At 59.2% G+C, this 55,359-nt stretch carries 56 protein-coding genes and 1 tRNA gene (2 of these 57 only partly in view); 31 read left to right on the top strand and 26 right to left on the bottom strand.

What is annotated here, in order from left to right; translation table 11 throughout:
* A protein-coding gene (gene pcaD, locus OC71_RS14890; RefSeq protein ID WP_041070505.1) for a 3-oxoadipate enol-lactonase crosses the window boundary here: on the top strand, positions 1-767 show its 3' portion. It extends 25 nt beyond the left edge of the window; 767 of the gene's 792 nt are visible here — the last part of the coding sequence; the start codon falls outside the window, past its left edge; the stop codon is at positions 765-767.
* A gap of 10 nt (positions 768-777) precedes the next feature.
* The gene (gene pcaC, locus OC71_RS14885; RefSeq protein WP_041070503.1) at positions 778-1,170 is read left to right on the top strand and encodes a 4-carboxymuconolactone decarboxylase; all 393 of its coding nucleotides are present in this window, start codon (positions 778-780) and stop codon (positions 1,168-1,170) included.
* Between the two features lie 92 nt (positions 1,171-1,262).
* On the opposite strand, the gene OC71_RS14880 is transcribed toward pcaC, so the two are convergent.
* The 5 genes from OC71_RS14880 to emhA form a co-directional block, all read right to left on the bottom strand.
* On the bottom strand, positions 1,263-2,069 hold the full coding sequence (locus tag OC71_RS14880; protein ID WP_041070501.1) for a methyltransferase domain-containing protein: 807 nt from the start codon (positions 2,067-2,069) through the stop codon (positions 1,263-1,265).
* A gap of 288 nt (positions 2,070-2,357) precedes the next feature.
* Positions 2,358-3,617, bottom strand: coding sequence for an OprD family porin (locus OC71_RS14875; RefSeq protein ID WP_041070499.1), 1,260 nt, complete (start codon positions 3,615-3,617; stop codon positions 2,358-2,360).
* Between the two features lie 442 nt (positions 3,618-4,059).
* Entirely contained in the window at positions 4,060-5,520 is a 1,461-nt protein-coding gene (emhC, locus tag OC71_RS14870) for an efflux RND transporter outer membrane subunit EmhC (RefSeq protein ID WP_041070497.1), read from the bottom strand.
* Positions 5,517-8,666, bottom strand: a complete 3,150-nt coding sequence (gene emhB, locus OC71_RS14865; protein WP_041070495.1) for an efflux RND transporter permease subunit EmhB — start codon at positions 8,664-8,666, stop codon at positions 5,517-5,519. Before emhB ends, emhC begins: the two co-directional genes overlap by 4 nt.
* Before the next feature lie 3 nt (positions 8,667-8,669).
* A complete protein-coding gene (gene emhA, locus OC71_RS14860) occupies positions 8,670-9,824 on the bottom strand; it encodes an efflux RND transporter periplasmic adaptor subunit EmhA (RefSeq protein ID WP_041070493.1) in 1,155 nt (384 codons plus the stop codon).
* Positions 9,825-10,091: 267 nt separating this feature from the next.
* Here emhA and emhR point away from each other — a divergent pair, with 267 nt between their 5' ends.
* Positions 10,092-10,724 carry an efflux system transcriptional repressor EmhR gene (gene emhR, locus OC71_RS14855; protein WP_008080104.1) on the top strand — a complete coding sequence of 211 codons (633 nt, stop codon included), beginning with the start codon at positions 10,092-10,094 and terminating at the stop codon, positions 10,722-10,724.
* A gap of 217 nt (positions 10,725-10,941) precedes the next feature.
* Here the strand turns inward: emhR and OC71_RS14850 are convergent, their stop codons facing one another.
* The 3 genes from OC71_RS14850 to OC71_RS14840 are packed head-to-tail and all read right to left on the bottom strand — an operon-like array spanning position 10,942 to position 13,514.
* Positions 10,942-11,991 (bottom strand): alkene reductase, encoded by a 1,050-nt coding sequence (locus OC71_RS14850; RefSeq protein WP_041070489.1) that lies wholly within the window; start codon positions 11,989-11,991, stop codon positions 10,942-10,944.
* 30 nt (positions 11,992-12,021) lie between these two features.
* Entirely contained in the window at positions 12,022-13,188 is a 1,167-nt protein-coding gene (locus tag OC71_RS14845) for an MFS transporter (protein WP_041070487.1), read from the bottom strand.
* 5 nt (positions 13,189-13,193) lie between these two features.
* Positions 13,194-13,514, bottom strand: a complete 321-nt coding sequence (locus OC71_RS14840; protein WP_003222436.1) for a helix-turn-helix transcriptional regulator — start codon at positions 13,512-13,514, stop codon at positions 13,194-13,196.
* Between the two features lie 169 nt (positions 13,515-13,683).
* Between OC71_RS14840 and OC71_RS14835 the strand changes: the two genes are divergently transcribed.
* The gene (locus OC71_RS14835; RefSeq protein WP_041070485.1) at positions 13,684-14,262 is read left to right on the top strand and encodes an ACP phosphodiesterase; all 579 of its coding nucleotides are present in this window, start codon (positions 13,684-13,686) and stop codon (positions 14,260-14,262) included.
* A gap of 124 nt (positions 14,263-14,386) precedes the next feature.
* Here OC71_RS14835 and OC71_RS14830 read toward each other — a convergent pair whose 3' ends face one another.
* On the bottom strand, positions 14,387-15,178 hold the full coding sequence (locus OC71_RS14830) for a 1-acyl-sn-glycerol-3-phosphate acyltransferase (protein ID WP_041070483.1): 792 nt from the start codon (positions 15,176-15,178) through the stop codon (positions 14,387-14,389).
* Entirely contained in the window at positions 15,178-15,933 is a 756-nt protein-coding gene (olsB, locus tag OC71_RS14825; RefSeq protein ID WP_007963187.1) for an L-ornithine N(alpha)-acyltransferase, read from the bottom strand. Before olsB ends, OC71_RS14830 begins: the two co-directional genes overlap by 1 nt.
* Before the next feature lie 153 nt (positions 15,934-16,086).
* On the opposite strand from olsB, the gene OC71_RS14820 reads away from it, so the two are divergent.
* From OC71_RS14820 to OC71_RS14800, 5 genes are all read left to right on the top strand, one after another.
* On the top strand, positions 16,087-16,968 hold the full coding sequence (locus tag OC71_RS14820) for an acyl-CoA dehydrogenase family protein (protein WP_041070480.1): 882 nt from the start codon (positions 16,087-16,089) through the stop codon (positions 16,966-16,968).
* A gap of 74 nt (positions 16,969-17,042) precedes the next feature.
* A complete protein-coding gene (locus OC71_RS14815) occupies positions 17,043-18,122 on the top strand; it encodes a serine hydrolase (protein WP_041070478.1) in 1,080 nt (359 codons plus the stop codon).
* The gene (locus OC71_RS14810) at positions 18,119-18,436 is read left to right on the top strand and encodes a hypothetical protein (protein ID WP_041070476.1); all 318 of its coding nucleotides are present in this window, start codon (positions 18,119-18,121) and stop codon (positions 18,434-18,436) included. Before OC71_RS14815 ends, OC71_RS14810 begins: the two co-directional genes overlap by 4 nt.
* Positions 18,437-18,626: 190 nt before the next feature.
* Positions 18,627-19,217 (top strand): YceI family protein, encoded by a 591-nt coding sequence (locus OC71_RS14805; RefSeq protein ID WP_041070474.1) that lies wholly within the window; start codon positions 18,627-18,629, stop codon positions 19,215-19,217.
* A gap of 1 nt (position 19,218) precedes the next feature.
* Positions 19,219-20,376, top strand: a complete 1,158-nt coding sequence (locus tag OC71_RS14800; protein ID WP_041070472.1) for a phosphatidylserine/phosphatidylglycerophosphate/cardiolipin synthase family protein — start codon at positions 19,219-19,221, stop codon at positions 20,374-20,376.
* Positions 20,377-20,508: 132 nt separating this feature from the next.
* Here the strand turns inward: OC71_RS14800 and bglX are convergent, their stop codons facing one another.
* Complete coding sequence (gene bglX, locus OC71_RS14795) at positions 20,509-22,800, bottom strand: beta-glucosidase BglX (RefSeq protein WP_041070470.1); 2,292 nt, start codon at positions 22,798-22,800, stop codon at positions 20,509-20,511.
* Positions 22,801-23,059: 259 nt separating this feature from the next.
* Between bglX and OC71_RS14790 the strand changes: the two genes are divergently transcribed.
* From OC71_RS14790 to OC71_RS14775, 4 genes are all read left to right on the top strand, one after another.
* Positions 23,060-23,668: a LemA family protein gene (locus OC71_RS14790; RefSeq protein WP_007963199.1), complete on the top strand. Its 609-nt coding sequence runs from the start codon at positions 23,060-23,062 to the stop codon at positions 23,666-23,668.
* A gap of 13 nt (positions 23,669-23,681) precedes the next feature.
* Complete coding sequence (locus OC71_RS14785) at positions 23,682-24,434, top strand: YgcG family protein (RefSeq protein WP_041070468.1); 753 nt, start codon at positions 23,682-23,684, stop codon at positions 24,432-24,434.
* A 33-nt stretch (positions 24,435-24,467) separates the two neighbouring features.
* On the top strand, positions 24,468-25,085 hold the full coding sequence (locus OC71_RS14780; RefSeq protein ID WP_041070466.1) for a TPM domain-containing protein: 618 nt from the start codon (positions 24,468-24,470) through the stop codon (positions 25,083-25,085).
* A gap of 280 nt (positions 25,086-25,365) precedes the next feature.
* On the top strand, positions 25,366-26,592 hold the full coding sequence (locus OC71_RS14775; RefSeq protein ID WP_041070464.1) for an SAM-dependent methyltransferase: 1,227 nt from the start codon (positions 25,366-25,368) through the stop codon (positions 26,590-26,592).
* 139 nt (positions 26,593-26,731) lie between these two features.
* Here OC71_RS14775 and OC71_RS14770 read toward each other — a convergent pair whose 3' ends face one another.
* Positions 26,732-27,622, bottom strand: coding sequence for a DMT family transporter (locus OC71_RS14770; RefSeq protein WP_041070462.1), 891 nt, complete (start codon positions 27,620-27,622; stop codon positions 26,732-26,734).
* Between the two features lie 325 nt (positions 27,623-27,947).
* On the opposite strand from OC71_RS14770, the gene OC71_RS14765 reads away from it, so the two are divergent.
* From OC71_RS14765 to OC71_RS14755, 3 genes are all read left to right on the top strand, one after another.
* Complete coding sequence (locus OC71_RS14765) at positions 27,948-28,529, top strand: DJ-1/PfpI family protein (protein WP_041070460.1); 582 nt, start codon at positions 27,948-27,950, stop codon at positions 28,527-28,529.
* A gap of 13 nt (positions 28,530-28,542) precedes the next feature.
* Entirely contained in the window at positions 28,543-28,854 is a 312-nt protein-coding gene (locus tag OC71_RS14760; protein WP_041070458.1) for a ribbon-helix-helix domain-containing protein, read from the top strand.
* A gap of 186 nt (positions 28,855-29,040) precedes the next feature.
* Positions 29,041-29,385, top strand: coding sequence for a YegP family protein (locus OC71_RS14755; protein ID WP_041070456.1), 345 nt, complete (start codon positions 29,041-29,043; stop codon positions 29,383-29,385).
* A 131-nt stretch (positions 29,386-29,516) separates the two neighbouring features.
* On the opposite strand, the gene OC71_RS14750 is transcribed toward OC71_RS14755, so the two are convergent.
* Together OC71_RS14750 and OC71_RS14745 are read right to left on the bottom strand one after the other, a co-directional pair.
* Positions 29,517-30,401 carry a dihydrodipicolinate synthase family protein gene (locus OC71_RS14750; RefSeq protein WP_161794904.1) on the bottom strand — a complete coding sequence of 295 codons (885 nt, stop codon included), beginning with the start codon at positions 30,399-30,401 and terminating at the stop codon, positions 29,517-29,519.
* Positions 30,402-30,423: 22 nt separating this feature from the next.
* Positions 30,424-31,206 (bottom strand): aldolase, encoded by a 783-nt coding sequence (locus tag OC71_RS14745; protein WP_041070452.1) that lies wholly within the window; start codon positions 31,204-31,206, stop codon positions 30,424-30,426.
* Positions 31,207-31,312: 106 nt separating this feature from the next.
* Between OC71_RS14745 and OC71_RS14740 the strand changes: the two genes are divergently transcribed.
* Positions 31,313-31,855, top strand: a complete 543-nt coding sequence (locus OC71_RS14740; protein ID WP_041070450.1) for a helix-turn-helix domain-containing protein — start codon at positions 31,313-31,315, stop codon at positions 31,853-31,855.
* A gap of 97 nt (positions 31,856-31,952) precedes the next feature.
* Here the strand turns inward: OC71_RS14740 and OC71_RS14735 are convergent, their stop codons facing one another.
* Positions 31,953-32,972, bottom strand: coding sequence for a DUF4917 family protein (locus OC71_RS14735; RefSeq protein ID WP_041070448.1), 1,020 nt, complete (start codon positions 32,970-32,972; stop codon positions 31,953-31,955).
* Positions 32,973-33,125: 153 nt separating this feature from the next.
* Between OC71_RS14735 and yiaY the strand changes: the two genes are divergently transcribed.
* Positions 33,126-34,274, top strand: coding sequence for an L-threonine dehydrogenase (yiaY, locus tag OC71_RS14730; protein WP_041070446.1), 1,149 nt, complete (start codon positions 33,126-33,128; stop codon positions 34,272-34,274).
* Between the two features lie 144 nt (positions 34,275-34,418).
* On the opposite strand, the gene OC71_RS14725 is transcribed toward yiaY, so the two are convergent.
* Entirely contained in the window at positions 34,419-34,907 is a 489-nt protein-coding gene (locus OC71_RS14725; RefSeq protein WP_041070444.1) for a DMT family transporter, read from the bottom strand.
* Between the two features lie 77 nt (positions 34,908-34,984).
* Here OC71_RS14725 and OC71_RS14720 point away from each other — a divergent pair, with 77 nt between their 5' ends.
* Positions 34,985-35,908, top strand: a complete 924-nt coding sequence (locus OC71_RS14720; RefSeq protein ID WP_177327914.1) for a LysR family transcriptional regulator — start codon at positions 34,985-34,987, stop codon at positions 35,906-35,908.
* A 7-nt stretch (positions 35,909-35,915) separates the two neighbouring features.
* Here the strand turns inward: OC71_RS14720 and OC71_RS27070 are convergent, their stop codons facing one another.
* Positions 35,916-36,200, bottom strand: coding sequence for a type II toxin-antitoxin system RelE/ParE family toxin (locus OC71_RS27070; RefSeq protein WP_084234200.1), 285 nt, complete (start codon positions 36,198-36,200; stop codon positions 35,916-35,918).
* Positions 36,190-36,429: a CopG family ribbon-helix-helix protein gene (locus OC71_RS14710; protein WP_041070438.1), complete on the bottom strand. Its 240-nt coding sequence runs from the start codon at positions 36,427-36,429 to the stop codon at positions 36,190-36,192. The genes OC71_RS27070 and OC71_RS14710 overlap by 11 nt, the downstream gene beginning before the upstream one ends.
* 107 nt (positions 36,430-36,536) lie before the next feature.
* On the opposite strand from OC71_RS14710, the gene OC71_RS14705 reads away from it, so the two are divergent.
* From OC71_RS14705 to OC71_RS14685, 6 genes are all read left to right on the top strand, one after another.
* Positions 36,537-37,253: a hypothetical protein gene (locus OC71_RS14705; protein WP_041070436.1), complete on the top strand. Its 717-nt coding sequence runs from the start codon at positions 36,537-36,539 to the stop codon at positions 37,251-37,253.
* A gap of 5 nt (positions 37,254-37,258) precedes the next feature.
* On the top strand, positions 37,259-37,675 hold the full coding sequence (fos, locus tag OC71_RS14700) for a fosfomycin resistance glutathione transferase (RefSeq protein WP_041070434.1): 417 nt from the start codon (positions 37,259-37,261) through the stop codon (positions 37,673-37,675).
* 60 nt (positions 37,676-37,735) lie between these two features.
* Positions 37,736-38,374, top strand: a complete 639-nt coding sequence (locus OC71_RS14695; protein ID WP_041070432.1) for a LysE family translocator — start codon at positions 37,736-37,738, stop codon at positions 38,372-38,374.
* A 77-nt stretch (positions 38,375-38,451) separates the two neighbouring features.
* Positions 38,452-39,801 carry a bifunctional diguanylate cyclase/phosphodiesterase gene (locus OC71_RS14690; RefSeq protein ID WP_041070430.1) on the top strand — a complete coding sequence of 450 codons (1,350 nt, stop codon included), beginning with the start codon at positions 38,452-38,454 and terminating at the stop codon, positions 39,799-39,801.
* A 118-nt stretch (positions 39,802-39,919) separates the two neighbouring features.
* Complete coding sequence (locus OC71_RS27065; RefSeq protein ID WP_084234198.1) at positions 39,920-40,078, top strand: general stress protein; 159 nt, start codon at positions 39,920-39,922, stop codon at positions 40,076-40,078.
* A gap of 75 nt (positions 40,079-40,153) precedes the next feature.
* Positions 40,154-40,657: a DUF4142 domain-containing protein gene (locus OC71_RS14685; protein WP_041070428.1), complete on the top strand. Its 504-nt coding sequence runs from the start codon at positions 40,154-40,156 to the stop codon at positions 40,655-40,657.
* A gap of 117 nt (positions 40,658-40,774) precedes the next feature.
* On the opposite strand, the gene OC71_RS14680 is transcribed toward OC71_RS14685, so the two are convergent.
* Complete coding sequence (locus tag OC71_RS14680) at positions 40,775-41,185, bottom strand: low affinity iron permease family protein (RefSeq protein WP_041070426.1); 411 nt, start codon at positions 41,183-41,185, stop codon at positions 40,775-40,777.
* 187 nt (positions 41,186-41,372) lie between these two features.
* Between OC71_RS14680 and tam the strand changes: the two genes are divergently transcribed.
* On the top strand, positions 41,373-42,143 hold the full coding sequence (tam, locus tag OC71_RS14675) for a trans-aconitate 2-methyltransferase (RefSeq protein WP_041070424.1): 771 nt from the start codon (positions 41,373-41,375) through the stop codon (positions 42,141-42,143).
* A 128-nt stretch (positions 42,144-42,271) separates the two neighbouring features.
* On the opposite strand, the gene OC71_RS14670 is transcribed toward tam, so the two are convergent.
* The 7 genes from OC71_RS14670 to OC71_RS14640 form a co-directional block, all read right to left on the bottom strand.
* A complete protein-coding gene (locus tag OC71_RS14670) occupies positions 42,272-43,000 on the bottom strand; it encodes a class I SAM-dependent methyltransferase (RefSeq protein WP_041070422.1) in 729 nt (242 codons plus the stop codon).
* A gap of 148 nt (positions 43,001-43,148) precedes the next feature.
* Positions 43,149-43,556, bottom strand: coding sequence for a type II toxin-antitoxin system HicB family antitoxin (locus tag OC71_RS14665; RefSeq protein WP_041070420.1), 408 nt, complete (start codon positions 43,554-43,556; stop codon positions 43,149-43,151).
* A gap of 36 nt (positions 43,557-43,592) precedes the next feature.
* Entirely contained in the window at positions 43,593-43,772 is a 180-nt protein-coding gene (locus OC71_RS14660) for a type II toxin-antitoxin system HicA family toxin (protein WP_007963251.1), read from the bottom strand.
* A gap of 266 nt (positions 43,773-44,038) precedes the next feature.
* Positions 44,039-44,112, bottom strand: a tRNA-Gly gene (locus tag OC71_RS14655).
* A gap of 159 nt (positions 44,113-44,271) precedes the next feature.
* On the bottom strand, positions 44,272-45,156 hold the full coding sequence (locus OC71_RS14650; RefSeq protein ID WP_041070418.1) for an alpha/beta fold hydrolase: 885 nt from the start codon (positions 45,154-45,156) through the stop codon (positions 44,272-44,274).
* Positions 45,157-45,472: 316 nt separating this feature from the next.
* Positions 45,473-46,165 carry a pseudouridine synthase gene (locus tag OC71_RS14645; protein ID WP_041070416.1) on the bottom strand — a complete coding sequence of 231 codons (693 nt, stop codon included), beginning with the start codon at positions 46,163-46,165 and terminating at the stop codon, positions 45,473-45,475.
* Between the two features lie 33 nt (positions 46,166-46,198).
* Positions 46,199-46,429, bottom strand: coding sequence for a cysteine-rich CWC family protein (locus tag OC71_RS14640; RefSeq protein WP_041070414.1), 231 nt, complete (start codon positions 46,427-46,429; stop codon positions 46,199-46,201).
* Positions 46,430-46,802: 373 nt separating this feature from the next.
* Here OC71_RS14640 and OC71_RS14635 point away from each other — a divergent pair, with 373 nt between their 5' ends.
* The 5 genes from OC71_RS14635 to OC71_RS14615 all read left to right on the top strand — a co-directional run.
* Positions 46,803-47,066: a hypothetical protein gene (locus OC71_RS14635; RefSeq protein WP_041070412.1), complete on the top strand. Its 264-nt coding sequence runs from the start codon at positions 46,803-46,805 to the stop codon at positions 47,064-47,066.
* 179 nt (positions 47,067-47,245) lie between these two features.
* Positions 47,246-47,644 carry a hypothetical protein gene (locus OC71_RS14630; RefSeq protein ID WP_041070410.1) on the top strand — a complete coding sequence of 133 codons (399 nt, stop codon included), beginning with the start codon at positions 47,246-47,248 and terminating at the stop codon, positions 47,642-47,644.
* A 203-nt stretch (positions 47,645-47,847) separates the two neighbouring features.
* Positions 47,848-49,056 carry a glycosyltransferase family 4 protein gene (locus tag OC71_RS14625; RefSeq protein WP_041070408.1) on the top strand — a complete coding sequence of 403 codons (1,209 nt, stop codon included), beginning with the start codon at positions 47,848-47,850 and terminating at the stop codon, positions 49,054-49,056.
* Between the two features lie 36 nt (positions 49,057-49,092).
* On the top strand, positions 49,093-49,953 hold the full coding sequence (locus tag OC71_RS14620) for a hypothetical protein (RefSeq protein ID WP_041070406.1): 861 nt from the start codon (positions 49,093-49,095) through the stop codon (positions 49,951-49,953).
* A 2-nt stretch (positions 49,954-49,955) separates the two neighbouring features.
* Positions 49,956-55,359: the 5' portion of a calcium-binding protein gene (locus OC71_RS14615; protein WP_041070404.1), read on the top strand. 116 nt of this gene lie beyond the right edge of the window; only the first 5,404 of its 5,520 coding nucleotides appear in the window; its start codon is at positions 49,956-49,958; its stop codon lies beyond the right edge, outside the window.

Raw genomic sequence — 55,359 nt, 5'->3', positions numbered from 1 at the left:
GCGAACTGCATTACGTTATTGAAGGCCCGGTCGACGCACCGGTGCTGGTGCTGTCCAACTCGCTGGGCACCGACCTGCACATGTGGGACGCGCAGATGCCGGCGTTCACCGAGTATTTCCGGGTGCTGCGTTTCGACACCCGTGGTCACGGTCAATCCCTGGTGACGCCGGGGCCGTACAGCATTGAGCAATTGGGCCACGATGTGCTGGGTCTGCTGGATGCGCTGCATATCGAACGCGCACATTTCTGCGGACTGTCGATGGGCGGGTTGATCGGTCAGTGGCTGGGGATCAATGCCGGCCATCGTCTGCACAAACTGATCGTGTGCAACACCGCGGCGAAGATTGGCGATCCCTCGGTGTGGAATCCACGCATTGACACCGTGCTGCGTGATGGCCAGGCGGCGATGGTCGCCCTGCGTGATGCGTCGATTGCCCGTTGGTTCACCCCGGACTTTTCCGCGGCCAATCCGGCTGCAGCGAAGAAGATCACCGACATGCTCGCGGCCACTTCGCCTGAAGGTTATGCGGCCAATTGCGCGGCGGTGCGCGACGCCGATTTCCGCGAGCAGCTGGCGTCGATCAACCTGCCGCTGCTGGTGATTGCCGGCACCGAAGATGCGGTGACGCCACCGTCCGGTGGGCATTTCATTCAGGAGCATGTGCGCGGCGCCGAGTACGCCGAGTTCCATGCCGCGCACCTGTCCAACGTGCAGGCGGGTGCCGCATTCAGTGATCGTGTGTTGGCGTTTCTGAACGCTCAGTGAGGAAGTTTTTGTGGACGAGAAACAACGTTATGACGATGGCATGCAAGTACGCCGTGCGGTGCTGGGCGATGCGCATGTCGATCGCAGCCTGACCACGCTGACCGAGTTCAACTCGGAATTTCAGGAGATGATCACCCGTCACGCCTGGGGCGACATCTGGACCCGCCCGGGCCTGCCGCGGCATACCCGCAGCCTGATCACCATCGCCATGCTCATCGGGATGAACCGCGAAGGCGAACTGAAGCTGCATTTGCGCGCAGCGGCGAACAATGGCGTAAGCCGGGGCGAGATCAAGGAAGTGATCATGCAGAGCGCGATTTATTGCGGGATTCCGGCGGCCAATGCGACGTTCCATCTGGCGGAGTCGGTGTGGGATGAGCTTGGGATTGAGTCTCGGGAGTAGGCATCAGAATCAACAGATCGCAGCCTGCGGCAGCTCCTACAGGGGAGTGCATTCCAATGTAGGAGCTGCCGCAGGCTGCGATCTGTTGATCTTCAAACCCTGGCCACAATGAAAATCCGCTTGAACGGAAACAGCGTCTGCCCGTTTTTCTCCGGCGGATAATACTCATGCACGCGCATCAGGAAGTGATAGATAAACCGCGCCTGCTCCTGTGACGTCAGCGCCTGCATCACCGGCCGCAACGCCGAGACCTTTACCCAGTCGTACACCGGCGACTTGCCGTCCACCACTTGCAGTTGCTCGGTTTCCCAGATGTCCAGCGACGTGGTCAGCGGCGCCAGCAAGCGGTAGTAATCCTCCAATGCCAACAACGGCCGCGCGGCCATGCGCTGGCGCAACTCCGGTGTGCCGATGGGGGTGTGTCCCGGTCCGGCATCGTCGAGGGTGTCGAGCATCAGTCGATACCACAAGGCATCGCGCCAGTCCGGCATGTGTGCTGCCAGACAGCCACCGGGCTTGAGATGACCGAGCAGGCGCGGCAGCCGTTGTTGATGATCGCCAATGAAATGCAGCACCGCCGCCGCGAGCAGCAGGTCGGCGGGTTGCTCGGGGTGCCAGTCGATCAAGTCGCACTCTTGCCATTGCGCGTTGATCGGCAGACATCGGGCCTGATCAAGCATCTGCCGTGAGCTGTCGACGCCCAGCAACTGCGCTCGCGGCCAGCGCTCGGCCAGCAACTGCGTGGCAATGCCGGTGCCGCAGCCCAGGTCATAAATGCGTTTGGGGTCGTGCAGATCGACACGGTCGAGCAATTCGTTGACCGGGCGCTGGCGTTGACGAGAAAACTGCTGGTAGGCCTTGGCGTCCCAGTCGGGTGTTGCGTTGAGACGAGTGATCATGAGGTGGTCCTCCGATGATCAGCAGTGTCTTCCGATGACAATCTGGCCAAATCTTGAGGACCAACAACTTTGGATAGCGGAAGCGGGGAGGGTGTGGCACCTGAGTCCTTCAGGTGTTTCCTACTCTACCCGAGGCTTAGTGAAGTGCCACAGATCCTGACGGATGGCTCCCTGATATCCCTTTCCTTTAGGAGCTGCCGCAGGCTGCGATCTGTTGATTCTGCATTTTAAGATCAAAAAATCGCAGCCTGCGGCAGCTCCTACAGATAATCCGGGGCCAATCTCGGATCAGAGCAAGCTGATCGGATAGCTGATGATCAGGCGGTTCTCGTCGAACTCGTTGTTGCTGAAGTCGCGGCGCATGGTCGAGTTGCGCCAGCGCACGTTGAGGTCGCGCAGGGTACCGCTCTGCACGGTGTAGCCCAGTTCCGATTCGCGGCCCCATTCCTTGCCATCGGTGATGGTTCCGGTGTGCACGTTGTCGCCGCTGATGTAGCGGTTCATCAGGGTCAGGCCGGGGATGCCCAGGGCGGCAAAGTTGTAGTCGTGGCGCACCTGCCAGGAACGTTCCTGGGCGTTGTCGTAGCTGGAGTTGTAACTGTCGTTGGCCAGGGTGCCGCCGCTGGTGCCATTGACGCGCATCCAGGCGCTGTCGCCGGTGAGTTTTTGCAGGCCGACATAGAAGGTGTTGCCGCCGTAGCGGGCCGAGAACATCCCCGACCAGGTCTTGTTGTCGAGTTCGCCGGCGCGGGCGCTGCCGTCATCCTTGCCGTAGAAGAAGCCGAGGTTGGCGCCCAGCGTCCAGTTACCGAGTGGCTGGCTGTGAGTCAGATTGACGTATTGCTGGCTGTAGATGTCTTTGAGTTCGGCGTTCCACAGACCGATCTGCGTGCGTTTTTCGTTGAACTGGTATTCACCGCCCTGGAAGTTGAAACGATCAGAGGTAAACGCCGCTTTGCCGAACATCGACATGTCGCTCATGCTGCTGTCGTCGCGCGGGCTGTTGGCGCGGAACTGGCCGCCGTAGAGGGTCAGGCCGTTGATCTCCTTCGAGGTGATCTGGCCACCACGGAAGGTTTGCGGCAGCGAACGACCGTCGTCCGAACGCAGGATCGGCAGCACTGGCATCCATTCGCCGACCTTGATTTCGGTCTGCGACAGCTTGGCCTTGAACGCGACGTTAGTGCGGCCGAAGTTGTCCGCCGGACGCCCGTCGTGATCCAGCGGCAGCAGTTGCGTGCCGCCGGTGCCTTTACCGCCATCGAGTTTTACCGAATACAGACCGAGCACGTCCATGCCGAAACCGACGGTGCCCTGGGTGAAACCGGATTTGGCGTCGAGGATGAAGTTCTGCGTCCATTCTTCGGCCTTGCCCTGCGCCTTGGTCGGGTTGGTGAAGTTGCGGTTGATGTAGAAGTTGCGCAGGTTCAGGTTGGCGCTGGCGCCCTCGATAAAACCGGCTTCTTCGGCTGCGGCGGGGAGGGCGACGCCAGTCAGGGCCAGGGCGATCAGGCCGGGGAGTGCGTACGGCGCAGTGGGATGAGTCATCGCAGGGTCTCTTGTTATTTTTTTGGGGGGACGAACGGGTTCGCTGCCGCCACTTTGGGGCGAGCACGACATTGCAGATCAGGAATGGAGCGGCGGCGATCAGCCGGGCGGGACAGGGCGCGGGAGCATGGTATCGAACCTGTTGTTATTGGTTTTGTGGAGCGAATGGTGCGGGGGGCGGATGTTTTGATTCAATTGGTAAAAGCGGGTTCTGGGCGATTATCGAACGCAAGATTCAGTTGGATTTCAGGGTGTCTGTGAAGGCCTCATCGCTGGCAAGCCAGCTCCCACAAGGATCTTCAGTGAACACATATTTTGCGGACCCCTGAAAACCTGTGGGAGCTGGCTCGCCAGCGAAGGGGTCAGTGCAGGCACCTAAACTTTTCCTGAGGCAACAAAAAGCCCACCAATCGGTGGGCTTCCTGTTTTCACCTGTTGATGATCAGAACAACTTCATCTTCGGTGCTTCTTCTTTCAGCGGTTCGTTCTGCGCGGTCTGCGCATTCCAGCCACCCCCCAGGGCCTTGTACAGGTTGACCGCACTGGTCAGCTGCGCGAGGCGGTCGGTGATCAGTGCCTGTTGCGCGCTGAACAACTGACGCTGGGCGTCGAGGAAAGTCAGGTTGCTGTCGACACCGATGCGGTAACGACGCTCGGCCAGACGGTAGTAATCCTGGTTGGCCGCGACGAAGTCACGCTGCGCTTGCAACTGCTCGGTGTAGGTCTGGCGGGCGGCCAGGCCGTCGGCGACTTCCTGGAAGGCGGTCTGAATCGACTTCTCGTAGTTCGCCACGCCAATATCCTTCTGGATCTTGGCGTAGTCGAGGCTGGCACGCAGGCTGCCGGCGTTGAAGATTGGCAGGTTGATCTGCGGCTGGAACAGCCATGTGCCCGAACCACCTTTGAACAGACCGGACAGGTCCGGGCTCAGGCTGCCCGCATTGGCGGTCAGGCTGATGCTCGGGAAGAACGCTGCACGGGCGGCGCCGATGTTGGCGTTGGCCGCTTTCAGGTTGTACTCGGCTTGCAGGATGTCCGGACGACGTTGCAGCAGATCCGAAGGCAGGCCGGCCGGTACGTCGCTGAGCAGATCATCCGACAGCGGTTTGGCCGCTTGCAGATTGGCCGGGATGCCGGTGCCGAGCAGCAGGGTCAGGCTGTTCTCGTCCTGAGCCACCTGACGGGTGTACTTGGCCAGTTGTGCCCGGGCGTTTTCCACCGAGGTGCGCGACTGCGCCAGGTCCAGCGCCGAGGCCACACCGACTTCGTTGCTGCGGCTGGTCAGCTTGTAGCTTTCTTCGAAGGCACCGAGGGTGTCCTGCGTCAGCTTGAGCAGTTCCTTGTCCGCCTGCCAGGTCATATAGGCGTTGGCCACACTGGCCACCAGACTGATCTGGGTGCTGCGGCGCGCTTCTTCGGTGGCGAAGTATTGTTGCAGCGCTTGTTCGCTCAGGCTGCGTACCCGTCCGAACAGGTCGAGTTCGTAGGCGCTGATGCCGACGGTCGCGGTGTAGGAACTGGTGATCGTCGAATCACCGGTCTGCGACGCTCGCGCCGGAATCCGCTGACGGCTGCCGCTGGCATTGGCCGATACGGCCGGGAACAGATCCGCTCGCTGGATGCGGTATTGAGCCGCATAAGCGTCGATGTTCAGCGCCGCGACACGCAGGTCGCGGTTGTTTTCCAGCGCCACCTGGATCAGCTGCTGCAGGGCCGGATCATGGAAAAACTGCTTCCAGCCCTGCTCGGCAGCGGCTTGCGCCGGCGCCTGGGCCGGCGAATAGGCCGGCCCTTGCGGGTACTGACCTGCGACAGGAGCCTCAGGCTGCTGATAATCGGGGATCAGTGAGCAACCGCTCAGCACGAAGGCGGCGACTGCGATGGAGAGTAGCGACTTGCTCATTGGCCAGCCTCTTTAGGAGTTTCAGTCGTCTCGTCCGGATCGGCGATTTTGCGCTGGCCCATGGACGAAACCGTGACGAAGAACAGTGGGACCCAGAAGATCGCCAGGATCGTGGCCGTGAGCATACCGCCAATCACGCCGGTACCGATCGCATGCTGGCTACCCGAACCTGCACCCGTGGAGATCGCCAACGGTACTACACCGAGAACGAACGCCAGCGAGGTCATGATGATCGGTCGCAGACGCATGCGGCACGCTTCGATCGCCGCATCGCGCAGACTGCGTCCTTGCTCGTGCAGTTCTTTGGCGAACTCGACGATCAGAATGGCGTTTTTAGCCGCAAGACCGATGGTCGTCAACAGACCCACCTGGAAGTACACGTCGTTGGACAGCCCACGCAGGCTGGTGGCCATCAGCGCGCCGATGATCCCCAGCGGTACCACGAGCATCACGGCGATCGGAATCGACCAGCTCTCGTACAGCGCCGCCAGACACAGGAACACCATCAGCAGCGACAGGGCATACAGCGCTGGCGCCTGCGAGCCGGACAGCCGTTCCTCATAGGACAGACCGGTCCAGGAGATACCGACACCGGCCGGCAGCTTCTTGGCAATCGCTTCGACTTCGGCCATCGCTTCACCGGTGGAATAACCCGGCGCCGGAGAACCGAGGATCTCCATCGCTTCCACACCGTTGTAGCGCGCCAGTTTCGGCGAACCGTAGATCCACTCGCCCTTGGCGAATGCGGAGAACGGCACCATGGTCCCGGCGCTGTTGCGCACGTACCACTTCTTCAGGTCTTCCGGGCTCATGCGAGCGCCAGCCTGACCTTGCACGTACACTTTTTTCACCCGACCGCGGTCGATGAAGTCGTTGACGTAGCTACTACCGAAGGAGATCGACAGGGTGCTGTTGATGTCGGAAATGCTCACGCCCAGGGCGCGGGCCTTCGCATCGTCGATTTCCAGGTGGTATTGCGGCTCATCGTTCAGACCGTTCGGACGCACCTGGTAGAGCACCTTGCTCTGTGCAGCCATGCCGAGGAATTGGTTACGCGCTTCCATCAGTTTTTCGTGACCGATACCGGCGCGGTCCTGCAGGAACACGTCGAAACCGGTCGCGTTACCCAGCTCCAGTACCGCTGGCGGGGCGAAGGCAAACACCATCGCGTCGCGGAAGCTGAAGAAGTGCTGCTGGGCGCGCTGGGCCAGGGCAAACACGCTGTTGTTCGAATCACGCTCGTGCCACGGCTTGAGCATGATGAACGCCAGACCCGAGCTCTGCCCACGACCGGCGAAGTTGAAGCCGTTCACGGTGAACACCGAGGACACCGCTCCCGCTTCTTTCTCCAGCAGATACGAACGCATTTCGTCGATCACGACCTGGGTCCGTTCGGCACTGGAACCCGCCGGGGTTTGCACTTGGGCGAACAGTACGCCCTGGTCCTCTTCCGGCAGGAACGCAGTCGGAATGCGGGTGAACAGCCAGATCATGCCGACCACGATCAACAGGTAGGCCAACAGATACGGCGCCTTGCGCTGCAGGATGTTGCCGACGCCGCGCTCGTAGCTGCGCACGCTGCGGTCGAAGTTGCGGTTGAACCAGCCGAAGAAGCCTTTTTTCGGCGTGCCGTGCTCGCCTTTCGGGATGGCCTTGAGCATGGTCGCGCAGAGCGCCGGGGTGAAGATCAGCGCAACCAGCACCGACAGGGCCATGGCCGAGACGATGGTGATCGAGAACTGACGGTAGATCACACCGGTGGAACCGCTGAAGAACGCCATCGGCAGCAATACTGCCGACAGCACCAGGGCGATACCGACCAGAGCGCCCTGGATCTGCCCCATGGACTTCTTGGTCGCTTCTTTTGGTGACAGGCCTTCTTCGGCCATCACCCGCTCGACGTTTTCCACCACGACGATGGCGTCGTCCACCAGCAAGCCGATGGCCAATACCATACCGAACATGGTCAGGGTGTTGATGCTGAAACCGGCAGCCGCGAGGATGCCGAACGTGCCGAGCAATACCACCGGCACGGTCATCGTGGTGATGACGGTGGCGCGGAAGTTCTGCAGGAACAGGAACATCACCAGGAACACCAGCGCGATCGCCTCGACCAGGGTTTCAACCACACCCTTGATCGATTCGGTCACCACTGGCGTGGTGTCGTACGGGAACACCACTTCCATGCCTTGCGGGAAGAACGGCTTGAGTTCGTCAATCGTCTTGCGCAGCGCCTTGGCGGTGTCGAGGGCGTTGGCGCCGTTGGCCAGTTTGACCGCCAGACCGGACGACGGCTTGCCGTTGAACTGCGCCGAGATGGTCGAGTTTTCACCACCCAGGCCGACGTCGGCGACATCGCCGATGTGCACTTGCGAACCGTCCTGGTTGACCTTCAGCAGAATCGCCTTGAACTGCTCGGCAGTCTGCAGACGGGTCTTGCCGATGATCGTGGCGTTCAGTTGCTGGCCAGGCAGCGCCGGCAAGCCGCCGAGCTGACCAGAAGACACCTGAACGTTCTGCGCCGAGATCGCGCTGCTGACATCAGCCGGGGTCAGGTTGTACTTGTTCAACTTGGCCGGATCGAGCCAGATGCGCATCGCGTACTGGGCACCGAAGACCTGGAAGTCACCGACACCGGCAGTCCGCGAGATCGGGTCCTGCATGTTCGACACGATGTAGTTGGACAGGTCGTCCTTGGTCATGCTGCCGTCACGCGATACCACGCCGATCACCAGCAGGAAGTTCTTCACTGCCTTGGTCACGCGGATACCCTGTTGCTGCACTTCCTGCGGCAGCAGCGGGGTCGCCAGGTTCAGCTTGTTCTGAACCTGAACCTGCGCGGTGTCGGAGTTGGTGCCTTGCTCGAAGGTCGCGGTGATGGTCATGCTGCCGTCGGAGTTACTTTCCGAAGACACATAACGCAAGTTGTCGATACCGTTGAGCTGTTGCTCGATCACCTGGACCACGGTGTCCTGAACCGTTTGTGCCGAAGCACCCGGGTAGGTCACGGAGATCGCGATTGCTGGAGGCGCAATGCTCGGGTATTGGTTGATCGGCAATTTGAGGATCGATAGTGCCCCGACCAACATGATCACCAGGGCAATTACCCAGGCGAAAATCGGACGGTCGATAAAAAATTTCGACATGAGTTACTCCCCTTTGCCGCCAGCGGCTTTGTCAGCTGCCTGAGCGGGGGCCGGGTTCTTGGCTACGTTGGTCGCTTCGGTCGGGTTGACCTGAGCACCTGGGCGAACATATTGCAGGCCTTCGGTGATCAGACGATCGCCGGCTTTCAGGCCATCTTCGATCAGCCACTGGCTGCCGACGGTGCGGCTGGCCTTGAGCTGACGCAGCTCGACCTTGTTGTCCGGGCCGACAACCAGTGCGGTCGGGGTGCCTTTGAGGTCACGGGTCACGCCTTGTTGCGGCGCCAGAATGGCCGCGGCGTTGACACCGGCCTGCAACTGGGCGCGGACGAACATGCCGGGCAGCAGGGTGTGATCCGGGTTCGGGAACACGGCGCGCAGGGTCACGGAACCGGTCGTTGGATCAACCGACACTTCGGAGAATTCCAGTTTGCCGTCGAGCTTGTACTGGCTGCCGTCTTCCAGGGTCAACTTGACCGCTGCCGAGTTGTCACCGGCTTTCTGCAGGCGACCGCTTTCCAGCTCGCGGCGCAGTTCCAGCAGTTCAACCGAGGACTGGGTGACGTCGACATAGATCGGGTCCAGTTGCTGGATCGTCGCCATCGCGTCGGCCTGACCATTGCTGACCAGCGCGCCTTCGGTCACCGCAGAACGGCCAATACGACCGGAGATCGGCGCGTAGACCTTGGTGTATTTCACATTGATCTGCGCGCTTTGCAGCGACGCTTCCGATTCCATGCGGTTGGCCACGGCGGTGTCGTATTCCTGGCGGCTCACGGCCTGCTCGTCGACCAGTTGCTTGTAGCGGTCGGAGATCGACTTGGTCGAACGCAGATTGGCTTCGGCGCTTTTCAAGGTCGCTTCATAGACTGCCGGATCGATCTGGTACAGCTGCTGACCGGCTTTGACGTCGGCGCCTTCCTTGAACAGGCGCTTGAGAATGATGCCGTTGACCTGTGGCCGGACTTCAGCGATGCGGTACGCACTGGTGCGCCCCGGCAGTTCCGACGTGAGGGTGAACGCTTGTGGTTGCAGGGTGACGACGCCGACCTGAGGAGGCGGAGCGGCCGGGGCCGCTTCTTCCTTTTTACATCCGCTGAGCAGCGATGCCAGGGCGACGGCAGTGACCAGAGCGGTAACAGCTGGCTTGAATTGCATGAAGATCCTCGGGTCAGGCGCGCAAAATGCGCACAAGAAGTGTGGAAGGGTAAAAAAATCGGGTCGGGTGGATAAGTAGCTTGCTAAGGAATATACTTACGTTCATGGTTGTTTGTAAATAGCTTGGCGTCGTACCCACCCTGTTACAAAATGCGTCGCAAGGTTTGAAATTGTAGGCCGGGGAGCCGATTCGTGAGAAATCGGCCCCCTCTTTATTCAGCGGATATTCAGCCATCCCTGAAACATCCTGTTTGAGGTTTTACTGCCATGGTCCGTCGTACCAAAGAGGAAGCTCAGGAAACGCGCAGCCAGATTCTCGAAGCGGCCGAGAAAGCGTTTTATGAAAGGGGCGTGGCCCGCACGACCCTGGCGGATATCGCGACAATGGCCGGCGTTACGCGCGGTGCCATTTATTGGCATTTCAGCAACAAGGCCGATCTGGTGCAGGCGATGCTCGACAGCCTGCACGAACCGCTGGATGAATTGGCCAAGGCCAGCGAGAGCGAGGATGAACTCGATCCGCTGGGGTGCATGCGCAAGCTGTTGATCCATCTGTTCCATCAGGTTGCCCTGGATCCGAAGACCCGTCGCATTAACGAGATTCTGTTTCACAAGTGCGAATTCACCGATGAAATGTGCGATCTGCGCCAGCAGCGCCGCACGGCCAGTCTCGATTGCAATCTGCGCATCGGACTGACCCTGCGTAATGCGGTCAATCGCGGCCAGTTGCCGGAAGATCTCGACACTGCCCGCGCGGCCATCAGCATTCATGCGTATATCGATGGCCTCCTGTATGGATGGCTATTGGCGCCGGACAGCTTTGAGCTGCATGCCGAGGCCGAGCGTTGGGTCGATACAGGGTTGGATATGCTGCGCCTGAGCCCCAGCCTGCGCAAATGAAACAAAATGCGTAATTGACACAGGTTATGTCAATTGGCCTGCTTTTACAGACGCCCGAACCGCGAGTTTAAACGTAGCGAGCTACGGATTTTGTAGGGATTTTGTGTCGTCCCTGTGAACGAATGTTAGCTGCCCCGTACCGGACGCCCAAGAAAAAGCCCCCGGCTCTCACGAGTCGGGGGCTTTTGCGTTTCGGCTGCTTTGTACTGAATAACGTTTACAGCGTCGGGTAGTCGATGTAACCGACCGGGCCCTTGCCGTAGAACAGCTCTGGGCGCGGATCGTTCAGCGGGGCATCGGCCTTCAGGCGCGCCGGCAGGTCCGGGTTGGCAATGAACGGTACGCCGAACGCTACCGCGTCAGCCTTGCCTTCAGCCAGCCACGCATTGGCGCTGTCCTTGGTGAAGCGTTCGTTGGCGATGTACGCGCCGCCGAAAGCTTCTTTCAGCTGTGGGCCGAGGCTGTCGGCGCCTTCTTTCTCGCGGGAGCAGATGAAGGCGATGCCGCGCTTGCCCAGCTCGCGAGCCACATAAGTGAAGGTCTCGGCCAGATTGTCGTCGCCCATGTCATGGGAATCGGCGCGGGGTGCCAAGTGCACGCCGACACGGCCGGCGCCCCAGACGTCGATCGCTGCGTCAGTCACTTCCAGCAGCAGGCGCGCACGGTTCTCCAGAGAGCCGCCGTAGTTGTCGGTACGCTGGTTGGTGCTGCTTTGCAGGAACTGGTCGAGCAGGTAACCGTTGGCGCCGTGGATTTCCACGCCATCGAAACCGGCGGCTTTGGCGTTTTCGGCACCGGTGCGGTAGGCCTCGACGATCTCGGCGATTTCAGCGGTTTCCAGCGCGCGCGGGGTCGGGTAGTCGGCCAATGGACGCACCAGGCTGACGTGACCTTTAGGCTGGATGGCGCTCGGCGCGACCGGGGTTTCGCCGTTGAGGTACGACGGGTGCGAGATGCGGCCGACGTGCCACAGTTGCAGGACGATCTTGCCGCCGGCAGCGTGCACGGCTTTGGTCACGTTGGTCCAGCCGCGCACCTGGTCGTTGGACCAGATGCCTGGGGTGTCCGGGTAGCCGACGCCCATCGGCGTCACCGAAGTGGCTTCGGACAGGATCAGGCCAGCCGACGCGCGCTGCACGTAGTATTCAGCCATCAGCGCGTTCGGCACGCGGCCTTCGTCGGCGCGGCAGCGGGTCAGCGGAGCCATGATGATGCGGTTGGACAGCTCGAGGTCGCCCAGTTTGATCGGATCGAAAATAGTTGCCATGTGTACAACCCTCGTCAGTGAAGTGGTTAATCAGTGGGTAGCAGGGGCCAGGTCGGCATTGCCGTTCTGACGGAAAGTGATCAGGGTCACCAGCAGCGCGAGCACGGCCAGCGCCGCGGCGGCCAGGGGCACGCTGGTCAGGCCGAAACCGTGGGCGATGACGCTGCCACCGACCCAGGCGCCCAAGGCGTTGCCGATGTTGAAAGCGCCGATGTTCAGGGTCGACACCAGATTCGGGGCCGCCTTGCCGAAGGTCACCACGTTGACTTGCAGCGCCGGGACGGCGGCAAACGAAGCGGTGGCCCAGAGGAACAGGGTGATCTCCGTCGGGATCAGCGCGACGCTGGTCCAGCTCAGCACGGTGGAAACCACCGCCATCGCCACAAACACGCCAATCAGGGTGGCGCCGAGACGCTTGTCCGCCAGTTTGCCGCCAATGATGTTGCCCACCGTCAGACCGAGGCCGATCAGCAGCAGGGTCCAGGTCACGCCTTTTGGCGAGACACCAGTGACATCACCGAGCAGCGGCGCGACGTAGGTGAAGAGGGTGAACATCGACGCGGCGAACAGTGCGGTCATGCTCAGCGACAGCCAGATGCCGGCGCCTTTGAGGGCGGCGAGTTCGGCGCGCATGTCGAGTTTTTCCTCGTCACGTTTGGCCGGCAGGAAGCGGATCAGACCGATCAGCGCCACGACACCAATCACGGTCACCGCCCAGAAGGTCGAGCGCCAGCCGGCTTCCTGGCCCAGCGCCGTGCCCAGCGGTACACCGAGCACGTTGGCCAGGGTCAGGCCGGTGAACATCAGCGCCACGGCCGACGCCCGTTTGTTCGGCGCGACCAGCCCGGCGGCTACTACAGAACCGATACCGAAGAACGCACCATGGCACAGCGCCGTGACGACACGGGCAAACATCAGCACGTTGTAGTCACCGGCGATGGCACACAGCAGGTTACCGACGATGAAAATCCCCATCAGCGCTACCAGTGCAGCCTTGCGTGGCAGTCTGGCGGTGGCCAGTGCCATGAACGGCGCACCGATGGCCACGCCCAGGGCGTAACCGGTCACCAGCCAGCCGGCGCCGGGAATCGACACCTTGAGGTCGGCCGCCACATCGGGCAACAGGCCCATGATGACGAACTCGGTGGTGCCGATGGCGAAGGCGCTCAAGGCCAGGATGAGTAGCGAGAGGGGCATTTGAATCAATTCCTTGTGGGAGCGCTGAGCTCTTTGACGATGGCGTCGAGGAACGCCTGGATCACGTCCTCGTTGCGTTTGAAGAAGTGCCACTGGCCGGCTTTCTGGCTGCTGATCAGACCTGCGCGTTGCAGGGTCGCCAGGTGGGCGGAGACGGTCGACTGCGACAGGCCGCAGCGTTGATCGATCTGCCCGGCGCAGATGCCGTACTCGTGGTTGTGTATCTGCTCAGGAAACTGGGCTTTGGGGTCTTTCAGCCAGATAAGGATGTCTCGCCGTACTGGGTGTGCCAGGGCTTTTATTATTTCGTCGAGGTCGAGGTTCATGGCTTTGTGCTCGTGATGTGTAGCGCTATATCGCGATGAGGCGAACTTTAAATCGGTATTTCGCGATATACCAATATGAATTTGATCTGACGACCGTATAAATCGGTATATCGGGTTATAACGATACGTGTGTTGTAACGATGAAAGCGCGCAGTGCTAAGCTGCGCCCATGAACTATCTCGCACATTTACACCTCGGAGGCCAGCACCCCGAGCAATTACTCGGCAGTCTGTATGGCGATTTCGTCAAAGGACGCCTGCAAGGGCAATTTGCGCCGCAGATCGAAGCGGCAATTCAGCTGCATCGGCGGATTGATGTGTTCACCGATCGCCACCCCGTGGTGGACATCGCCCTCGGGCGTTTCACCGAGACCCGGCGGCGCTACGCGGGGATTGTCCTCGATGTGTTTTTCGACCATTGCCTGGCGCGGGACTGGACGCTGTACGCCGATCAGCCGCTGGAGGACTTCACCCGCGACGTGTACCGGGTGCTGTCGAATGAACGGCAATTGCCCGAACGCCTGGCGAAGATCGCACCGCACATGGTTGCCAATGACTGGCTGGGTTCGTATCAGGCGTTTGAAGTGCTGGAGCAGGTGCTGCGCGGGATCTCCCGGCGCCTGACCCGGCCGGAGGAACTGGCGATGGCGATGCAGGAGTTGCGGCGGTTGTATGAGCCGCTGAGTGAGGACTTCGCGTTGTTCTACCCGCAATTGCAAGACTTCGCACAATCCTCAACAACACCCTGAATCCCTGTGGGAGCTGGCTTGCCAGCGATGGCGTCGGCACATTCAACATTCGTGTGCCTGACCTTCCGCTATCGCTGGCAAGCCAGCTCCCACAGGGGCCGAGGGTGATTTTAGCGGTTGTATTTCAGGCGGCGATGGCCGGGCGCATCGGGGGTTTTTGCTTTTCCGGAATCGCGCCAAACAACGCCTTCTGCACCGCCTGCTGCGCTTCGAACGCCAGTGCCGCACGCTCGCGGCCCTGACAGGCGATCGGCTTGAGCAGATGCACTTCAACATCGGCGCAATCATTGCTGAACAGCCGCATCAGATGCGACAGCAGATCATCGTCACCAATGAACGGCGCCAGCGCGTCGATGTCGCCATTGCGCAGATAACGGATCGCCACCGGTTGCAGCATCACCTCCGAATCAATCGCCGCCGACAGCAGGCGACCATGAAAGGTGCGCAGCGAACGCCCATCGGTGGTGGTGCCTTCCGGGAACATCAGCAACGGATGTTGCGTTTGCAGGTGACGGGTCATCTGTTTGCGGATCAACTGGCTATCACCCGAGCCGCGACGGATGAACAGGCTGCCTGCCTTGGCCGCCAGCCAGCCAGCCACCGGCCAGGTGCGCACTTCGGCCTTGGACAGAAACGACAGCGGCGTGAGCATGCCCAGCAGTGGAATGTCAGTCCATGACACATGATTGCTGACCCACAGCATCGGCTGCTGCGGCAACTCGCCGTGCACCGTTACGCGAAAGGGCAGGGCATTGCTCAAACGTGCCATGAAGAAACGCGACCAGCGCTGCCGACGTTGCATCGAGTGCGCCAGGCCCAGACGTTCGAATATGCCGAACACGCTGGCCATGGTCAGGCCCAGCGTCACCACCAGCAGCACCCGCGCGATTCGCGCGTACACGCGCAGCCGGCTCATCACACGGCCGCCTTGAAGTGCTTGGCGTAACGCGGGCAGAGTTCGTCGCGCTTGAGCAGGATGAACACGTCGGCGACCTGGAAGTCTTCGTCCCAGCACGGCTCGCCGCAGATCTTCGCACCCAGGCGCATGTAGGCCTTGAGCAGCGGCGGCATTTCGGCGATCACGTTCGACGGAATGTCTAGCGACGGCAACGGATTTTTCGGTTCGGCGCGCAGGTGTTCGGTGCACAGGTAGCGTTCGCGCAGACGCTGCATGATCGCGTGAGCCTGCACGCCGCCGTCCTGCATCGGGATGCTCGCGCAACCCATCAGGTAGCTGTAGCCGCCCTGATTCAGCACTTCGGCCAGTTCCCCCCAGAGCACGGCGATGGTGCCGCCGTTGCGGTAGGCCGGATCGACGCAGGTACGGCCGATTTCGAGGATCGGACCTTGCAGGTGCGCCAGTCCGTGCAGGCTGAATTCTTCTTCGCTGTAGAACTTGCCCAGGCTGCTGGCGGCGGTGTGATCGAGCAAGCGGGTGGTGGCGACCAGACGCCCGGTGTTCAGGTCACGCACGCCGATGTGGCTGCAGTGAACATCATAGTCATCCATGTCCAGACCCAGTTCCGCGCCTTTCAGCTTGGCGTTGAATTCGCCGCTGAAGACGCTGAAGCGCAAGGCCTGGGCTTGCTGCAAGGCCTCGGCGCCGATCAGGCGTTCGGCTTGCAGGCGGCGTTCATTGCCGGTGTCGCTGATGCGGGCGATCTGAGTCATTTGAATCTCCGTACGGGCCTTGAACCCGTCGTGGGTTGCAGCCGATCGACTTTCTTTATGCAGCCATGTTGTGCAAAGTCAGGCTATGTAGCCCCGGTGTCATCGCCATGAACGTTTGGTGATGCTTGTATGACAGCCCACAAGGAGCCTCTTATGCCCTGGCCCAGCCTGCTCGAAAGCCCTGAACGCCTGCCCGCCGTCGCTGATCTGGCGGAAGGTTTCGCCACGTTGTTGCATCAACTGGGCAACGTGACGCCATTCGAACTGGCGGTGGCCGGAGGGCGGCGCATGGCGACGCCGGGGCTGGCGTTTCTGGTGGGGTATCAGGCGGCGTTGCGCATGCTTTGGCCGAGCGCGCCGCCGAGTCTTGGCGCGTTGTGTGCGACCGAACAGCGCAGCCTGCGCCCGGCGGACATGCAGACCCGTCTCAGCGATTTGCGCCTGAGCGGGCGCAAGGATTTCGTCACCGCCGGGGATGCGGCGGACTGGCTGTTGATCGCCGCGCGCAGTGAAGAGCCCGGTGAAAAACCGCGTCTGAGTCTGGCGGTGGTCTATCCCGGCGAGCCCGGCGTGCGTGTGGAAAAGCTCCCGGCGCTGCCGCTGATGCCGGACATCAGCCACGGTCGTCTGCACCTGGACGGCGCGTTGTGCGAGTTGCTCGCGGGGGATGGCTGGGATGCTTATGTGAAGCCGTTCCGCAGCCTGGAAGATGTCTATGTGCTGAGCGCGATGACCGCGTGGCTGTATGGCGTCGGTCAGGACAGTGGCTGGTCGCAGCCGCTGCTGTTGCGTTTGCTGGCGCTGCTGGCCGGCTGTGCGGAAGCGAGTCGCCAGCCGCCGAACAATCCGGCCGGACACGTGTTGCTGGGCGGGTTGTTTGCGCAGTTTGATGCGCTGAAGAACGAGATCGATCAGGCGTTGGCCGAGGGCAACCCGGAGTGGGCGCAGATGTGGCAGCGTGATCAGTCGGTGATGCAATTGGCGGCCGCCGCGCGGGCCAAGCGCTTGGCCAAAGCCCTGCACATTACGCTGTAGGAGCTGCCGCAGTGATCGGGAGATTGTCATTTTTCTGGGCCATGATCTTTGCACCCGTCCGTTGAGATTTTTCCATGATCAAAGGCCTGTCCCTGTTCCTGCTGCTGATCAGCTTCACGGTCCAGGCCGAGCAATGGCCGGATGAACAATGGCCAACGGGCGCAAAAAACAGTGGCGCAGCAGTCGAGGCATTAGAGGCCTACGCCTTCCCACCCCGCGACGACGACACCCGCCAGGGCATCCGCACCGACGCCTTGCTGGTCATTCGCGACGGTCAGGTTATCTACGAACGCTATGCCGGTCCGACCCGTGCCGAAACCCCGCACCTGACCTGGTCGATCAGCAAGAGTCTGATGGCCACGGTGCTTGGCGTGGCGTATGGCGAAGGCTTGTTCAAACTGGATGATCCCGTTTCAAAGTTTTATCCGGCGTTGGAAAAACACCCGGCGATCACCATGGCGGACCTGCTGCACTGGGCTTCCGGTCTGGACTGGCAGGAGGATTACGAATACGCCCCGCTGAAATCCTCGGTGGTGGCGATGCTCTACACCCGTGGGCAGCGCGACATGCCCGCGTTCACCGCCGATCACGACGCCTACGCGCCGCCGGGGCAGGCGTTCCGTTATTCCAGTGGTGACAGCAATCTGCTGGCGGCGGCGCTGAAGAACATGGTCGGCCCCGAGCGCTATCCCGACTACCCGTGGACGGCGCTGTTCGAGCCGTTGGGCATTCGCCATGCCGTGTGGGAAACCGATGCCGGCGGCACGTTTGTCGCGTCCTCTTACGCGTATCTCACCGCCCGTGATCTGGCGCGGGTTGGCCTGTTGATGCTGCGCGACGGACGTTGGCGCGACCGGCAATTACTGCCCAAGGACTGGATCGCCTTCAACCGTGAGCCATTTGCCGGCTACAAGGCGCATCAGGACGAAGCGGTGCCCGGCGGCCAGTGGTGGCTCAATCGCCCGGCGGATGGCGCCGCCGCGCCATGGCCCGACGCGCCGCCCGACACCTTCGCCGCCCTCGGTCATTGGGGGCAGGCGCTGTATGTAATCCCCAGCGAGAAACTGCTGATCGTGCGTTACGCCGATGATCGCGACGGCAGCTATCGCCACAACGAATTGCTCAAACGCGTGCTCAAGGCGGTGCAGCCATGAAGCTGTTGAAGCGGGTGTTGCTGCTGGCGCTGATCGTGCTGCTCGGCTGGATCTGGCTCGAACGCGACAATCTGTGGGCGTTCCCCGACATCATCAGTGCGTACACGGCCAAGGAATATTGTTCGTGTCGCTACGTGATGAACAACCAGGCTGAATATTGTCGGGGTTATGTGAAACAGTGGCTGCCGACCAGCGGTTTTACCGATGACAGCGCGAGCAAAACCGTCACCGTCAGTGGCATGGGCCGCAGCAACCGCGCGCAGTGGCTGGGTGAACGGCAAGGTTGCCGCCTCAATCCTCAAGTCAATAGATAACCCCGTGGGAGCTGGCTTGCCAGCGATGACGGTGTATCAGTCAACAGAGAGATAGCCTGTCCCGACGCTATCGCTGGCAAGCCAGCTCCCACAGCAGGTTTCACCAATCGATAGATTTGCGGCGATCAGTTTGCAATAACGGCGTGGGCGGTTAAGGTTCGTGCAGGTTTATCGCCCCCACGAGTATTCAATGTTCAACCGCTCCCTCTATAAAGCCTTCGCCAGTCTGCTGCTGGCCGCCGCCGCGCTGCCGGCGCAGGCCAACTGGTATCTGGATGGCGAGTCGTCGCGGCTGTCGTTCGTCAGCACGAAAAACGCCCACATTTCCGAAGTGCAGCGCTTCCTGGTGTTGCACGGCAAGGTCGATCCGGATGGCCGCGCTGAAGTCGAAGTCGAGCTGGATTCGATCAACAGCGGCATCCCCCTGCGCGACGAGCGCATGCGCAAGGAGCTGTTCCAGATCGAGCAATTCCCCGAAGCGACCATCAGCACCCGGATCGACCTGCGCCCGATCAACGATCTGGCCCCCGGCGCGCAGCTGGAATTGCGTTTGCCACTGACCGTCAACCTGCACGGCAAGCAACATGAATACCCGGCGCAGTTGCTGGCAACCCGCCTCGATGACCGGCGGTTTCAAGTGGTGACCCTGGAGCCGCTGGTGATCAATGCCGAGGATTTCGATCTGGTGCCGGGCCTGGAAACCCTGCGTAACCTCGCTGGCCTGTCGGCCATCAGTCTGTCGGTGCCGGTGGGTGCGGTGCTGATTTTCACGGCGCGCTGACATGCGCGGCGCGGTGTTCCCGTGGCGGGACGGCAACCGCTTCGAACTGTTGATTGACGGCCCGCAATTCTTCCCGCGCATGCTGGTGGAAATTGCCCGCGCCGAAGAACAGGTCGAACTCGAGTTGTATCTGGTGGAGGCGGGCGCCTGCGCCGAAGCCGTGGTGCAGGCGCTGGTGCAGGCCGCCGAGCGCGGGGTGCGGGTACGCTGCCTGTTCGATGACTACGGCAGCCTCGCGTTTACCCTGCACCTGCGTCAGCGCCTGATCAAGGCCGGGGTTGAACTGCGTTTTTACAATCGCCTGAGCTGGCGGCGTTGGGTCGGCAACTTTTATCGCGATCATCGCAAACTGTTGCTGGTTGATCAGCGTCTGGCGGTGGTCGGCGGCACGGGTGTCACCGATGAGTTCTGGACGCCGGGTCAGGACAGCAGCGAATGGCATGAAGTGATGGTGGAAATCAGCGGTCCGCTGGTGCTCGACTGGCAAGTGCTGTTCGACCGTCAATGGATCGCCAATCGCCATCGTCGGGCCTGGAAACCTTCGGCGCATGTCGGCCTGCCACGCTTGCCCAAGGTCCCGGACATGGGCGAGGGCATGGGCCGCGTGGCCTACGCCGATGCCCGCCAGCATCGCGACATTCTGCAGTCGCTGTTCCGCGCCTTGAACAGCGGGCAGAAACGCATCTGGATGGCCACGCCTTACTTCCTGCCGACCTGGAAAATCCGTCGCTCGCTGCGCAAGGCCGCTGCCCGTGGTGTCGACGTCCGGCTACTGCTCACCGGGCCGCGCACCGATCACCCGTCGGTGCGTTACGCCGGTCATCGTTACTACCCACGCCTGCTCAAGGCCGGGGTGCAGATCTTCGAATATCAGCCGTGCTTCCTGCACCTGAAAATGGTCTTGGTGGACGAGTGGGTGAGCATCGGTTCGTGCAACTTCGATCACTGGAATCTGCGCTTCAATCTGGAGGCGAATCTGGAGGCACTGGATCCGTCGTTGACGGCAGCGGTGGTGCAGAGTTTCGAGAAGGACTTCGGCCTGAGTCAGCAGGTCAGTCTGGAGGAGTGGCAGCGCCGGCCGCTGTGGCGGCGGGTGAAGCAGCGGATCTGGGGCTGGGTGGATCGGCTGGTGGTCAATATTCTCGATCGCCGCGGCTAGCAGTCACACCCGTAACACTGTGGGAGCTGGCTTGCCAGCGATGGCGGCCTGACAGTCAACTGAGATGTTGAATGTGCTGGCCTCATCGCTGGCAAGCCAGCTCCCACAGGTTTTTGCATAGGGTTTCAGGTGTTACAGCAACTCAAAGCTCTGCTGTGTCACATCCTGCGAATCCAGGCCGATCTGCACGTTGAACTTGCCAGGCTCGGCCGCGTACTTGAGCTGGGCGTTGTAGAACTTCAGGTCATCCTCGGTGATGGTGAAGTGCACGACTTTCTGTTCGCCGGCCTTGAGCATGATTTTCTGGAAGTTCTTCAGTTCTTTCACCGGGCGAATCATCGAGCCGGTGACGTCCTGAATGTACAGCTGCACCACGGTTTCGCCGTCACGTTTGCCGGTGTTTTTCAGGGTGACACTGGCGTCGAGCTTGCCGGTGGCGTTCAGCGTGGTTGACGACAGCGCCATGTCGCTCAGGGCGAATTGGGTGTAGCTCAAGCCGTAACCGAACGGGAACAGCGGGCCCGTGGTGTCATCGAAATACTGCGAGGTGTAGTTGCCCGGTTTGCCCGGCGTGAACGGCCGGCCAATGCTCAGGTGGTTGTAGTAGGTCGGGATCTGGCCCACGGAGCGCGGGAAGGTCACCGGCAGTTTGCCCGACGGGTTGTAGTCGCCGAACAGCACGTCGGCGATGGCGTTGCCGCCCTCGGTGCCGCTGAACCAGGTTTCCAGAATTGCATCAGCCGACTGGTTCTCTTCGAGAATGGTCAGCGGCCGGCCGTTCATCAGCACCAGTACCAGCGGTTTGCCGGTGGCTTTCAGGGCACGGATCAACTCGCGCTGGTTTTCCGGGATGTTCAGGTCGGTGCGGCTGGAGGACTCGTGGGACATGCCACGGGATTCGCCAACGGCGGCGACGATCACGTCGGCGTCCTTGGCCGCTTTCACCGCTTCGTCGATCAACACGTTGGCCGGACGCGGGTCATCGACCACTTCCGGGGCGTCGAAATTGAGGAAGTTCAGGTAATCCAGAACCTTCTTGTCGCTGGTGATGTTGGCGCCACGGGCGTAGATCAGGTTGGCCTTGTCGCCCATCACCGAGCGCATGCCGTCGAACAGCGTGACCGATTGCGCCGGCTTACCGGCCGCCGCCCAACTGCCCATCATGTCGATCGGCGCCTTGGCCAATGGACCGACCAGCATGACTTTCGCGTCTTTCTTCAGCGGCAGGGTGTCGTTCTGGTTCTTCAACAGCACCAGGCTGCGACGTGCCACGTCACGGGCTTCGGCGCGGTGCAGACGGCTTTCGGCGTAGGTGTCGGCCGGATCATCCTCGGCCTTGCCGATACGCAGGTACGGGTCCTTGAACAGGCCCATGTCGTACTTGGCGGCGAGTACTTCGCGCACCGCGTTGTCGATGTCTTTCTGTTCGATCTCGCCGGACTTGAGCAGTCCCGGCAGCTCTTTGCCGTACAGGGTGTCGTTCATGCTCATGTCGATGCCGGCCTTGATCGCCAGCTTCGCCGCTTCACGACCGTCGGCGGCCACGCCGTGCTTGATCAGCTCGAAGATCGCGCCGTGGTCGCTGACGGCCAGGCCCTTGAAGCCCCAGTCCTTGCGCAGCAAGTCGTTCATCAGCCAGGTGTTGGCGGTGGCCGGGATGCCGTTGATCGAGTTCAACGCCACCATCACCCCGCCGGCACCGGCGTCGATCGCGGCGCGGTACGGTGGCAGGTAGTCCTGGTACATCTTCACCGGGCTCATGTCGACGGTGTTGTAGTCGCGACCACCCTCGACCGCGCCATACAGGGCGAAGTGTTTGACGCTGGCCATGATGCTGTCGGCGGCGCTCGGGGTATCGCCCTGATAGGCCTTGACCATCACTTTGGCGATGCGCGAAGTCAGATAGGTGTCTTCACCAAAGCCCTCGGAGCTGCGGCCCCAGCGCGGGTCACGGGAGATGTCGACCATTGGCGCGAAGGTGATGTCGAGGCTGTCGGCCGCCGCTTCCCTGGCGGCAATACGCCCGGACTGGCCGATGGCGCCCATGTCCCAGCTCGAGGCCAGGGCCAGCGGAATCGGGAAAATCGTACGATGACCGTGGATCACGTCGTACGCAAAAAACATCGGAATCTTCAGGCGACTGCGCATCGCCGCGTCCTGCATCGGACGGTTTTCCGGGCGGGTGATCGAGTTGAACGTACCGCCGATGTTGCCGGCGGCGATCTCTTTGCGGATCAACTCGCGGGGCATTTCCGGGCCGATGCTGATCAGGCGCAACTGGCCGATCTTTTCATCGAGGGTCATTTGCTTCATCAGATTGCTGATGAACGCGTCCTTGTTTTCCAGGGGTACCGGGGTCGTGGCGGCCAATACTTGATGACTGGCCAGGCTGACGAACAGGCCCAGCAAACACAGCTTCTTCATGAATATTTTTCTCGAGGGCCCAAACGGCAATGCAATGCCGGCCAGCCAAAAGTTAGGGAGCGACTATTGTTGTTCGGGTGCAGGCTCAAAATGACCGAGCCAAAAACGCCCGCCGACCCGTCGGCAGCGTTTGCGCAGGGCCTCTTTTTAGCCCATCGGCCCGTTGCAATCCAGTGGCGCGGCCGATTATGCCCCAACCGCCGATGCAGAAGGTTTCACGGTCGGTTTTTTATGAAATACGCCAGGGAGCATCACTTTGATGAATGTCAGTCCAACCTATCGCTCGCGTCTGCAGGTCGCCACGTTACTGGTGCTTGCCACTTTGTTGACCGCATGTGGCATCAACAATATCCCGACCCTCGACGAACAGGCGAAAGCCGCTTGGGGCCAGGTCCAGAACCAGTATCAGCGCCGTGCCGACCTGATCCCCAACCTGGTGGAAACCGTCAGAGGCTACGCCAAGCATGAGGAAGCGACCCTGACTGCCGTGGTCGAGGCGCGGGCCAAGGCGACGTCGATCCAGGTCGATGCCAGCACCCTCGACAACCCGGAAAAACTCAAGCAGTTCCAGCAGGCCCAGGATCAGTTGAGCGGTGCCCTGAGCCGGCTGATGGTGGTGTCCGAGCGTTATCCCGACCTGAAAGCTAACCAGAATTTCCTCGCCTTGCAGTCGCAGCTCGAAGGTACTGAAAACCGGATTGCCGTGGCGCGGCGCGATTTCATTCTGGCGGTGCAGAAATACAACACCGAGATCCGCACGTTTCCCGGGCGCCTCTGGCATAGCGTGATGTACAGCGACCTGCCGATTCGCGAAACCTTCGAAGCCACCACCCCCGGTGCGGAAAAGGCCCCGGAAGTGAAGTTCTGACCCGAGGTTATTCATGCGTGTGTTGAAGATAGGCCTGGTGCTGATGCTGTGGCTGTTCGCCGTCAGCGCCCGGGCCGAGTTGACATTCCCGGCGCTGAGCGGGCGAGTGGTGGACGAGGCGCAGATGCTCGAGCCGTCGGTGCGCGCCCAGTTGAGCCAGCAGTTGCAGGCGCATGAGCAGGCGACCGGCGAGCAACTGGTGGTGGTCACGGTGCCCGATCTGCAGGGCACCACCATCGAAGACTACGGCGTACAACTGGGCCGGCACTGGGGCATCGGCCAGAAGGACAAGAACAACGGCGCGCTGCTGATCGTCGCCCGGGACGAGCGCAAGCTGCGCATCGAAGTCGGTTACGGGCTGGAAGATCGGCTGACCGATGCACAGAGTTCGGTGATCATTCATCAAGTGATCACCCCGGCGTTCAAGGCCGGCAATTTCAGCAAGGGCATCAGCGATGGCGTCGCGGCGATGCTGGTGGTGCTCGGCGGCAATCCGCTGGACGAACCATCGACGGTGTACGAGTCGAGCGGTGACCCGCAAAACGATTTTGTCTCGCGTCATCCGCTGTTGTTCGTTTTTCTGGTGGTGTTGTTCATCCTGACCGTGTTTGTCTGCCAGATGCTCGGTATCCTTCCCGCCGGCCGTGGCGGCTCCGGAGGCGGGGGCGGTTTCGGCGGGGGTGGATTTGGCGGTGGCGGTGGAGGCGGGGGCTTCAGCGGCGGCGGGGGCAGTTTTGGCGGCGGCGGATCGTCCGGCGGCTGGTGAACACACAACAATAATGATCAGGCACTTTTCGACATGGCATTACTGACCGAACACGAACAACGCAAAGTCGCCGAGGCGATCGCCCGGGTCGAGCGCGACACCGACGCCGAACTGGTAACGGTGCTGGCGGCGCGCGCCGATGACTACGCATACATCCCGTTGCTGTGGGCCAGCCTGCTGGCGTTGCTGGTGCCGGGCATCGTTCACTACCTGAGCGGCTGGATGACGATGCGCAGCCTGTTGCTGGTGCAATGGGGGCTGTTTATCGTCCTGTGCCTGCTGTTTCGTCTGCCGAAAGTCACCACCCACCTGATCCCGCGCCGTGTGCGGCACTGGCGCGCGTCGAATCTTGCGCGGCGCCAGTTTCTCGAACAGAACCTGCACCACACCGTCGGCAGTACCGGGATGCTGATCTTTGTCTGCGAGGCCGAGCGCTACGTGGAAATTCTGGTGGACGAGGGGATTTCCCGGCGGCTGGACAACAAGAGCTGGGACGCGATTGTCGCCGCGTTCACCGAGCAGGTGCGGCAGGGACGCACGCTTGAGGGGTTCATCACCTGCATCGAGGCCTGCGGTGAGTTGCTCAAGGTGCATGTGCCGGTGACGCAGGTGAGGAATGAATTGCCCAATCGGTTGGTGGTGCTGGCCTAGAAGCCCCTCACCCCAGCCCTCTCCCGGAGGGAGAGGGAGCCGACCGAGATGTCTTGCGCTCGACATCGGCCTGAGAAACCGAGTCGATTATGGATTCAAAGGCACTCTTTCAAGTCGGTGAACCTCTTCAATATCCCCCAATCAGTCCCCTCTCCCTTCGGGAGAGGGTTAGGGTGAGGGCGCTTTTAAAGCCGTTGGGTAAATAAGAGCGTGTCCCCAACCGCCATCCCCCCTAAAATACCCGCCATTCCCGTTTCGCCCCGCCCGAGGCTGCTTGTTCATGTCCGTTAACGCCCCATCCGCGCCGTCTGCCAAACCGGTGCCTGATCACCACGCCCAGTTCATCGAGCTGCTGCAAACCAGCCTCGGACACAACGGCTTCATCAAACTGGTGCTGGCCAAGTACGTGGGCGAAGAGGTGGATCTGCAGCGGATCATCATCAAAGCGGTGACGGTCAAGGCGCAGCCCAACCTGTCGTTCGTCTATCGCTACAAGACCCGCGACATCACCAAGAACCTGCCGCTGAGCGAAGGCGTGGCGGTGATTGCCGAGCTGTTGCCGGCGGCGTTCAAGAATGCTCATTTGCTGACTGTGACCGACGAAGCCCAGCTCGAATACAGCAAAAAGGGCAAGTCTTCGCTGTTCAAGAGCAAACCTCAGCAATTGCGTGAAGCGCCGTCCGCCGAGCACAACCGTGAGAAAAACCGGTTTCTGGACTTGAGCCGACCGTTCCTCAAGGACCTGGGTGTGACCAACGCTCAGCACGAGCTGATCCCGGCGATGTCGCGCAAGTGGAAGCAGATCAACAAGTTCATCGAAGTCTTCAGCCACGCGCTGACCTCCTCACCGCTGGCGCTGGACAAACCGGTGCGGGTCGCGGATTTCGGTTCGGGCAAGGGCTACCTGACGTTCGCGATTCACGATTACTTGCGCAACACGCTGAAGGCCGAGGGTGAAGTCACCGGCGTCGAGCTGCGCGAGGAGATGGTCAACCTGTGCAACGCCGCCGCGGCGAAACTGGAACACCCGGGCCTGGTGTTCAAGTGCGGTGACGTGCGCAGCGTGGCGCCGAGCGAACTGGACGTGATGATTGCCTTGCATGCGTGCGACATCGCCACCGACTACGCGATCCACACCGGTATCCGCTCCGGCGCGTCGATCATCATGTGTTCGCCATGCTGCCACAAGCAGATCCGCCTGCAGATCCAGAGCCCGGCACTGCTCAAGCCGATGCTGCAATACGGTCTGCACCTGGGCCAACAGGCGGAAATGGTCACCGACAGCCTGCGAGCGCTGTTCCTCGAAGCCTGTGGTTACGAGACCAAGGTGTTCGAGTTCATCTCGCTGGAACACACCAACAAGAACAAGATGATTCTCGCGGTGAAGCGCGCCGAGCCGGTGGACCCGGCCCAACTGCTGGTGAAGATTCAGGAACTCAAGGACTTCTACAACATCAGCGAGCACTGCCTGGAAACCCTGTTGCGCGCCGACGGCTTCCTCGCCTGACACCCGATACTGATCCGACACGAAACCCTGTAGGAGCTGCGGCACGCTGCGATCTTTTGATCTTTAAAGGCAACGTCAAAAGATCGCAGCGTGCCGCAGCTCCTACAGGGGCATGCGCTCGTCATTCGAGGGGCGGTGGTCATGCAGTGGCCGGTTGGGCAGGACGCACAGCGGTCTTGCGCCCGAGCATCACCGTCGCGATCACCCCGCAGGCAAACACCCAGGTGATCGGCTCGACATGTTCACCAAAGAACAGCGCCGAAAACGCGATGGTGAAAAAGATCTGCAGCAACTGGATCTGACTGACCCGCGCGATCCCGCCCATCGCCAGTCCGGCGTACCAGGCGAAGAAGCCGAGAAACTGCGAGAACAGCGCCACGTAGCCGAACGCCCACCAAGTCTTGGCTGACACCGCGCCCTGATGTTGCAGCGCCAGATACAACACCGGGCCGATCAGCAGCGGCGTCGACAGCACCAGCGCCCAGCAGATCACCTGCCAGCCGCCCATTTCCTTGGCCAAACGGCCACCCTCGGCATAGCCCAGACCACCCACGGCAATCGCGCCGAGCATCAACAAGTCGCCGGCCTGAATGCTGCCGGCCCCGGTGTACAACGCGTAGCCGAGCACCAGCGCACTGCCCAGCGCGGCGCAGGCCCAGAAGGCTTTCGACGGGCGTTCATGGGACAGCCACGCCGCATACAGCGCCACGCACAGCGGCTGCAACCCGTTGACCAGCGCGCCGTGGGACGCCGGCAAGGTTTGCATGGCCCACGCCGACAGCACCGGGAAGCCGAGAATCACCCCGGCGATCACCAGGCTCAGGCCTTTGATCTGCTGCCAGCTCGGCCACTTCTCGTGCCGCCACAGCAACAGCGCCGCCGCCGGAATCGCCGCGAACAGCGCACGGCCCAAGCCATTGAGCAGCGGATGCAGTTCCTGCACCACGATCCGGGTGAAGGGCAGGGTCAGGCTGAAAATCACAACCCCGAGCAGGCCGAGGGCCATGCCGGTGTTTTCGCGCGAGGACATGATGAGAACCAGAATAGAGGGTGGCAGGGGATTGCCTTAATCAAGCCATAAACCGGGGCGCTCGGGCTGGTACAGCCAGGCACAGAGTTATCCATACAGTTGGATCCCCTGTGGCGAGGGAGCTTGCTCCCGCTGGGCTGCGAAGCGGCCCCCGCTTTTTTCAGGAAAACTGTGCAAACAGGTTTTGCGCCTGCTACGCAGTCGAGCGGGAGCAAGCTCCCTCGCCACAAAGGCGGGGAGGCGTAGTAGCCGGTTGTTACCCGCCTAAACGGATAAGGTCTACCTTGAAGACTCCTGCAAGCCCATTTCCAGAGGAGTCCTCCCCATGGCCGCGAAAAAAATCCTGATGCTGGTCGGCGATTACGTCGAAGACTACGAAGTGATGGTGCCGTTCCAGGCCCTGCAGATGGTCGGCCACACCGTGCACGCCGTGTGCCCGGACAAGGCCGCCGGCAAGACCGTACGCACCGCGATCCATGACTTCGAAGGCGACCAGACCTACAGCGAGAAACCCGGGCACCTGTTCGCCCTCAACTTCGACTTCGCCAAGGTCGCCGAGGCCGATTACGACGCGCTGCTGATCCCCGGCGGACGAGCGCCGGAATACCTGCGCCTGAACCATAAAGTCCTGGAACTGGTGCGCGCCTTCGACAAGGCCGGCAAGCCGATTGCCGCGGTCTGCCACGGCGCGCAACTGCTGGCGGCGGCGGGCGTTCTCGAAGGGCGCGAGTGCAGCGCCTATCCGGCCTGCGCCCCGGAAGTACGGCTGGCCGGTGGCACGTTCATCGATATCCCGGTGACCGACGGCCACGTTCAAGGCAATCTGGCCACGGCACCGGCCTGGCCGGCGCATCCGAACTGGCTGGCCGGTTTCCTCGGCCTGCTCGGCACCAAGATCACCCTGTAACGAGGATTCGCCGATGTGCGAGCTCTACGTCAAGGCCGACCCGATTCTCTACGAATCCCGCTCGCGCTCTCTGCGTATCTGCGGCGTGGTGACGACGCTGCGCCTGGAAAACCAGTTCTGGGACATCCTCAGCGAAATCGCCGAAGTCGATGGCATGACCACCAACCAGTTGATCGCCAAGCTGTATGAGGAGGTGATGGATTATCGCGGCGAGGTGGTGAATTTTGCTTCGTTCCTGCGGGTGAGTTGTACGCGCTATCTGAGTCAGCGGCGGGTGACGGAGCCGCAGTTGTCGGTAGTGCGGGCAGTGGTGAAACAGTCCTGACCGAGTTGACCCCATCGCGGGCAAGCCCGCTCCCACAGGTTTCTCTGGTGCTCACAAATTTTGTGATCGCTGACGAACTCTGTGGGAGCGGGCTTGCCCGCGATGGGGCCGTTACAGGCGACAGAAGTCTTGGGCTGGTCTTTACTCTGAAGCGCGAAACCTCTCAACCGCCAAGGAGAATCGAGCATGTCCGGATGGTACGAAGTGAGCAAAAGCAGCAACGGCCAGTTCAGGTTTGTGCTGAAAGCCGCCAACGCCGAAACCATTCTCACCAGCGAGCTCTACACCACTCGTGCGGCAGCCGACAGCGGTATTGCTTCGGTGCAGACCAACAGCCCGCTGGATGAACGCTACGAGAAAAAGACCACCAAGGATGGTCATCCTTACTTCAACCTCAAAGCCGCCAACCACCAGATCATCGGCAGCAGCGAGTCCTACTCCAACGACGCCGCGTGCGCCAAAGGCATCGCCAGCGTCAAGGCCAACGGGCCGAGCAAAGTGATCAAGGACAAGACCCTGCCGGTGCTCTGAACCCGGAACATCCCTCTGTAGGAGCTGCGGTACGCTGCGATCTTTTGATCTTGATGGTAAAGAGCAGGATCACAAGATCGCAGCCTCGTTTCACTTGACAGCTCCTACAGGGATTTTTGTTTTGCCTGAGATCAGCGCAGGGTTTTCAGGATGGTTTGCAGCTGCGTTTGTCCCGCCTCGCTCAACGGGAACACCGGCAACCGTGGATCGCCCACCTCCAGTCCGGTTTCACGCAATCCAGCCTTGATCGTCGCTGGCAAACCACCCTTGAGGATGAAATCCAGCAGTGGCAACTGGCGATAGAACAGCTCGCGTGCGCGCTCCAGATCACCGGCCAGCGCAGCCGCATACAGATCCAGATTCAGCTGCGGGATCAGGTTCGGCGCGGCGGTGCACCAACCCTTGGCCCCGGCGGCAAACGCCTCCAGTGCCAGCGGATTGCAGCCGTTGTAGAACGGCACCTGACCTTCACCGAACAATTGCAGCTTGTGCATACGCTGAATGTCGCCGGTGCTCTCCTTGACCATGGTCACGTTTTCTACCGCATTGACGATGCGCAGAATCAGCTCGACCGACATGTCGGTGCCGCTGGTGGCCGGGTTGTTGTAGAGCATGATCGGCACGCCGATGCTGTCGCCGATGGCGCGGTAATGGGCGAGGATTTCCGCTTCTGTGAGCTTCCAGTAGGAGGCGGGCAGCACCATCACCACGTCAGCGCCGTGGGCTTCAGCGAAGCGTGCGCGGCGTACGGCTTTGGCGGTGGTCAGGTCGGACACGCTGACGATGGTCGGCACCCGTTTGGCGACGTGCTGGATGCTGAATTCGGCGACCTGATCCCATTCGGCGTCGCTCAGATAGGCGCCTTCGCCGGTGCTGCCCAGCGGGGCGATGGCGTGAACGCCGCTGTCGATCAGGCGATCGATGGATTGGCCGAGGGCCGGCAGATCGAGGCCTTCGCCGTTGGCGTTGAACGGGGTGATGGTGTAACCGATGATGCCGTGAATGTTGGACATGATGAGTCTCCAGGAAAAGCTGAAATCAGTTCAGGCAATCGGCGTGTTGGCGCAGGTTCTGCCGGGCGTAGTAGTTGAAAGCGGCGGCGTGGCGCTTGGGTTTCGACACCCAGTCATGGGCCTCGCGCCCCAGTGCCGGAATGATCGGCTTGATCGTACCGGCGGCCATTGCCAGCAGCTGCAGTTTGGCGGCGCGCTCGATCAGTTGGGCGATGACACAGGCCTCTTCGATCGTGCTGCCGGTCGACAGCTGGCCGTGGTGCGATAGCAGAATGGCGCGCTTGTCGCCCAGCGCACCGGCGATCAGTTCGCCTTCTTCGTTACCCACCGGCACCCCCGGCCAGCCTTCGAGAAACGCGCAGTCGTCGTACAGCGGGCACAGGTCCATGTGGGAAATCTGCAGCGGCACTTCCAGCATCGACAATGCAGCAATGTGCGTCGGGTGGGTGTGGATGATGCAGTTCACGTCCGGCCGGGCGCGGTAGACCCAGCTGTGGAAACGGTTGGCCGGGTTGGCCATGCCGTGACCTTCGAGCACTTCCAGGTCTTCGTTGACCAGCAGCAGATTGCTCGCGGTGATTTCATCGAAACCCAGGCCCAGTTGTTGAGTGTAATAGGTCCCCGGTTGCGGGCCGCGAGCGGTGATCTGTCCGGCCAGACCGGAGTCGTGACCGTTCTCGAACAGGATCCGGCAGGTCAGCGCCAGCTTTTGCCGGTCAGTCCACGTATTATCCGCCAGGCTTTTTTGCATTTGGGTCAGCGCTTGCTTGACCAGTTGTTCTTTAGGTAGTGCTAATGTCTTGGCCATGTCTGTGTCCTTTGGGTGATTGCAAATGACACTAAAGAGCCTATATGACACAAAGTGTCATAAGCAAGCATCAATCGTCGTTTCCTTGATGGAATAACTGCTGCGCATGTCTATCCGTTTGAAATTGTTGAGAAAAAAACTTGGCGTGACACTTGAGGCGCTGGCGGAAAAATCCGGCATGACCAAGAGTTATCTGTCGAAGGTCGAGCGCGGGCTGAACACCCCGTCGATTGCGGCCGCGCTGAAACTGGCGAAGGCACTGAACGTGAAGGTCGAGGAATTGTTCTCCGAAGACAACGTCAGCCTCGACAGCTATAGCCTGGTACGCAGCCACGAACGCCAGTCACTGGCAGCCAACGATCAGAGTCCGGGATATGCGGTGCTGGCGCATCAGGTCAGCGAGCGCAACCTGCTGCCATTCATCATCTACCCGCCGCGCGAATTCACCGACAAGACCTTCAAGGAGCACTTGGGCGAGGAGTTTCTGTTCGTCCACGAAGGGCAGGTGGAAGTGGATTTCATGAACGAGCGGGTGCTGCTGGAGCGTGGCGATGCGCTGCACTTCAACGCGCAGAAGCCGCACCGGATCAGGTCGGTGGGCGAGGTGCAGGCGCAGTTGCTGGTGGTGGTGCACAGCAGCGAAGATTGAGGTGCCCCCAAAAGCTTCGCGAGCAAGCTCGCTCCCACAGTAGTTCGCGTTCCAATGTGGGAGCGAGCTTGCTCGCGAAGGCGTCAGTCCGGTTACATCAAACCTCGACCGGCACTGAAAGCTTCGGATTCCCCAACGCATGCGTCTTCGCATCAAAGAACCGCAACGCAACACCGGTCCCTTCGAACACCTTCGCGTAATGGCGCTTCTGATGCTGAATGAACGCCGCACTGCGCGGATAGATCGAGATCGCCACGCTCGCCGGTTTCGCCAGGCGCAGCGCCCTCACGATATGCGCATCCTGCTCGTCCAAGGCATGACCGAAGATGCACAGGTTATCCGCGTGGCCCAATAACTGTTCATAACAGAACGACAGGTAATCCGAACTGCGGATGGTCTTGAGCTTGTCCGCGCTCGGCCCTTCGGTGACGAACAGCGGCACGTCGTCCAGCGTTTTGATCGTGTTGTTGATCGCGAAACTGCCGAGCAGGGTGCCCTCGGTCGAGGTCAGTTTGCGCGCGGTGCCGTCCTGATTGCGCACCAGATGCAGACCGCCGTGCAGGTACAGCAGACGCGGTTTGGTGCTGGCGCTTGCGCTCAGATCGAAACTGGCGTCGGGGCCGTTGAACAGGTCGTCGATGGCCTCGCTGCGGTGCTGGATCGCCCAGTGGTTGAGCAGGTCGTAGTTGGTGGTGAATACCGTGCGGTAGCGCGCCAGTTCCTCATTGAGCGTGACCAGGGTCGAGGCCTGTACCAGCCGCCACGGAATGTGTACGGCGTGCACGGTATTGATCAGCGCTTCCTTGATCGCGTAATAGCGATTGCGCGGTGCCGCCGAGCTGACGGCCAGCGCCTTGTTGACCCGACTGGTGGTTTTCAGTGCACCGAGTACCTGCTCGAAGCTGCGCGTCTGCATCGCATCGAACACGCTCAGCTCCGACGGGCTCAGCGGTTTCTCTTCCACCGTGCGCGCGTTTTCGAACAGCGAGTCGTAGCCGAAGTCGTCCCACACCGCGCGGCTGGCGCCATTGCCCACCAACAGACCATTGAAGTCAGTGGTGGCACGCAGGGCGCTCCAGTCTTCGAGGGTGGCGTCGACATCCAGAAAATCGGTCATTGCGTGGGCAGTCTCAAAACAAAGGGCGGATGGACGGCGACTTTATCACGAGCGGGCGTTGAGCCAGATCAACATCGGCCGTGACCGATCAGTCGATCCTGTGCACATCCGCCGGATCGGAGCAGTCGATTCGGCCCCAGTCAGGAGACGCGCATGAGCAGCACCTTTTTCATTCCAGCCGTAAACATCATGGGCAATGGATGCCTCGACGAGGCCATGGTTGCGATCCGCAACTATGGGTTTCGCAAGGCGCTGATCGTCACCGACGCGGGGCTGGCCAAGGCTGGCGTGGCGACCATGGTCGCCGAGAAGCTGGCGATGCAGGACATCGACTCGGTGATCTTCGATGGCGCCAAACCGAACCCGAGCATCGCCAACGTCGAATCCGGGCTGGCGTTGCTCAAGGACAGTCGTTGCGATTTCGTGGTGTCGCTGGGCGGCGGCTCGCCCCATGACTGCGCCAAGGGCATCGCCCTGTGTGCGACCAACGGCGGGCAGATCCGCGACTACGAAGGCGTTGATCAATCGAGCAAGCCGCAATTGCCGCTGATCGCCATCAACACCACCGCCGGCACCGCCAGCGAGATGACCCGTTTCTGCATCATCACCGACGAATCGCGCCACGTGAAAATGGCCATCGTCGACCGCAACGTCACGCCGCTGCTGTCGGTCAATGACCCGGCGCTGATGGTCGCCATGCCGAAAAGCCTGACTGCCGCCACCGGCATGGACGCGCTGACCCACGCCATCGAGGCCTACGTCTCGACGGCGGCCAACCCGATCACCGATGCCTGCGCGCTGAAGGCCATGACCCTGATCAGCAACAACCTGCGCCTGGCCGTGCGGGACGGCAGCGACCTCGCGGCGCGGGAGAACATGGCTTACGCGCAGTTCCTCGCCGGGATGGCGTTCAACAACGCATCGCTCGGCTACGTGCATGCGATGGCGCACCAGTTGGGCGGTTTCTACGATCTGCCTCACGGCGTGTGCAACGCGGTGTTGTTGCCGCATGTGCAGACGTTCAACGCACTGGTCTGTGCCGAGCGCCTGACTGACGTCGCCCACGCCATGGGCGCGGACATTCGTGGTTTCAGCGCGGAGGAGGGCGCTCAGGCGGCGATCAATGCGATCCGTTGTTTGGCCAGGGATGTCGACATTCCTGGCGGCCTGCGCGAACTCGGTGCCAAGCTCAGCGATATTCCAGTGCTAGCCACCAACGCGCTGAAAGACGCGTGCGGTCTGACCAACCCACGGGCGGCGGATCAGCGGCAGATCGAGGAGATTTTCCGTAACGCGTTTTGAGAGGCGCCGTCCTGATATGTTCAGCAGAGCTCACTGGCCCCTTCGCAAGCAGGCTCGCTCTCACAGTTGAAATGCGATCACTGTGGGAGCGAGCCTGCTCGCGAAGACTGACTCGTCAACACCACAAAACCATGAGCTCTCAGATCAGCCAACCGCTGCCACATTCCGCTCAAACACCCCACCAAACTGAATCAACACCACCCCGCCAATCAGCAGCAACGCGCCCAACACCCGCGACGCCGTCAGCTGTTTCTCCACCAGCCCAAACAACCCGAAGTGATCCAGCACCATCGACGCAATCACCTGGCCGGCCAACGCCAGCGCAACAAACCCCGACGCGCCAAGCTTCGGCAGCAACATCACCGCCAGCGCTACAAAGCACACGCCGAACGCACCGCCAGCCCACATCCACAACGGCGCCTTGCTAATAAACCCCAGCGACGGCAGCGGCAGGCGCAACGCCAGAATCACCGGCAACAACACCAACACACTCACCAGCAACGAGGCCAGGGTTGCCCACAGCGGATGGCCGAGGCTCCGCGCCAGATTGCTGTTGATCGCACTTTGAAACGGCACCACCGCCCCGGCAAACGCGGCCAGCAGCAACAGGCCGGCCCACTGCAACGTACTCATGATCACACTCCAACAGGTTTTGCTGGACTCTAGAGTATTCGTCGCGCAGATTTAAATTCCGTTTTTTCATCCAGAACATGCACAAGATGAATGATCTGCGCCGTATCGATCTCAACCTGCTGGTTATCCTCGATGCCTTGCTCAGCGAGCAACACGTCACCCGCGCCGCCGAGCGGTTACACCTGAGTCAACCGGCGGTCAGCCATGCGCTGGCGCGTCTGCGCGACGTGCTCGGCGATCCGCTGCTGGTGCGCGCCGGTTCGACGCTGGTGCCCACGGCGCGGGCGCTGGAACTGGTCGCGCCACTGGCCGAAGCGTTGGCCCAGGTGCAATCACTGCTGGCGCCGAACACGTTCGATCCGGCCACTGCGCGGCGGACCTTTCGCGTGGCGATGTCCGACTACGGCGCGGCCATCATCCTGCCTGGACTGATCCGTACCTTGCGCCGCGAGGCACCGGGCATCGACCTGCAGATCAGCCACGCCAGCCGCGAAGGCATGCTCGACGGTGTGCTCAACGGCGACATCGATTTGGCCGCCGGGGTGTTCCCGGAAATGCCCAACGAATTGCGCAGCAGCGTGCTGTTCGAAGAACGCTACGTCTGCCTGCTGGATCGCCGCCGCTTGCCGGCCGACGGCGTACTGGATTTGCCGACCTACCTGTCGCGCCCGCACGTGTTGCTGGAAATGCGCGGCAGCGGCACCCCGGAAATCGAACGGGCCCTGACCGCATTGCGCGAACGCCGCCGCGTCGCCATCAGCCTGCCGCACTGGAGCGTCGCGCCGCAGTTGATCAGCGGCACGGATTTGATTCTCACGGTGTCGTCACGCAGCGTGCGCGACATTGATCAACAGCAATTGATTGTGCTGCCGCCACCGTTCGAGATTGCGCCGTTCACCTTTGTGCTGGCGTGGCATAAGCGCCGGGGTGGGGATCAGGCGTTGAACTGGTTGAATCGCCGGATTGAGGAGGGGATAGATCGATCCGGGATCTGCGATTGAGAATGTGCTACCAAGTGCGGGGAGGAAGCCTGCGAGTATGGAAAACGCGCAGAACCTGAAGCCGGCCCTGACGAACGCGGTAAGGAATCAAATAGGGGCGATCAGGGAGCGCCCATTCTCTGGTTCCGGGCAAACGTCCCTCGCGTCCGGAGGCGGGAAAGCGAGCAAGATGATCGACGGAGTCGAGAATGGCTTGAACAAACTCAGAGGCCGCCTGCGGATTTTCAATCGCGATGTAGGCGGCTTCGTCATCGAGATTCCTTAGTGCAGTACGCAGCCACTCAACGCGCATTGGCATTCCATTTGTTGGCGATCGCCCTGACATCATCGGCAGAAGCGAAATCACCGGCATCGGCTTCGTCCAGCGCTTTTTGAATTTCTTCAATTTGCCAGGCTTCACGGGCCAGGTACTCGCGCAATGCATCGACTGCCAGATAGGACTTGCTGCGCCCGGTCGCTTTGGCGAGGTTAGCCAGGGTATCGGCAATTTCGTCGGGAAGCCGCAAAGACATGACGGACATGGTGGTCTCGGTGTAGTGGTTTGTAGTGCAACATACTACAGCGTCATACTTGCCCCGGCCCGCCATTCGTCTAACGGTTGTGCACAAGACTTTATCAAGGAAGAAAAATGATCTGCAGAAACACCTTCATCCTGGCTTTTGCATTCCTGGCCATTACCACCCAGGCCCACGCCGCCTGCACCACCAAGAGTTTCGACGGCAGAACCATGTCGCGTTGCAACGTATGGCCGGCGTTTCCGAGTCAGGCGATTTCGGTCAAATCCACCTACCTCGCCGACTCCGGTGGCGACGATGCCGGGGCGTTCGATCTGGAGCTGGCGCTCCTCAATGCGAGCAACGCCAAACCCATCGCCACCTACCATAAACCGGGCGCGTACAACTCCGATGCCGTGCGTCTGGAGGATGTACGCATCGATACGGCGCGCTACCGTTTGACGCCGGACATCCGGGCTTTTGGGCTGCGCGCGAAATTTGCGCACAGTTCCCACGCTGTTCCCTACGAAAAAACCGATCTGGCGCTGTATGTGCGTGAGGGCGACGAGTTACGTCCGGTGCTTGAAGGCCTGGTGGTCTCCAAGAACAACGGTGAGTTCGTGAATGATTGCGAGGGCTACAGCAAAAAAATCCGTCGGACGCTCGAAGCCGCTCCAACGAGCCACAATGGTTTCGCCGATCTGATCGTCACCACCAGTGGCAGCAAAATGAAAAACACCCAATCTGGCAGTCAGTGCGTATCGAAAACCACCGAGTTGAAGAAAAAGCAGGTCACCCTGACGTACGATGGCCAGCAGTACGCCGTCCCCGAAGACCTCAGAGGTTACTGATCCCGATGCTCACTGGCCTCAATCACCTGACCCTTGCCGTCAGCGACTTGCCGCGCAGTCTGGCGTTCTACCGTGACGTGCTGAATCTGCGTGTAGAAGCCACGTGGGACGCCGGCGCCTATCTGTCGCTGCCGGGGCTGTGGTTGTGCCTGGCGCTGGATGCGCAGCGCCGCGGCGAGCCGTCCGTCGACTACACGCATTACGCGTTCAGCCTGGCTGAGGCGAATTTTTCGTTGTTCGTGCAAACGCTAAAAGCGGCGAACGTGCGAGAGTGGCGTGACAACCGCAGCGAAGGTGCTTCGTTCTACTTCCTTGATCCTGATGGCCACAAGCTCGAAGCGCACGTCGGCAATTTGGCCTCGCGACTGGCAGCCTGTCGGTTGAAACCGTACTCGGGGATGCGTTTTTACGACGAGTCATGATCAGGCGTCGCAGGCTGATATAGACTGGCCATCATTTGTACTGGCGACAGCAGGTTTTTCATGACTCCATCGCTGCTAATGGCCGTTCTGGCCTCTGGTTTCATTTACGGCATCACACCCGGGCCGGGCGTTCTGGCGGTGTTCGGCATCGGCGCGGCACATGGCCGTCGGGCCGGGGCGGGGTTTCTTTGCGGGCATTTGCTTGGTGATGTGGTCTGGTGCAGTACCGCGCTGATCGCCATCGTCGGCGCCCGGGAAATCGGCAGCACGGCTTTTGACGTGCTCGGCGTACTCAGCGGCGTGTACCTGTTCTGGCTTGGCTGGCGCGCAGTGCGCGCCCAGCGGCGCAGCGATGATCAGCCGCAGGGCGCTGCGCGTCAGCCGTTCTGGCACGGAATCCTGTTTGGTTTGACCAATCCCAAGGCCTACCCGGTGGCGGTGGCGACGTTTACCGCGTTGCTGTCGAGTCGTGCCGAACTGCTCAACTGGTCGATGCTGCCGGCGCTGATCGCCCTGAGCTTCCTTGGCGGTTTGCTGGCCTACGCTATTCTGATCGGCGTGGTTGGCGCCCGCCGCGTACGCACGCTGTATCAGCGCCACGAGCTGATGATCACGCGTTTATGTGGCGTGATGTTCATCGGTTTTGCCATAAACGCACTGGTGCACGCACTACCGGGATTGCTGCCGAACGAGGCTTGAAATTGTGTGCAGGGATGCTTGATCAAGGGCAAGGATGGTTGAACAGTGCTGCATTGTCCGGACACCCACGCTGAACCATGGAAAGCCGAAACTCCGCGCCGTTGGCGAGTTATATGGACCTGTTGCTGGATGCCGTCTGTGCGGTGGACAGGCAGGGCCGTTTCGTTTTTGTCAGTGCCGCCTGCGAGCGCATTTTCGGTTATACGCCTGACGAGTTGATCGGCCGGCCGATGATCGAACTGGTGCATCCGGCGGACCGCCAGCGCACGTTGGCAGCGGCCAGTGACATCATGGGCGGTGAACCGAAACACAACTTTGAAAACCGCTACGTGCGCAAGGACGGGCGCATCGCGAACATACTGTGGTCGGCGCGCTGGTCGGAGGTCGATCAGCTGCGCATCGCCGTGGCCCGCGACATCACCGAGCGCAAGCAGGCGGAATCGCGTCAGGCTGCGCTGTATGCGATTTCCGAAGCGGCGCATGTCGCCGAAGATTTGCTGGCGCTGTTCAAACGCATTCACTTGATCATCGGCGAATGGCTGCCAGCGCTGAATTTTTCCGTGGCGCTGTACGACGAGCACTGTGCGCAGCTGAATTTTCCCTATCACGTTGATGATCACGAATTGCAGCCCGAGCAACCGGGCACCGTCACCGGGCGTCTGTGTGCGCAAGTGATCCGCAGCGGTCAGCCGATTCTGCTGACGCCCGACAGCCCCGACGCCTCATCCGATTTCGCGGCGCTGGTGGCGGGGCAGGATTCACCGTGTTGGCTCGGTGTGCCGCTGAATTCGAAAAACGGCACCATCGGTGCGTTGATCGTCAAAAGCCTGCCCGGCGGCGAACGTTACACCGAACAGGACAAGGAACTGCTGCAATACGTCTGCGCGCAGGTCGCCACCGCCATCGAGCGCCAGCAACTGTACGCGCGGCTCAAGCGCATGGCGCAGTACGATCAATTGACCCAGTTGCCCAATCGCGGATTACTCAAAGACCGTCTCAAGGCTGCACTGGCCGGCGCCCGGGACGCGTCGGGAAACATGGCGTTGCTGTACGTCGATCTGGATCGCTTCAAACAGGTCAACGACACCTTCGGCCACGCGGTCGGCGACATGCTGTTGCAAACTGTGGCGAGTCGGCTCAAGGGCTGCGTACGCGATACCGATACCGTGGCGCGCATTGGTGGCGACGAATTCGTGGTGCTGCTGCACAGTATCCACGCCGCTGAAGACGCCGACAGCGTGGCCGAAAAAATCCGCCAGGTGCTTGTGCAACCCATGCGGCTGGACGGTCACAACCTGCACATCGAGCCTAGCATTGGCGTGGCTCGTTATCCCGAACATGGCAGCGAGGAGCAGCAACTGTTCCGGCATGCCGACCAGGCGATGTACGCCGCCAAACGCCTCAATCATCGGCTGGTTGATATCTGAACCGGTGCGCGCCGTTCGTCGCGGCGCGGGCAACTTTTCTAAACCTTTGGCAGCCTGGCAATTCTCAATCTAGGCGGGCACCTGCTCGCCAACGATCAACACCAAGAGGAAGAGAATCATGCCTAATTCAAGAAACTCCAACTCGGGAAACTTCGCCAACGATCGAACGAAGGCCTCTGAAGCCGGTCGCAAAGGTGGGAAAGTCACCACCACGACAGTCGACAAAGAGCCTGCGAAAGCCGAAATGGGCCGCAAGCCAGCTCAGAAGTCGAAGTAGTCGGCGAGGTTGTTTTGATTGAGAGGCGGGGGCGCAAGCCCCCGCTTGAATTTGCAGAGATAGGAGGGCGCGACCATGAGCCGGATGGCCACGCAGATACGTCATTTAAGTGTTGCCACCCTGTTGGGTTTGTTCGCTGGCACGGCATTCGCCCAGTCGCCTGCCGACTTCATCAACGATGCTTCTGCCAAAGGCATGGCCGACATCGAAGCCAGCCGTCTGGCGCACCAGAAATCCGAATCCAAAGAGGTCAAGGATTACACCATCGTGGTGATCAATGACCGCACCACGGCCAACCAGCATCTGGCGAAGATCGCCAAGAAACTCGATCTGCCGGTTGCACCCCGTGAAGAAATCGCCGACAAGGCCAAGAGCATGATCCCACAGGTCCAGGACGGTGAAACCTTCGACCAGGCCTACGCCGCCAGCCAAGTGAAAGCGACCGAAGAGGCCATCCAGCAGATCCAGAAGGAAGCGCAGTCGACCGATGTGCCGGAAATCAAGGCGTTTGCCGACGAGACCTTGCCAAAGCTGCAAAGCCATCTGCAAATGGCCCGGGCGCTGCAAGCCAGTCGCTGAGTTCGGATTTAACCAATTTCTGTGGCGAGGGAGCTTGCTCCCGCCGGGCTGCGTAGCAGACCTCTTCAGGGCTACTGAAACTCTCTCGCCGCAAAATTTGACCTGCCAGCAACGGTTTCAGCAGTCATTCAAATCCTGCTTCGGCTTGCTCTTCTCCCCCAGACCCTCAAGATCGAACACCTCGCTTTCCCCCAGGCTGCGGTAATGCTTGCGCAGCGCCTCCAGTTGTTTGAGATCCAGCGATTCCAACCCGAGCATCGCGTTCTGTGCTTCCTTGTTCACCCGCAGCAACTCATCAAGTTTGAGGTGCAGGATGTCGGTATCGCGGTTTTGCGTGTTCTGGATCAGGAACACCATCAGAAAGGTGATGATCGTGGTCGAGGTGTTGATGATCAGTTGCCAGGTGTCATTGAAATCAAAAATCGGCCCACTCAACCCCCACAGAAAAATCAGGATCAACGCGCCCATGAACGTTTTCGGGCTGCCGGCCCAAAGGGCCAGGGTCTGGGAGATTTTCGAGAATTTCATTGCGGTGTTCCTTATTGGGAGAGCATGAAATTCAGACATCCGGGATGCGATGAAAATTCTACTTACAATTGAAACCTGCCAATCATTGCGAGCAACCAGACACTCTTGGCAATAAGCCTCTCTGGAACTGCTCGCAGCGCTGCCTGTATGGTGACGAACCGCTGGAATGTCCCGACAGGAGAACGCAATGAGTTGGTCCGCCAGACAATACGTCGCTTTTGAAGATGAACGCACCCGCCCGGCCCGTGATCTGCTGGCGGCGATTCCCACGGTTCAGGCGCGATCGGTGGTCGATATCGGTTGCGGCCCGGGTAACTCCACCGAGCTGCTGATGCAGCGTTTTGCGCAGGCGCAGGTCAGTGGTCTGGACAGCTCGGCGGACATGATTGACGCGGCGCGCAAGCGCTTGCCTGACGTGCAGTTCGAAGTCGCGGAAATCGGTAGCTGGGCGGATCAAGGGCCGTTCGATGTGATCTTCGCCAATGCCGTGCTGCAATGGGTGCCGGATCACGCGACGTTGCTGCCGACGTTGGCGGGTAAGCTGTCGGACGGAGGCAGTCTGGCGATCCAGATGCCGGACAACCTCAACGAGCCTTCCCATCGGCTGATGCGCGAAGTCGCCGCCAATGGCACATGGGCCGCCAAACTGGCTGGCGCCGCCGGGCAACGCACCGACATGGCGAGTGCCAGCGATTACTTCTCGATGTTGCGTCCACACTGTTCGCGGGTAGATGTGTGGCGCACCACCTATCACCATCAGTTGTCCGGTGGAGCGGCGGGGATCGTGGAGTGGTTCAAGGGCAGTGGCTTGATTCCGTTTCTGAGCCCGCTGAGCGAAGAGGAGCAGGCGCAGTATCTGCAGCAGTATCTGGCGGCCGTTGCCGAGGCGTATCCGGCATTGCCTGATGGTTCGGTGCTGTTGCCGTTTCCGCGGCTGTTCATCGTCGCGACTCGCTGAAGCCAGCCTTCAGCCACCTGTAGTGAGGGGATTTATCCCCGATGGACTGCGCAGCAGGCCCTTTAAGCGGTTGCTACGCAACCATCGGGGATAAATCCCCTCACCACATATTGTTTGCTCAGATCAGATTAGCGCTGCACCGCCACCAACATCATCATCGGCCGCTCCCGCTCTTCAGCCAGCGCCGGTTGCGCCGCCACCTCTGCATCGCTCGGGCCCCATTCGTTGACATGGCGAATGGCAAAACCCGCCGCGATCAACGAATTCAACAGCGTGCCCATCGTGCGGTGCTGCTTGATCACCCCGTCGGCCAGCCAGTGGGTCACCCGCTCGCCCTCCATCTGATAGCTGTCCAGCGGCCAGCGCTTGTGGCCATCGCTGTCGACCAGCCAGCCTGGATTGCGCGGGGCCATGAAGATCGGGTGCTCGATGGAGAACACAAAATGTGAACCCGGTTTCAACGCCGCGTACAGACGAGCTAACAGCCCTGGCAGATCCTTGATGTAATGCAGCGCCAGTGAACTGTAGGCGAGATCGAAACTGCACGCTGGGAGATCGAGATGCTCAAGATCGGCGCGTTCATAGCGGATGTTCGCCGCCGCAGTGGTTTCGCGCGCGCGCTCCAGCATCTTTTCCGAGACATCCAACCCCAGCACATGGGCGGCGCCATGTTCACTGGCCCAACGGCTGAACCAGCCATAGCCGCAGCCGAGGTCGACCACGTTCAAGTCGTGCATCGATGGCAGCAACGCCTTGAGCGCCGGCCACTCCGGCGCGGCATCGAGGCCGCCGATTGAACGGTTCATCTGGCTGTAACCGTGAAAAAATTCGGGGTCGTCGTAAATGTTTTGCGTCATGGGAAAGTGCTCTTTTGAGTTCGGTCATCAGCGGCACAGAGGCCGCGCCATGGAGTCCCTCGAAAGTCAAAACGCGTATTCGTCGATGGCCGCGCAGGGGGAGGGTGGTGGGTGATGGGGAAATGCTAGCGGAGGGCCGGATTTGTATTCAACCTTGCTGCAAGACCTTCAACGCTGCCGAGGCCAGAAACCCCGAACGACTTTTTTCTTCCGGGTGATGAAGCACATATTCATCTATGCGGTTGAGCAGATAGCCGGGCAGTGTGATGTTGAGTTTCTGCGCCTTGCCCAGGTATTTGGTAACGTCGATATCAACCACAGCCCAGGCACAACCGGAGTACTGCGGGTTCGCTACGTGCACGCCAAGCTTGCTGGCTGGCGGGATCGACGCACCGTCCTCGGCCAGAATTTCGAAATGCCCCTCAATGGCTTCACGAGCCATCGCGACGGCATCATCCAGGTCATCCCCGGCAGAAAAACAGCCGGGAATATCCGGTACCTCCACTCCCCAGGCGTGTTCTTCATCACCTATTGAAATTGCGATCGGGTAAAGCATGTTCGTGGACCTCCTGGACGCTGTCGGTGGAGTGAGTCAAAGCAGCGCCTGTTTCAAAATGCTGATGGCCGTTTTTTTAAGCAGGTCCTTCTTCGGATGCGGCACCGTCACCAGACCGGGTTTGATGGGATGTTTAAAGTGATGATGACTGCCTTTGACCCGCACCAGATACCAACCGTCTGCGACGAGTTGACCGATTAAAAAGCGGCTATTCACAACACCTCCTTGTGGTGTGCTTGGTGGGTACTATAACTACTGATTTTTTTTGATCAACACTATAACCACCGAACGGTCATCGTCCTTTGATTGGCTCGGTGGCAAGATCCAGTCTAGGCTGGGGCGTCGCGTTGGGATGATGGGTGTGTTACAGGCCTTTACGGGGCAATGCGGGCAAATCCCGGACACAAAAAAACCGGCCTTGTAGGCCGGTTTTTTCTGTTCCTGCATCCCCCGTCATAACCACGACGTGAGACCTGATTGAGTGGAGCGGGTAGAGGGAATCGAACCCTCAACTAAAGCTTGGGAAGCTTTCGTTTTGCCACTAAACTATACCCGCTCAGAGCGGCTGACTTTGTACCAGAGTCGGGCGCGAATTTGAAGTTTTTCTTTTCCTCGCAGCGCGTTACAGCATTGAAAACGGTCATTCGCGGGCGAATCCGCAGGGCCATCGATACTGGTTTTTCAGCCCCACAGACCCGCTCGCGACGACACTTTTTCAAATGGCCAGTGCATGGTGATCCTGAACGAACGCATAACGCGTTCGGCTCGTTTGCTGTGACGGTTTCAGGAAACCAAGCAGGGCGTTCTGACTATCGCGGCACGCAGCCTTGTGTTCCATGTCGAGAAAGTGACCGGTGGCCTGCAGCGTGGTGAAGGTGCTGTGCGCCACATGGTTGCCGAATATCCGTGCGTCTTCGGCGGCGGTGTATTCATCCCATTCGCCGTTGAGGAATAGCACCGGCACGTTGATCTTCCTCGCCGCATTCAAATAGCACTGACGATCGCTGTGCAACACGTCGTTGATGTGAAAGTGCATCTGCCCGTATTCGTGCTCGGCCAGGCTGCTGACGTGGCGATAGTTGAAGCGCTTGAACAGTGACGGCAGGTGTTTGCCAATCGTGTTGTTGACCAGGTGCCCGACCCGATCGCCATCGCGCTGGCCAAGGTAGTCGACACCGCGCTCCAGGTAATCAAGCATGTGTGCGTTGATCACTGGCGAGAACGAGCTGATCACAGCTTTTTCAATGCGCCGGGGCTGGTGGGCCAAGGCGACCAGGGTCGCCGCGCCGCCCCAGGAAAATGACAGCACATGTTCTGCGCTGAAGTGATCGATCAGCTCCAGCAGGATCTGCCCTTCGACTTCCTTGGTCAGATGTTTCTCGTGACGGTTGTGAATTTTCGACCTGCCGGCGTAGGGCTGGTCATAGCAAACCACGTTGAATTGCGGGTGCAGATTTTTCACGGTTTGAGCAAACGACGCAGTCGTGGCCATCGAGCCGTTGACCAGGATGATGGTCTTTTCTGCGGCGTCTGCGCGATAGAACTCCGTGTAAACCCGATACTGACCCTGTATATCCAGCACAGCGATTTCTGGCCTCATGTCATAAGACTCCTGGCAAGCAAGCGGGTATGCGCGCAAATAGAGATTGCACGAGCTTTGTGACAGGTAGGCATACGCCTGGAATTTGCTTGGCCCATGTCGATCCATGACTGCGGTCGACGGGTGTTGTTATTGGCGGGCAGTCTGCCGGCTGAGGCGCAACCCAGAGGGCTGACGACCGGCAAAAAGTTTCTTGGATGTATGTTGTGACTAATCGGTCACAATTTGGCCGACGTCCTGATTCAAGCAGTGGGATGGGGATCGCGCAAGTGCCGTTGGTAAATTGTTCGACAACTTCTGCTGAGCGGTCGCCGGCTTAGAACAAATGAATCTCTTCGGTGCGCAAAGCGCGGTACTCGCCCGGTTTTAGCGCGTTATCGAGCGACAGCGCGCCCATGGATTCGCGGTGCAGGCGCATGACTTTGTTGTTGAAGTGACCAAACATGCGTTTTACCTGATGGTAGCGACCCTCGACGATACTGAGGCGCGCCGCTCTCGGGCCCAGCACTTCGAGTTGCGCCGGTTGCGTGGTCAGGTTTTCGAAGGCGAAGTAGAGGCCCTCGGCAAACGTGACCGCGTATTGCGGCCCGATCTCCTGTTCGGTTTCGACGTAATAGACTTTTGGCAGCTTGGTCTGTGGCTGGGTCAGACGTCGTGACCAACTGCCATCGTTGGTGATCAGCATCAGCCCGGTAGTGTTGAAGTCCAGGCGCCCGGCGATGTGCAGGTCGTCCTTGTCCGGTTCATGGATCAGATCGAGCACGGTCGGGTGCTGCGGATCGCGGGTCGCACTGACGCAGCCAGGCGGTTTGTGCAGCATGAAGTAGCGCGCCGGTTTACCGACTTGCAGTACCTGCTCATCGACTTCGACGCGGCTGAACTCCAGCACTTCGCTGTGCGGGTCGCTGACGACTTTTCCGTCGATCCGCACGCGCTTTTCCACCAGCAACAGGCGAACCTGCTGACGGTTATAGCGGGGCAGGTTGCTGAGGAAACGATCGACGCGCATGGTCAGAAATCGGCGGACAAAGGGTCGCGCATCTTACGTGATCGGCCGCGCCGCTGCTTGCAGCTGCGCCTCGACCTGCGCGCAGCGCGGGCACAGGCAGGATTTGTCGCGCAGCGCCGCTGGCAGCGCCTCGAGGACTGCAGGATCAATGCTCACGCCGTAGCACCAGCAGGCTCGGTCAGCGGTGCGCGGGTCGGCAAGGCTGCAATCGTTGCGTGCGCCGCAGGCTGGGCAGAGGTCGGGTTTAGTGTCGGAATCAGGCATAAGTCGGGTGAGGCATTTCCACGCAGGTGCGGTTACGGCCGGTTTGTCTGGCCTGCTACATCGCATGATCGGCCCGAGACAGCAGGGTATGCAAGGTGTCATGAGCATGTACGGTGGTGGCACCGATGTATTCCCGGACATTACGCAGGCTAACTGTGGGAGCGAGCCTGCTCACGAAAGCGGTGGGTCAGCCAACGTAAATGTCGTCTGACACTCCTTCTTCGCGAGCAGGCTCGCTCCCACAGGGGGGGCAGTGTGACTGACGCCGCTGATCTGAAGCCTTTCCGCGCCCGGCACTTGCCCCGGACCTGACAGTCAAAACTGTGTCGGCTGCGCTGTCTTGCTGCGGCCGCTGGTCTTTCAGGAGGCCGTCATGAGTACTTCAAAACTGTTGCGCCGGGTGCTGCTGGGAGCGGTGCTCGGCCTGGGGCTGTCCGGGTGTTATTACTACGCCGGTCCTTACGATGCTTACCCTGCCACTTACTACTATCCCGGCTATTACTCACCGTATTACTACGGCGGTTATTACGGCCCGCGCTACTACGGTGGCGGGCACTATTACTACGGCGGTCACGGTTATCGCGGCGGTTATGGACGCGGTTACCACGGCGGCGGCTATCACGGTGGGCACCACTGATCGGCGGCTGAATGACAGTGTTTTCCAAATGAACAGGATTTCATCAATCACATGTTTCAACTTGTTACGAAAGCGCACCAGATTCGGAAAACGCTGTCAGATAATTCGTCAGTCACCGAATAACCGACTGATGCCTGCCAGCGTCGCTGGTGCGGCTACCCGCGGTCCAGGAGGCCGCCATGTATCGACGAATTCTTCTACTTGCTGCGATGATGTTTTCCGTTGCCGGTTGCGCTCCTTACTCCTACGCAGACAGTTACTACAGCTCGGAGGTCTACACGTCACCCGCTCCCGCGTACTACAACACTGGCGGCACGTATTACAGCGGTGGCGGCACCTACTACTCGGCCCCTCGCTATTACCAAGCGGCCCCGCGTTACTACCAACCGGCTCCGCGTTACTACTCGGCGCCGCGCTACTACCAGCCAGCGCCACGCTACTACGAAAGCCGTCGCTGGCACGACAACGATCGCGGGCGCTGGGACGGGCACCGCGGCGGGGGTTGGGATCGGGATCGTGGTGGCCGTGATCATCACGGTAACCGCGGTGACCACGGTGGGCGAGGCGGTCGCTGGTAATTCACCGCAAACAAAAAAGCGGCGCATTGAGCGCCGCTTTTTTTGTGCCTGCTGAAAAGTGCATGGATAGCTACATCTCCTAGGAAGCTCTCGGAAGGTTCCTACAGTTTTATTTCTTAATGTTTGATAGCGTTTTATTAAAACCCATTGATGTTGGAAGAACTCAATTTTGCGGAGTTGTATAAGCATGGAAGTCTTCACGTATGAATTTACTTGTTATTCATCAGAATTTCCCCGGTCAATTTCGTCACGTCGTATTGGAAGCGCTTCGCAGGCGGATAAAAGTACTTGCAATCGGGCGTGATACGGCACCGGGTGTCGTTGGTATAGAACTGCGTCAGTATCGGTCTTCAAGAATTGACTCCAATATTGGTCATCCATACTTGCGTGGTTATGAAGTGGCTGTGCGAGATGGACAAAGTGTTTTCGAACTGCTGAAGAAGCTTAAGCGTGAGGGATATCGACCCGATATTGTTCTTGCTCATCCAGGATGGGGTGAATCGCTATTCGTCAAAGACGTGTACCCGAATGTGCCCCTGATTCATTTCTGTGAATATTATTATCGTGCACAGGGAGCGGACTCTGGTTTTGATCGGGAATTTGCCGGTGCGTGGGATGCATCATCACGATTAAGAGTCTTGAACTCCATGCATCTTCTGAATATTGAACAGTGTGATGTTGGAATTGCGCCTACACAGTGGCAGCGTAGTCTTTTTCCTCAAGCCTATCAGCCCAAAATTCGTGTCATTCATGAGGGAGTGATTCAAAAACTGCATGCAGAAAAAGTTGAGGCAGTAACACTGCCCAATGGCGTGGTGATTAAAACGTGTCAACCCATCGTGACGTACGTCGCCAGAAACCTCGAACCCTATCGTGGATTTCATGTATTCATGAGATCCATTTCCCATATTCAAGCCCAATGTCCAACCGCACAAATAGTCATCGTCGGCGGAGATGACGTCAGCTATGGACGCAGGCCTGTCGGATTCAAGAATTGGCGAGAGCGAATGTTGTCGGAAGTGGGTTGCGATACTTCAAAAGTGCATTTTGCCGGGAGGCTGCCTTACCAGAAATATAGAGCGGTCCTGGAGCTTTCAAAGGTGCATGTATACCTGACTTATCCGTTTGTTCTGTCTTGGTCGTTGTTGGAGGCTATGGCGTCTAACTGCGTGGTGATCGGTTCTGACACAGCCCCGGTCACTGAAGTTGTTGTCGATGGGGTTAATGGTTTTATTGTCGATTTTTTTGATGGTGAAGCTATAGCGGCCAAAGTGTGTGGGGGATTAAGGTGTTTCAAAGAACTCGATGATCTCAGAAACGCGGCGAAGAGAACAGCAAGCCGGTTCTCTATAGATAATGGCTTGAAAGGTTACTTTCAGATTTTTGAAGATGCAGTGGCGGGTCGGTTTTAATTGGCGTGTTTCGTTATTTTGAAATGGAGATTTGAAATGTTCAAAGTTTCACGCAAGGATGCTTTAAAAAAAATCAAGGTCTTGGTGAAGTACGGTCTGATTCTGCTGATGTGTTATTGGGTTGTGAATTTTTATATCGAATGGGAGGAAGCAGCAGAGCGCAGGGCGATTTACCAAAAGGAGCAAGGGGACTGCAGCAAAAAGCTCGCCGGTATGGAGCGGGTTCCTATCAAGGGCGGGAGTTTGCTCGATCGGACCCGGATACCCGGGTTCCACTTCGGATCGACATTGAAGAGTGACGGATCGTGCATTGCCGATATTCTTGAAGGTTCGTTCTGGTGGACGGGAACGGAACTCCGTACGGAGTATGAGATGAGTGGGATAAAGCCGCCTGCGGGGTGGGGATATTTTCAGGTCGCGGCCATGCTTTCTACCCGGACGGGACGCACTGAGCCGCACAGGATGGGGTATCGACATACAGATTGGCCGGATGATCTGATTGTAGTACTGAAAAATTATCCAGGATTAGAACTTTGGCTTGATGCTCCTCCGCCTCATTTCAAGAATGACTTTTCCGTTATCAGATTTGTTATGCGTGATTGGCGTCGGCATGACGGAACACCTCGGACGATAAATTGCCATGGTTTGAATTATCCTGGCGACAAGATTCAGGCGGCTGGTTTGGGCAGATTAGACTTGCTGAAGTTTAATAAAGAACAATTGGAAAATCTGGATTTTGGAGAATTACAGACCTACTGCACAGTCGAGCTCTACAGTTTTGATTTTGCAGGTGGGATCGGACGTATCGGGCTGGACACAAGTTCGTTGCGAGGTGCACCTGATGCGATTAAATTTGTTAGTGACTATCTTTCACGCGCCATAATTACAGGGAAGTAACTATGAGTTATATTTTCAATGATCTAGAAAAATCAATGATTTTGCAGTTTGCAAATGCTTCCGAGGGGATGTGGTTTGACCAAAAAATTAAACAATATATAGCTTTCGCGGAAGAAGGGCGAAACTGCGCTTCCTTTTATCGGGTTTTATCCAAAATCATTGGCGAAAAAATTTCTGAGGATATTTTCTTCGAAAAAGATGTGGTTGATATTTTGAAAAGCGCGAGGCTTTGGCTTGATGTGGCAATTGATGCCAATGGTGGGCAGGGTGCTTACTCTGCTTTGATTCGTGCCTATACCATGCGCCAAGGGGAGCTTAGATCAAGTAAAAGGTTTACTGATTCGGAAATGCAGAAGTCCTCTAATCAGGTCGCTGTAAATTTCATGAATACTCTGGCTAATGGATCAGTTGAGTATGATTTGGCTCCATGGACCGTACCTTCAATAAGCCAGATTGCCGCCATCGATGCGAGTGCTATTGGACGGGTTTTATTTGATGATATTGGCACGGACGATACCGCTACAAGCCGTAACGCAGGTTGGTCTGGAACCATCGGTTTCAGCCTGTTAGGTGGAAAACCCCCGTATGAAACCTGGAGACTGATTTCCGCAGGCGACCCCAGTTCAGAAATCAAAGGTAATCATGAACTGGCTAAAGTTAATAGGCTCGATGATTTCAAGAATATTCTATTTGCCATTGACTCATACAGTGTCGGCCTTCGCGCGGCGGTCAATAACTTTGGTCTCAATGTGCTTGAAAGCGTGTTTTCGGTAGTGCCCGAGCAAATAAAAATTGCAATGGCCAGTGGAAACAGCAACCCATTAATCCAGTACGTGGTGAAAGGCACACCCATTTCTCCCATCGTTGATCTGATATTGCGATATGGCGTAAGTGCATTTTTTGACATGTTCAGACGAACATACGACGGCGGCTCTGATACCACACCTACGACCGATCAAACGTTCGCGGCCAACGCCTACGCATTTTTCTCAGGGTTTGCCCCGACGCAATCCCAAGGCATCGTTACCAAAACCATTGGCGAATATGGCAGCGCCACAGGATGGGCACGCCTCGCCATTCAGGACACGCCGCTTGGTATGGCTGTGCGCAATTCCCTGAAACAGCTCAGTGAAATAGTCATGGAGCGAGAGGACGGTTTCCCGGGTCGCGAACTGGAGCTTTATGACCCCGCAACTGGCAAAGGCTTTATTACCGAACAGTGGATTTCTGATCGCGCAGACATGTTGGCCCGGTTGATATCCAGAACCCATGGTTCGTTCGGAGAAAACACACTGCAGAAATTTTCTTTCACGGATATCGCATCGGGCAAACAGGCGCCCATGACCACTGGCGTATCCAACCCGCTGGTGATGTTCGGTGACGACGGAGGGCGATCTTTCGGTGGCGCGACAAATGCCGATCATCTGTATGGCGGTGCGGGCAATGACTCGATCAGTGGACTGGCAGGTAATGACGTTATCGAAGGTGCTCGCGGTAACGACTGGATAAGCGGTGGCGGCGGCAATGACGCGCTATACGGGATGGCGGGTGATGATGTTTTGATCGGCGGCAAGGGTAACGATTCTCTGACCGGTGGCGAGGGTAATGACCGATACACGTTTTACAGTGGTGATGGAATCGATGAAATTTTCGATGCAAATGCTGATGGGCAGTTATTGATAAATGACCGTCCGATTCCCGCCGTCAAACGCAGTGCTCTTCTGAGCAACACATGGTTCACGCAAGACCGATCCATAACGTTGACGCTCATTGAAGAACTCATGGAAAACACACTGAACATCCGCTACGGCCAGAGCGATCTGATCGTAATCAAGCACTACAGGCCGGGAATGCTGGGTATTCAGCTCCCGGACTTCGATGGCCACACCTTTTCAACACCCGATCTGGTTATCCAGGGTGACTGGAGAGCCGCCGATACGGACCCCAATGTTCCCGGTGATCAGCTTTCCTACGATGACTTGGGTAACGTTGTGCTGTTGCCAAATGTAAAACAGAGGAATAAGGCCGACGCACTTTACGGATCGCCCAAAGACGACGTCCTCCTTGGGCTTGGCGGCTCCGATCGACTGTTCGGACAAGCTGGAAACGATCGATTGTTTGGAGACAAACAGTCAACCCTGGAAAAAGCTCTGGCTGATGGTGTCGCCAAGGGGAAGGTCGGTCGTGGCGATTGGCTGGATGGTGGGCAGGGCGATGATCTGCTGGTGGGGACTGCCTCTGGAGACGTGCTGCTCGGTGGCAACGGTCGAGACACACTGGCTGGGGGGGCGGGTGATGACTTCTTGCACGGCGACGATACGACTGGGGTACTGGAGCAAAACTGGAAATATAAACGACATGAAGTCGTTCTTGCCCAAGGCGTCATCAGCTTGCGCACCACCTTCGACAAATCCTCCGTGACAGATGCATTGGAAGGAGGCAACGACGTTCTGTACGGCCAAGGCGGGAGAGATGTTCTCACGGGCGGTTGGGGCGAGGACGTGTTGGATGGCGGAACTGAAGATGATCAGCTGGGCGGCGACGGGGGCGATGACACCCTGACGGGTGGCAGCGGCAATGACACATTGTTCGGAGACAACCTTGATTGGGGTGGAGGACTCCCAAGCAAACACCATGGCAACGATCTGCTGGAGGGAGGCAGTGGCGACGACGCTCTCGCTGGCAACGGCGGTAGCGACGTCTTGTATGGCGGCTCCGGCAATGATGCCCTGAAGGGGGATGACGAGGTATTGGATGGTGTGGCGGGTGACGCTAGCCATTTCTTCGGACGTGACTTTCTGGACGGTGGTGCGGGCGATGACACCCTTTGGGGCGGCGGTGCTGATGATTTGCTGTTTGGTGGGGCAGGAAATGACGAGTTGGTTGGCGATTACTACGACCATCCGATTCGCCACCACGGTGATGATTTCCTTGATGGCGGTATGGGTGACGACACGCTTCAAGGATTGGGTGGCTCCGACACACTCATAGGCGGGCCGGGCGCTGATGCTCTGGATGGCGACCAGCCAAACTTGCCATCCGGCGGCACCAACGATGACCTCGTTCGAGGCGATGCCGGAAACGACACCCTTTGGGGGGGCTTGGGCGCCGATACGCTTTACGGCGGTGCTGACGATGACTTGATGTCTGGCGACTACGAGCAGACGCCTGAAGGCGAACAGGGTGCAGATTATCTGGACGGTGGTTCAGGCACTGACACGTTGCTGGGCGGCGGTGGAAACGACACGTTATTTGGCGGGGAGGGTGTGGACTACCTGCGCGGTGACTCAGGAAATAATGTGTTTGAGGGCGGAGCCGGTAACGACTACCTGGAAGCGGGGGACGGGGATGATATTTACTATTTCGGAGCCGGTGATGGGCTTGATGTAGTTGTAGACGCCGGTGGCAACAATGTCATGAAGTTTGGAGCCGGTTTTTTTGCGGATAATCTGAAAGTTGAAATTATCGATATTGAAATGGGTTTGGTATTGCGGCTGGCCAACGGAGTAGGTGACGCCGTTCTGATAAAAAATCACGAGACGTGGCGAGACTCAACTTTCAGTTTCAGTGATGGAGTGGTCTTGAGCTACCAGGATGTCATCAAGAAAATGCTTGCTCCGGTAGTTGTGATGGAACCGCCGGTAATGGAAGTGGTGGACAAGGCAGACATGGAAGAAACAGAAGACACGGGTGAAGACAGCGGTATTGCAAGCGTTCCCGTCCTGTCAGCCATTGATGTTTCGAGCGAAGGAAATGAGGCGGAATCGGGCAATGGCATTGAAGGGGTGGAAAAATTCCTTGGGGAAATTCAAGGAAGGCGTTCGAAAAACAGGCAAGCCACGGGGTTCACCCTCAATGATCAAGGTGTCTGGGTCAGAAATCAGATTGTCACGACTGATACGGGTTACATCACTTATACCGACTTGATTGATGAAAGCATCGAAAACGGATCCTTGTCTGACACCCCGCAGTGGATGAACGCTCCATCTGGCAGAGCTGTGTACAGCGACAGGCAGACGAGCTCTGCATCACACTCCTATTTCAAAAATACAAAGGCTGAGGGGGCAGCAAACCCATCGAACCACAAACCTCAATATTATCGATCTGGTTCGGGTGGCGGGTTTTCGTTTAAAGCAGGAGACGTGCTGGTAGAGGATAGAAACAAGTCAGGGACTATCGAAGGTTGGTACATCTATCCTGCAGCAAGCTTCAACGCTGGCGAAACTGTTCGTAAAGAATTTCGCCGAGATGTAAAGACCGAAACCATCAAGCACAAGACTGTGCAAGGTGACGCCGGCGGCGGACGAGTGAACCTGGAAGTTGGAAATACCTTTCATGGCGGTAAGGGTGATGACCTGATAGTCACTTATGCACGCTCACTGCTTGACTATGGCTCAGTGAATGACCGGATTCCTGGTGCTGTTTTATCGGCTGGGGCAGGCAACGATACACTGCTCGGATCCGAGGGGGCCGATTATTTAATCAGCGGTTCAGGGATTGATTGGCTCTACGGTGAAAATGGTGCCGACACCTACACTGTCCAAGCACACGCTGACGCAACGACCATTATTGCGGATGTACTGAGTCCTGTTTTTCACCGTCCGGAAGTGGGTGTGACGGGGTGGAAAGACGAGTATGGGCTGATTGATCAAGATGTTGTCATTCTTCCAGACGGGGCAAGGCTGGACGAGCTGCAATTAAGTTGGGGGGCGGCGTTGATTGAAACAGTCAATATCGAATTGGCCCCCAATCCGTCACGTGACAACTATCGCTACCCACCTCGGGCGAAGATGCTCTATTCGACCCTCGATATTAAATTGGGGACTCAGCAGGTTCGTATCGTTTTACCCAATGCAGGGAATCTCCAGGGCTCCGGGATCGAAGTCATAAGGTTTGCCGACGGCACAAGCGTCAGCCTTAAGACTCTTCTGGAGTCTAGTCAACTGGGCCCTGCCCCGGATACTTACCACAATGCCGTCGTCATTGATGATGCAACTACCGCCCAATCTCTTCGAGATGCTCAAACGCTGCCACTGGTGGGCGGTCACGGTAATGATTTGCTAACGGGTAGCTCTGGCGAGGATGTGCTGCTGGGTGGCCGAGGTAATGACACGTTGTCCGGCGGTGCGGGCGATGATGTATATAAATATGATGGTCTTGGCAGGGACGTGATTGATAACTCGGGCGGCGGTATTGATGGAATCGATTTTTCAGATGTTGACTTGAATATCGGGCAATTGAAATTCCACCGCGAAGGTGATGATCTGGTAATCGTTGTGAATTACGGTGTTTCACCGAAGGTGCGGGTTTCCAATCATTTTTCTGGAGGGGAAAGCGCCATCGGCTATATAAGAGTTAGAAGCGGAGGTAAAGCGACTCAGGACTATACTGCCACTGAAATTGCTG

Source organism: Pseudomonas sp. W15Feb9B (assembly GCF_000828175.1).
Classification (GTDB): domain Bacteria; phylum Pseudomonadota; class Gammaproteobacteria; order Pseudomonadales; family Pseudomonadaceae; genus Aquipseudomonas; species Aquipseudomonas parakoreensis.
The sequence above is the reverse complement of the archived record's forward strand: the minus strand, read 5'-3'. Positions and strand labels throughout refer to the sequence as shown.

What these genes read in the sequence shown, in the direction of transcription:
- olsB (WP_007963187.1), bottom strand. Translation starts at nt 15,933, where the DNA reads ATGACTCAGATCGCCCGCATCAGCGACACCGGCAATGAACGCCGCCTG.
- OC71_RS14695 (WP_041070432.1), top strand. Translation starts at nt 37,736, where the DNA reads ATGACTCCATCGCTGCTAATGGCCGTTCTGGCCTCTGGTTTCATTTAC.
- emhA (WP_041070493.1), bottom strand. Translation starts at nt 9,824, where the DNA reads ATGCAATTCAAGCCAGCTGTTACCGCTCTGGTCACTGCCGTCGCCCTG.
- OC71_RS14725 (WP_041070444.1), bottom strand. Translation starts at nt 34,907, where the DNA reads ATGAGTACGTTGCAGTGGGCCGGCCTGTTGCTGCTGGCCGCGTTTGCC.
- OC71_RS14685 (WP_041070428.1), top strand. Translation starts at nt 40,154, where the DNA reads ATGAGCCGGATGGCCACGCAGATACGTCATTTAAGTGTTGCCACCCTG.
- OC71_RS14790 (WP_007963199.1), top strand. Translation starts at nt 23,060, where the DNA reads ATGAATGTCAGTCCAACCTATCGCTCGCGTCTGCAGGTCGCCACGTTA.
- emhR (WP_008080104.1), top strand. Translation starts at nt 10,092, where the DNA reads ATGGTCCGTCGTACCAAAGAGGAAGCTCAGGAAACGCGCAGCCAGATT.
- OC71_RS14810 (WP_041070476.1), top strand. Translation starts at nt 18,119, where the DNA reads ATGAAGCTGTTGAAGCGGGTGTTGCTGCTGGCGCTGATCGTGCTGCTC.
- OC71_RS14710 (WP_041070438.1), bottom strand. Translation starts at nt 36,429, where the DNA reads ATGTCCGTCATGTCTTTGCGGCTTCCCGACGAAATTGCCGATACCCTG.
- OC71_RS14770 (WP_041070462.1), bottom strand. Translation starts at nt 27,622, where the DNA reads ATGTCCTCGCGCGAAAACACCGGCATGGCCCTCGGCCTGCTCGGGGTT.
- OC71_RS14850 (WP_041070489.1), bottom strand. Translation starts at nt 11,991, where the DNA reads ATGGCAACTATTTTCGATCCGATCAAACTGGGCGACCTCGAGCTGTCC.
- OC71_RS14740 (WP_041070450.1), top strand. Translation starts at nt 31,313, where the DNA reads ATGTCTATCCGTTTGAAATTGTTGAGAAAAAAACTTGGCGTGACACTT.
- OC71_RS14665 (WP_041070420.1), bottom strand. Translation starts at nt 43,556, where the DNA reads ATGCTTTACCCGATCGCAATTTCAATAGGTGATGAAGAACACGCCTGG.
- OC71_RS14815 (WP_041070478.1), top strand. Translation starts at nt 17,043, where the DNA reads ATGATCAAAGGCCTGTCCCTGTTCCTGCTGCTGATCAGCTTCACGGTC.
- OC71_RS14650 (WP_041070418.1), bottom strand. Translation starts at nt 45,156, where the DNA reads ATGAGGCCAGAAATCGCTGTGCTGGATATACAGGGTCAGTATCGGGTT.
- OC71_RS14760 (WP_041070458.1), top strand. Translation starts at nt 28,543, where the DNA reads ATGTGCGAGCTCTACGTCAAGGCCGACCCGATTCTCTACGAATCCCGC.
- OC71_RS14835 (WP_041070485.1), top strand. Translation starts at nt 13,684, where the DNA reads ATGAACTATCTCGCACATTTACACCTCGGAGGCCAGCACCCCGAGCAA.
- OC71_RS14735 (WP_041070448.1), bottom strand. Translation starts at nt 32,972, where the DNA reads ATGACCGATTTTCTGGATGTCGACGCCACCCTCGAAGACTGGAGCGCC.
- OC71_RS14720 (WP_177327914.1), top strand. Translation starts at nt 34,985, where the DNA reads ATGCACAAGATGAATGATCTGCGCCGTATCGATCTCAACCTGCTGGTT.
- OC71_RS14880 (WP_041070501.1), bottom strand. Translation starts at nt 2,069, where the DNA reads ATGATCACTCGTCTCAACGCAACACCCGACTGGGACGCCAAGGCCTAC.
- yiaY (WP_041070446.1), top strand. Translation starts at nt 33,126, where the DNA reads ATGAGCAGCACCTTTTTCATTCCAGCCGTAAACATCATGGGCAATGGA.
- fos (WP_041070434.1), top strand. Translation starts at nt 37,259, where the DNA reads ATGCTCACTGGCCTCAATCACCTGACCCTTGCCGTCAGCGACTTGCCG.
- OC71_RS14670 (WP_041070422.1), bottom strand. Translation starts at nt 43,000, where the DNA reads ATGACGCAAAACATTTACGACGACCCCGAATTTTTTCACGGTTACAGC.
- OC71_RS14680 (WP_041070426.1), bottom strand. Translation starts at nt 41,185, where the DNA reads ATGAAATTCTCGAAAATCTCCCAGACCCTGGCCCTTTGGGCCGGCAGC.
- OC71_RS14800 (WP_041070472.1), top strand. Translation starts at nt 19,219, where the DNA reads ATGCGCGGCGCGGTGTTCCCGTGGCGGGACGGCAACCGCTTCGAACTG.
- OC71_RS14845 (WP_041070487.1), bottom strand. Translation starts at nt 13,188, where the DNA reads ATGCCCCTCTCGCTACTCATCCTGGCCTTGAGCGCCTTCGCCATCGGC.
- OC71_RS14755 (WP_041070456.1), top strand. Translation starts at nt 29,041, where the DNA reads ATGTCCGGATGGTACGAAGTGAGCAAAAGCAGCAACGGCCAGTTCAGG.
- OC71_RS14785 (WP_041070468.1), top strand. Translation starts at nt 23,682, where the DNA reads ATGCGTGTGTTGAAGATAGGCCTGGTGCTGATGCTGTGGCTGTTCGCC.
- OC71_RS14775 (WP_041070464.1), top strand. Translation starts at nt 25,366, where the DNA reads ATGTCCGTTAACGCCCCATCCGCGCCGTCTGCCAAACCGGTGCCTGAT.
- OC71_RS27070 (WP_084234200.1), bottom strand. Translation starts at nt 36,200, where the DNA reads ATGCGCGTTGAGTGGCTGCGTACTGCACTAAGGAATCTCGATGACGAA.
- OC71_RS14620 (WP_041070406.1), top strand. Translation starts at nt 49,093, where the DNA reads ATGTTCAAAGTTTCACGCAAGGATGCTTTAAAAAAAATCAAGGTCTTG.
- tam (WP_041070424.1), top strand. Translation starts at nt 41,373, where the DNA reads ATGAGTTGGTCCGCCAGACAATACGTCGCTTTTGAAGATGAACGCACC.
- OC71_RS14765 (WP_041070460.1), top strand. Translation starts at nt 27,948, where the DNA reads ATGGCCGCGAAAAAAATCCTGATGCTGGTCGGCGATTACGTCGAAGAC.
- OC71_RS14875 (WP_041070499.1), bottom strand. Translation starts at nt 3,617, where the DNA reads ATGACTCATCCCACTGCGCCGTACGCACTCCCCGGCCTGATCGCCCTG.
- emhB (WP_041070495.1), bottom strand. Translation starts at nt 8,666, where the DNA reads ATGTCGAAATTTTTTATCGACCGTCCGATTTTCGCCTGGGTAATTGCC.
- OC71_RS14630 (WP_041070410.1), top strand. Translation starts at nt 47,246, where the DNA reads ATGTATCGACGAATTCTTCTACTTGCTGCGATGATGTTTTCCGTTGCC.
- OC71_RS14640 (WP_041070414.1), bottom strand. Translation starts at nt 46,429, where the DNA reads ATGCCTGATTCCGACACTAAACCCGACCTCTGCCCAGCCTGCGGCGCA.
- OC71_RS27065 (WP_084234198.1), top strand. Translation starts at nt 39,920, where the DNA reads ATGCCTAATTCAAGAAACTCCAACTCGGGAAACTTCGCCAACGATCGA.
- OC71_RS14805 (WP_041070474.1), top strand. Translation starts at nt 18,627, where the DNA reads ATGTTCAACCGCTCCCTCTATAAAGCCTTCGCCAGTCTGCTGCTGGCC.
- OC71_RS14690 (WP_041070430.1), top strand. Translation starts at nt 38,452, where the DNA reads ATGGAAAGCCGAAACTCCGCGCCGTTGGCGAGTTATATGGACCTGTTG.
- OC71_RS14830 (WP_041070483.1), bottom strand. Translation starts at nt 15,178, where the DNA reads ATGAGCCGGCTGCGCGTGTACGCGCGAATCGCGCGGGTGCTGCTGGTG.
- emhC (WP_041070497.1), bottom strand. Translation starts at nt 5,520, where the DNA reads ATGAGCAAGTCGCTACTCTCCATCGCAGTCGCCGCCTTCGTGCTGAGC.
- OC71_RS14625 (WP_041070408.1), top strand. Translation starts at nt 47,848, where the DNA reads ATGAATTTACTTGTTATTCATCAGAATTTCCCCGGTCAATTTCGTCAC.
- OC71_RS14840 (WP_003222436.1), bottom strand. Translation starts at nt 13,514, where the DNA reads ATGAACCTCGACCTCGACGAAATAATAAAAGCCCTGGCACACCCAGTA.
- OC71_RS14745 (WP_041070452.1), bottom strand. Translation starts at nt 31,206, where the DNA reads ATGGCCAAGACATTAGCACTACCTAAAGAACAACTGGTCAAGCAAGCG.
- OC71_RS14705 (WP_041070436.1), top strand. Translation starts at nt 36,537, where the DNA reads ATGATCTGCAGAAACACCTTCATCCTGGCTTTTGCATTCCTGGCCATT.
- OC71_RS14635 (WP_041070412.1), top strand. Translation starts at nt 46,803, where the DNA reads ATGAGTACTTCAAAACTGTTGCGCCGGGTGCTGCTGGGAGCGGTGCTC.
- OC71_RS14820 (WP_041070480.1), top strand. Translation starts at nt 16,087, where the DNA reads ATGCCCTGGCCCAGCCTGCTCGAAAGCCCTGAACGCCTGCCCGCCGTC.
- OC71_RS14645 (WP_041070416.1), bottom strand. Translation starts at nt 46,165, where the DNA reads ATGCGCGTCGATCGTTTCCTCAGCAACCTGCCCCGCTATAACCGTCAG.
- OC71_RS14780 (WP_041070466.1), top strand. Translation starts at nt 24,468, where the DNA reads ATGGCATTACTGACCGAACACGAACAACGCAAAGTCGCCGAGGCGATC.
- bglX (WP_041070470.1), bottom strand. Translation starts at nt 22,800, where the DNA reads ATGAAGAAGCTGTGTTTGCTGGGCCTGTTCGTCAGCCTGGCCAGTCAT.